Consider the following 57,671-nt stretch of genomic DNA (forward strand, 5'->3'; position numbering starts at 1 on the left):
TCAATGCGCTACAACTTTTTTTTCTTTTTTAATGTTTTTATATCATCCTCACGCTTCGCCTTTTACACCCGTCAAAGGAGAAATAGGGGGTTCATCCGAAGTACGAATCGGACCGAATACGCGCTCATACTTTGCTATATTATCTTCTAATGCCCGCAGCAGACGTTTTGCGTGCTCCGGAGCCACAATAATACGAGATTGCACACCAGCCTTCGGTATGCCCGGCATTACGCGCACGAAGTCAAGGATGAATTCAGAACTCGAATGAGTAATAATAGCAAGATTTGCATAAGTTCCCTGTGCAACCTCTTCTCTCAATTCAATCTGTAATTGTCCGTTGTTATTTTGTTCTTCCATATTTAATATGATTAAAAAGTTATCCTGCAAAATAACACATTTTTCCTGAAACTAATGGTAATACACGCGAGTAAAAAAGAAATAAAAAAAGGAGCAATTGCCCAATTAGGCAACTGCTCCTTTTCATATAGTCAATTGAATTGTATTTATTCTACTTCATTGTAGTCAAGTACTGTTTTCTTGTTAGCCAAGATACGGTCATACTCTTCTTTTGATCCAACGATGAGCTTTTCGAACTCGCGCTGTCCGGTACCGGCAGGAATCAAGTGACCACAGATCACATTTTCCTTCATACCTTCAAGCTTATCGATCTTACCGTTGATAGCAGCTTCATTCAATACTTTCGTCGTTTCCTGGAAGGAAGCAGCCGACATAAAGCTTGATGTTTGCAAAGCAGCACGCGTGATACCTTGAAGAATCTGAGTAGAGGTAGCAGCAACAGCATCACGAACCTCAACCGGTTTCAAGTCACGACGTTTCAACATACTATTCTCATCACGCAACTTGCGGGCAGTTACAATCTGTCCAGCTTGCATATTTTGAGAATCACCAGCATCTACTACGACTTTCTTACCCCAGATACGATCATTTTCTTCCATGAATTCCAGTTTGTCTACGACTTGCTGTTCGAGGAAGCGAGTATCTCCCGGTTCATCAATTTGTACTTTGCGCATCATCTGACGAACGATAATCTCAAAGTGCTTATCATTGATCTTCACACCCTGCAAGCGGTATACATCCTGAACTTCATTCACGATATATTCCTGTACAGCTGTAGGACCCTTGATTGCCAAGATATCTGCCGGAGTAGTAGCACCGTCAGACAACGGAGTACCAGCACGTACATAGTCATTTTCCTGTACCAGAATCTGCTTAGACAGTGCAACCAGATACTTCTTAACCTCACCCGTCTTGGAAGTTACGATGATTTCACGGTTACCACGTTTGATCTTACCCATTGTCACCTCACCGTCGATTTCAGAAACGACAGCCGGATTTGACGGGTTACGAGCTTCAAACAATTCAGTAACACGAGGAAGACCACCCGTGATATCACCCGCCTTACCTACGGCACGCGGAATCTTCACGATTACTTCACCGGCTTTTACCTTCTGACCGTTCTCGATGATAACGTGACCACCTACCGGTAAGTTATAAGTACGGATCAAATCACCGTCCTCTGTTAAGATATGAGCGGTAGGAACTTTGGTTTTATCCTTGGATTCAATAATAATAATTTCACGAAGACCTGTTGCTTCATCCGATTCAACCTTATAAGTAACGTTTTCAATCACGCCCTCAAATTCGATCTTACCGGTTGCTTCTGTGATAATAACAGCATTGAACGGGTCCCACTTAGCAATCAGTTTGCCTTTTTCTACCAAGTCGCCGTCGCTTACATACAGTGTTGAACCATAAGGTACGTTATGAGTAGAAAGAACGATACCGGTATTCACATCCACAAAACGTACTTCGGCCAAACGACCTACTACCACTTTTGCAGATTCACCCATCTCGTCAACGATATCTACTGTACGCAACTCTTCAAATTCAAGACGTGCATTATTTTTAGCAACGATACTGGCGTTAGCTGCAATATTTGCAGCAGTACCACCGGCGTGGAATGTACGCAAAGTCAACTGTGTACCCGGCTCACCAATAGACTGAGCAGCGATTACACCGACAGCTTCACCCTTCTGAACCATGCGGCTCGTTGCCAGGTTACGTCCGTAACATTTAGCACAAACCCCCTTCTTAGCTTCACAAGTCAATACCGAACGGATTTCAACACTCTCGATCGGAGACTCCTGAATCTTCTTGGCTACTTCTTCTGTGATTTCTTCACCACCGGCAACAAGCAATTCACCTGTGGTAGGATGAATAATATCATGTACGGAAACACGGCCTAAGATACGTTCGTACAGAGTAGCAATAACCTCATCGTTATTCTTAAGGTCCGTACAAACCAATCCGCGGAGTGTACCGCAGTCTTCTTCTGTAATAATCACATCGTGTGATACGTCCACCAGACGACGAGTCAAATAACCAGCATCGGCAGTCTTCAAAGCGGTATCCGCCAAACCTTTACGAGCACCGTGGGTAGAGATAAAGTACTCCAACACCGAAAGTCCTTCTTTAAAGTTCGACAAAATCGGGTTCTCGATGATCTGACCACCTTCAGCACCTGCTTTCTGCGGTTTTGCCATCAAACCACGCATACCTGACAACTGACGAATCTGCTCTTTAGAACCACGGGCACCAGAGTCAAGCATCATATATACAGAGTTGAAACCCTGATCGTCCGAAGAAATAGTCTTCATCAGGATATTAGACAACTCGGAGTTCACATGTGTCCAAATATCAATTACCTGATTGTAACGTTCGTTATTGGTAATGAAACCCATGTTATAGTTGTTTACGACTTGTTCAACTTCGTCGTAACCTTTCTGTACCAAAGTTTCTTTTTCCTTCGGAATGATAATATCACCCAAGTTGAATGACAAACCACCCTTGAACGCCATCTGATAACCTAAATTCTTGATTCCATCCAGGAAGTCGGCAGCCTTAGCCACACCACATACCTTAATTACATCACTAATAATATCACGAAGAGATTTCTTAGAGATAATTGTATTGATATAACCAGCTTCAGGTGGAACGATTTCATTCACAATCACACGTCCTACTGAAGTTTCGCGCATTACGTCTACAATGTTACCATTTTCATCAACGTCTTTCACGATAACCTTCACCGGAGCATGAATATCTACCTTACCTTCATTGTAAGCGATCAACGCTTCTTCCGGTCCGTAGAATGTCAAACCTTCACCTTTTGCACCGGCACGCAACTTAGTAATATAGTACAAACCAAGAACCATATCCTGTGCAGGTACAGTAATAGGCGCACCGTTTGCCGGATTCAAGATATTATGTGATTGAAGCATCAACATTTGTGCTTCAAGAATTGCTTCATTACTCAAAGGCAAGTGAACAGCCATCTGGTCACCGTCAAAGTCGGCGTTGAATGCCGTACATGCCAACGGGTGCAACTGAATAGCTTTACCTTCGATCATTTTAGGCTGGAAAGCCTGAATACCCAAACGGTGCAAGGTCGGAGCACGGTTCAACAGTACCGGGTGTCCCTTCATTACATGTTCCAAGATATCCCAAATCACCGGCTCTTTGCGGTCTACGATTTTCTTTGCAGACTTAACAGTCTTAACGATACCACGTTCGATGAGCTTGCGAATAATAAACGGCTTGTATAATTCGGCAGCCATCAATTTAGGAATACCGCATTCACCCATCTTTAATTCCGGACCAACAACGATTACGGAACGAGCAGAGTAGTCAACACGTTTACCCAGCAAGTTCTGACGGAAGCGTCCCTGTTTACCTTTCAAACTGTCAGACAATGACTTCAACGGACGGTTGGCGTCTGTCTTCACAGCACTTGACTTACGTGAGTTATCAAACAAAGAATCGACAGATTCCTGAAGCATACGTTTTTCATTACGCAAGATTACTTCCGGAGCCTTGATTTCAATCAGTCGTTTCAAACGGTTGTTACGGATAATCACACGACGATAAAGGTCGTTCAAGTCAGATGTAGCAAAACGGCCACCATCCAGCGGAACCAACGGACGAAGTTCGGGCGGAATAACCGGTACGATACGTACGATCATCCATTCCGGTTTGTTACGTCCACGTGATGCGCGGAACGATTCTACTACCTGAAGACGTTTCAAAGCTTCATTCTTACGTTGCTGAGACGCATCGTTTCCGGCGCGGTGACGCAGTTCGTAAGACAAAGCATCCAGATCCAAACGAGCCAGCAAATCATAAATAGCTTCGGCTCCCATCTTTGCAACAAATTTATTCGGATCATTATCTTCAAGATACTGATTGTCTTTCGGAAGCGTATCCAGAATATCCAGATATTCTTCTTCAGAAAGCAAATCATATTCAGCTACGCCATCTTCAGCTTTCACACCCGGCTGAATAACAACATAACGTTCGTAGTATATAATCGAATCCAGTTTCTTTGTCGGCAATCCGAGCAAATAACCGATTTTATTAGGAAGCGAACGGAAATACCAGATGTGAGCCACCGGCACAACCAGCTGGATATGTCCCATACGTTCACGGCGCACTTTCTTTTCAGTAACTTCCACCCCACAACGGTCGCAGACGATACCTTTATAACGGATACGCTTGTATTTACCGCAATGACATTCATAATCCTTGATAGGACCAAAAATGCGCTCGCAGAACAAACCGTCACGTTCGGGTTTGTACGTACGGTAATTAATGGTTTCAGGCTTCAAAACTTCACCACTCGAATTCTCAAGGATTTCTTCCGGAGAAGCCAGACCAATTGAGATCTTCGAGAAATTACTTTTCGTCTTATTTTCTTTTCTAAAAGCCATACTCTATATAATTGAGATTTGATAATTGAATCATTGGAAATTGAAAAAAGTGCGGATGCCAACAAACCTTCATCGGTACATTGACATCTCACATTCTTTCATTATTTTATTCTAGGTTGATACTCAAACCTAAACCTCTCAACTCGTGCAACAATACGTTCAAGGATTCCGGAATACCAGGTTGTGGCATCGGTTCACCTTTCACAATTGCTTCATAAGCCTTCGAACGTCCTACCACGTCATCAGATTTGATAGTCAGGATTTCCTGCAAGATATGGGCAGCACCGAAACCTTCGAGTGCCCAAACCTCCATTTCTCCGAAACGCTGACCACCGAATTGAGCTTTACCACCAAGAGGTTGCTGAGTAATCAATGAGTACGGACCGATAGAACGAGCATGCATCTTGTCTTCAACCATGTGGCCCAACTTCAACATGTAAGTTACGCCCACAGTAGCTGCTTGGTCAAATTGCTCACCTGTACCACCATCACAAAGATAAGTCTTACAGTAGCGAGGCAATCCTGCCTTGTCTGTCCACTGATCCAGATCTTCCATGGTAGCACCGTCGAAAATAGGAGTCGCGAATTTCACGCCCAACGTTTTTCCGGCACGTCCGAGTACAGCTTCAAAAATCTGACCAATGTTCATACGAGAAGGCACACCCAACGGATTCAACACAATGTCAACCGGAGTACCATCAGCCAAGAACGGCATATCCTCCTGACGAACAACACGGGATACAATACCCTTGTTACCGTGGCGACCAGCCATCTTATCACCCACACCAATCTTACGTTTCTTAGCAATATATACTTTTGCCATCTGGATAATACCAGCAGGAAGTTCATCACCAATTGTAATAGCAAACTTCTTACGTTTCAATTCAGCATCCAGCTCTTTATATTTCTTAATGAAATTCATCACCAGATCACGAATCATACCGTTAATATGATCGTCACTTGTCCAGTTGCTCAACTGAATAGAAGTAAAGTCAAGTGAATCAAAATCAGAAGCACTGAACTTAGAACCTTTCGCAATAACTTCCGCACCCAAATAGTCTTTCACACCTTGAGAAACCTTACCTTCAGTCAAAGTCATCAGTTTCTTAACCAGGATACGTTTCAAGTCAGCTACCTTAGATTCAAATTCATCATCAATCTTAGGCAACAATGCTTTATCGGCCAGTTTAGAGCTACGATTCTTAATCACACGTGAGAAAAGTTTCTTATCAATCACCACACCTTTCAAAGAAGGAGAAGCTTTCAAAGAAGCATCTTTCACGTCACCTGCCTTATCACCGAAGATAGCCCGAAGCAGTTTTTCTTCCGGAGAAGGATCAGATTCACCCTTCGGCGTAATCTTACCAATCATGATATCACCCGGCTCGATACGAGCACCGATTCTTACGATACCGTTTTCATCCAAGTCTTTGGTAGCTTCTTCACTTACATTCGGGATATCAGAAGTCAGCTCTTCCATACCACGCTTTGTTTCACGAACTTCCAGCGAATATTCCTCTACGTGAACCGAAGTCAACAAGTCTTCGCGTACCACACGTTCGTTCAATACGATGGCATCCTCATAGTTGTAACCCTTCCAAGGCATATAAGCTACCAGCAGGTTCTTACCCAATGCCAATTCACCCTTTTCAGTAGAATAACCTTCAGTCAAGATATCACCTTTCTTCACACGCTGGCCTTTGTCACAAATCGGACGTAAGTCAATCGTCATGTTCTGGTTAGTCTTACGGAACTTAGGTATTCTATATTCCTTCAAAGCAGGTTCGAAACTTACAAATTCTTCGTCTTCCGTACGGTCATACAAAATACGGATAGTAGTAGCATCCACATAGTCAACCACACCATCGCCTTCTGCGGTAATCTGGGTACGAGAGTCTCTTACCAACTGACGTTCGATACCTGTACCTACGATCGGAGCTTCACTTCTCAACAAAGGAACCGCCTGGCGCATCATGTTCGATCCCATCAATGCACGGTTAGCATCGTCATGTTCCAAGAATGGAATCAAAGAAGCTGCAATAGATGCAATCTGCTGAGGAGCAACGTCCATCAAGTCAACTTCAGATGGTTCAACAACCGGGAAATCTGCATCTTGACGAGACTTAACTCTGTTAAGTACGAATGTACCATCGTCATTCAACGGAGCATTTCCCTGCGCAATAACCTTTTCTTCCTCTTCTTCAGCAGTCAGATAAATCAGACCGTTATCAGAAAGATCCACTTTCCCATTTTCCACCTTGCGGTAGGGAGTTTCAATGAATCCTAGCTCATTAATCTTAGCAAATACACACAATGAAGAAATCAAACCGATGTTCGGACCTTCAGGAGTCTCAATCGGACAAAGACGACCATAGTGTGTATAGTGAACGTCACGAACCTCAAATCCGGCACGTTCACGGGAAAGACCACCAGGACCAAGGGCAGACATACGACGTTTGTGCGTAATTTCAGCCAGCGGGTTTGTCTGGTCCATGAACTGCGACAACGCGTTCGTTCCGAAGAATGAGTTGATTACTGAAGAAATAGTCTTCGCATTAATCAAATCAATCGGAGTAAACACTTCATTGTCACGAACGTTCATACGTTCACGAATCGTACGAGACATACGAGCCAGCCCCACAGCAAACTGATTAGAAAGCTGTTCACCAACAGTACGTACACGACGGTTACTCAAGTGGTCAATATCATCCACATCCGCTTTTGAGTTAATCAACTCAATCAGATATTTGATGATTTCAATAATATCTTCCTTCGTGAGGACACGCACGTCCATGTCAGTCGTCAGATTCAACTTTTTGTTGATTCTGTAACGACCTACATCACCAAGGTCATATCGTTTTTCTGAGAAGAACAAGTTGTTGATAACCTCCCTTGCACTTGCGTCATCAGCCGGATCGGCATTACGCAACTGACGGTAGATATACAACACAGCTTCTTTTTCCGAGTTACTCGGGTCCTTCTGCAACGTATTATATATGATAGAGAAATCGGACTGATTCGGTTCATCCTTATGCAAAAGGATGTTCTGAACTCCCGACTCCAAAATTTCATCAATATGCTCCTCTTCCAGTACGGTTTCACGGTCGATAATAACTTCGTTACGTTCAATAGAAACCACTTCACCGGTATCTTCATCAACGAAATCTTCAATCCATGTTTTCAAGACACGTGCAGCCAGTTTACGGCCTAACACCTTCTTCAGATTTGTCTTGTTTACCTTCACATCTTCTGCAAGATCGAAAATCTCAAGAATATCTTTGTCATTCTCGAAGCCAATTGCACGCAACAATGTAGTCACCGGCAATTTCTTCTTACGGTCGATATATGCGTACATCACATTATTGATGTCAGTAGCAAACTCAATCCACGAACCCTTAAACGGAATAATACGAGCCGAATAAAGTTTCGTACCATTGGCATGTACACTCTGACCGAAGAACACACCCGGAGAACGGTGAAGCTGTGACACAACTACGCGTTCGGCACCGTTAATGACGAAAGTAGCCTTATCAGTCATATAAGGAATCGGGCCGAGGAATACGTCCTGAATCACTGTATCAAAATCCTCATGATCGGGGTCCGTACAGTAAAGCTTAAGTTTCGCTTTTAAGGGAACACTATAAGTAAGCCCACGCTCTATACAATCATCAATGGTATAACGCGGCGGATCAATATAATAGTCCAGAAACTCAAGAACAAAATTGTTTCTTGTATCGGCAATAGGGAAGTTTTCAGCAAATACTTTATACAATCCCTCATTCTTACGCTTTTCAGGTGGGGTATCTAATTGTAGAAAGTCTTGGAATGACTTCAATTGTACTTCCAGGAAATCCGGGTATTCTAGCGGATTCTTAGTCGAAGCAAAATTAACTCTTTGATTTACAGTATTTGAAGACATCTGTCAATGAATTTGGAGAACTTAATTTGAAATATATACACAAAAAGGTTAAGAATCCTCTTGTGAAGGATTCCTAACCGAATTACCTGATTACCAGGCCAATGTTATTTAAGTTCAACTTCAGCTCCAGCTTCTTCCAATGTTTTCTTCAATGATTCTGCTTCGTCTTTAGCCAAACCTTCTTTTACTGTGCTAGGAGCACCGTCTACCAAGTCTTTAGCTTCTTTCAAACCAAGACCACAAGCTTCCTTAACGGCCTTAACTACTTGAAGTTTAGCTGCACCAGCGCTCTTCAATACTACGTCGAAAGAAGTTTTTTCTTCTGCGGCAGCAGCACCAGCTGCAGGACCAGCAGCAACAGCTACAGCTGCAGCAGCAGGTTCAATACCGTATTCTTCTTTAAGGATAGTTGCAAGTTCATTAACTTCTTTTACTGTCAAGTTAACTAATTGTTCTGCAAAAGCTTTCAAATCTGCCATTTTTTGTATGATTTTAATTGTTTAAATACTTTGTTGATTTTTGAAAATTATTCGGGACGTTCACCAAGAGTCTTGAGAACTCCGTGAAGGGTGTTACCACCTGATTGAAGAGCAGAAATAACATTCTTGGCCGGAGATTGCAACAGGGCAACGATATCGGCGATAACTTCATTCTTACTCTTGATTGAAACGAGAGCATCCAATTGATCAGCACCAATGTAGAAGCTTTCTTCTGCATATGCAGCTTTCAGTCCGGGAATACCGTCTTTCGCTTTGTCTTTGATTAACTTAGCAGGAACGTTTGCAGTATTGCTAAACATAACAGCAGTAGTACCTTTCAAAGAACCGTAAAGAGGTGAGAAGTCTTCTTCCAAGCTTTCAAGTGCTTTGTGAAGCAGCGTGTTTTTAACCAACATCAATTTGATGTCTGATTTAAAACAATCTCTTCTCAATGCACTGGTAGCAGCAGCGTTCATAGCTGTAACGTCTACCAAGTAGAAGTGACCATATTCCTTTACTGTAGCAGCAATTTGCTCTATAATCGTACTTTTATCTTCCTTTCTCATTATTTCTCTGTTTTATTAGATTTCATCCACTGATTTCGGGTCGATTTTAATACCCGCACTCATTGTACTAGAAAGATAAATACTCTTAATATATGTACCCTTTGCTGCGGTCGGTTTCAGTTTGTTCAGAGTAGAGATGAACTCTTTCGCGTTGTCGCGAATCTGATCAGGACTGAATGATACCTTACCGATAGAAGTGTGAACGATACCGCTCTTATCAACTTTAAAGTCAATCTTACCTTGTTTTACTTCTTTTACAGCCTTAGCAACATCCATAGTTACAGTACCACTCTTAGGGTTCGGCATCAATCCACGAGGACCGAGTACACGACCGAGCGCACCAATTTTACCCATGATAGATGGCATAGTGATGATTACATCAATATCAGTCCATCCACCTTTGATCTTTTCAATATATTCGTCAAGACCAACGTAGTCAGCACCAGCTTCTTTTGCAGCAGCTTCAGCATCCGGTGTACAAAGTACCAACACACGCACTTCTTTACCAGTACCATGAGGAAGTGAAACAACACCTCTCACCATCTGGTTAGCTTTACGTGGATCAACACCTAAACGTACATCAATATCCAGTGAAGCATCAAACTTGGAAAAAGTGATTTCTTTTACCAAAGATGCAGCTTCTTTCAGTGAGTATGCTTTCCCTGCTTCAATCTTTTCTGCAGCTAACTTTTGATTTTTTGTCAGTTTACCCATTACAATTGAAGTTTATTAGTTATTAACCGGGAACTCCCCTTTTACAGCGATACCCATACTTCTAGCTGTACCTGCAACCATTCTCATGGCAGCTTCCACAGTAAAACAGTTTAAGTCAACCATTTTGTCCTGAGCAATCGTACGAACCTGTTCCCAAGTAAGCTCGGCAACTTTCTTACGGTTAGGCTCAGCAGAACCACTCTTTACCTTAGCTACTTCAAGTAATTGAATAGCAACGGGAGGAGTCTTGATTACAAAATCGAAAGACTTATCTGCGTAGTAAGTAATGATAACAGGTAAAATCTTACCTGCTTTGTCTTGGGTTCTGGCATTGAATTGCTTGCAAAATTCCATGATATTAATACCCTTAGAACCCAAAGCAGGTCCAACGGGAGGTGATGGATTTGCAGCGCCTCCTTTAATCTGTAACTTGATTAGTCCAGCAACTTCTTTAGCCATTTTTTTATTGATTTATATATAAACATTAAACGAAGAACAACAACAGCGTAACAATTCCGTGTTATTCCTTTTCCACTTGCATAAAGCCCAATTCAAGCGGTGTTTTGCGCCCGAATATCTTCACCATGACCTTTAGTTTCTTTTTTTCACTATTCACTTCTTCAATGATGCCACTGAATCCGCTGAAAGGTCCAAAAGTAACTTTTACAGTTTCTCCCACTACGTACGGAATATTGAGTTCTTCACCCGTTTCCTGCAGTTCGTCCACTGTACCAAGTATACGATTCACTTCTGATTGTCTGAGAGGCACCGGTTTTTCGGAGCCGCCTAAAAAGCCTATCACATTCGGAGTATTGCGCAGGTGATGAGCGACCTCACCAACCAAAGCAGCCTCCACTAAAACGTAGCCAGGAAGATAACTTCTTTCCTTCACAATTTTTTTACCATTGCGAACCTGGTAAACTTTTTCAGTAGGAATCAATACCTGAGATACATATTCACCAAGGTCGCTGTTCTTAAGATCAGCTTCAAGATATTCCTTTACCTTAGCTTCTTTACCGCTAATAGCACGTAGAACGTACCATTTCTTTTCAATCTCAGCCATTTTCAATTCCTAATTTTTTAATGTGGATAAACGATTTTTTCCATGAAGTTCTGGAAACAGACATCCATACCCCATACTACCAATGCAATAAGCAGGGAAGCATATAAAACAACTACTGCACTGTTAGCAAGTTCAGAATACGTAGGCCACGATACTTTATGTACAAGTTCGTCGTAAGATTCTTTAATATAAGCTATTACCTTTTTCATTTCAATAATATTAGCACGGGAGGAGAGGCTCGAACTCCCGACACCCGGTTTTGGAGACCGGTGCTCTACCAACTGAGCTACTCCCGTGTGTACATAATCAGTTCCCGATGGAAAACCGGGAACTGATTAATTATTGTGTATTAGTCGATAATTTCAGTAATCTGACCAGCACCTACCGTACGTCCACCTTCGCGGATAGCGAAACGAAGACCCGGGTTCAATGCTACTGGGTAGATCAACTCAACTGTAATAGTTACGTTATCACCCGGCATTACCATTTCTGTTCCTTCCGGCAAAGTGATTTCACCTGTACAGTCCATAGTACGCAAGTAGAACTGAGGACGGTATTTGTTGTGGAACGGAGTGTGACGACCACCTTCTTCTTTCTTCAAGATATAAACCTCAGCTTTGAATTTAGAGTGCGGTTTAATCTGACCTGGTTTACAAAGAACCATACCACGTTTGATTTCGTTCTTGTCAATACCACGAAGCAAAAGACCTACGTTGTCACCAGCTTCACCTTGATCCAACAGTTTACGGAACATTTCAACACCAGTTACAACTGATTTCTTATCTTCACCTAAACCAAGGATTTCGATTTCATCACCAACGTGGATAACACCAGTTTCGATACGACCTGTTGCTACAGTACCACGACCTGTGATAGAGAACACGTCTTCAACCGGCATCAAGAATGGTTTATCAACATCGCGCGGAGGCAGTGGAATCCAGTTATCAACTGCATCCATCAGTTCCATAACTTTGTCTTCCCATTTTTCAACACCGTTCAATGCGCCAAGAGCAGAACCACGGATGATAGGAGTATTGTCACCATCGAAATCATAGAATGAAAGAAGTTCTCTCATTTCCATTTCAACGAGTTCCAACATTTCTTCGTCGTCTACCATATCGCACTTGTTCAAGAATACAACCAGACGAGGTACGTTTACCTGACGAGCCAACAGGATGTGTTCGCGAGTTTGAGGCATCGGACCATCAGTTGCAGCACAAACGATGATAGCACCGTCCATCTGAGCAGCACCAGTTACCATGTTCTTTACGTAGTCGGCGTGACCCGGACAGTCTACGTGTGCATAGTGACGGTTAGCTGTTTGATATTCAACGTGAGAAGTATTGATAGTAATACCTCTTTCTTTTTCTTCAGGAGCGTTGTCGATAGAATCGAAAGAACGCAATTCTGAAAGACCTTTCTTTGCCAACACAGTAGTGATAGCAGCTGTCAACGTTGTCTTACCGTGGTCTACGTGACCGATTGTACCAATGTTTACGTGCGGTTTGGTACGTTCAAATTTCTCTTTAGCCATAGCTTTACTTGTTATTTATTTGATTAATAATCAGCATTTACATCCTTTATGAGCTGTTACCGGGATTTGAACCCGGGACCTCTTCCTTACCAAGGAAGTGCTCTACCACTGAGCTATAACAGCAAGAAAAGAGAGCGGAAGACGGGGCTCAAACCCGCGACCCTCAGCTTGGAAGGCTAATGCTCTATCAACTGAGCTACTTCCGCATTCTTGCCAAAGTTGTCACTCTGATTGTGGGCAAAGATGGATTCGAACCACCGAAGGCGTAAGCCAGCAGATTTACAGTCTGCCCCATTTGGCCACTCTGGTATTTGCCCTTTTCAAAATCAAGAAATAAAAGAACTATTTTCAAACAATATGATAAAGACAGATGTTCTATCTTTGTTCTTCGGTTTCTTTTTGAGCCTCTTGTCGGATTCGAACCAACGACCCCGAGATTACAAATCACGTGCTCTGGCCAACTGAGCTAAAGAGGCAAACTTACTAAAAAATGCAACCGTCACGTTCTAACGCGAGCGAAACGGCTGCAAATTTAGTTATTTATTTCTTTCCCGCAAAATATTTGGGATTTTTTTATTTGCTACGTTGCTTTTCCTTGTATTTAACCAGCTGTTTTCCGAGTGCTTCCACATCTAAATCAATTGCTTCTTCAAATGTATCGCATACTTTGCTTGCATAAAACTCTCCATTTGGGATCAATATTTTAATGCCCGCTTCCTTGTTTTCAGCAACTTCTGGTTTAACTACCTTTAATGACACCTCTACTTTCTTTATATCTTCGTAATATTTTTCCAACTTGGACACTTTCTTCTGAATAAATGCCTGCAATTGCTCTGACGCATCAAAGTGAATTGATTGAATTCTAACATCCATACTTACCTCCTTTTTTTAAGCTCTTGGATGAGCTTGTTTATACACTTTTTTAAGTTCTTCAAATGTGGCATGTGTGTAGATCTCGGTAGTTGTTATACTCTCGTGACCCAAAAGTTCTTTTACCGCCCCCAGCTCTGCTTCATTATTCAGCATTGTGGTAGCAAAAGTATGCCTCAACACGTGAGGGCTCTTTTTCTTCAACGTCGCCACCTTTGACAGGTTCCGTTTCACTAAATTATAGACTAGATTCTTATAAAGCCGTTCACCATTCTCTCTAATAAAGAAAGCTTCCGACCTTTCCGGAATCGTTTCGTTTCTTACATTAATATATTCAAGCATCAACTCCTGCAGTTCGTCACCGAACGGAATCAGCCGTTGCTTGTTTCTTTTCCCGGTCACTTTCAGAAGAGAAGCCGAAAAATCCACATCCTTATTATCCAGACCTATCAATTCCGAAAGCCTCATGCCGGTAGCATAAAACATTTCAATAATCAACCGATCCCGACAGCCTTTAAATCCTTCACCAAAGTCCGTTTCATCCAATAACCGATTCATTTCGTTTTCTTTTAAGAACACAGGCAACGGCTTTTTGTTTTTAGGTCCTTTTATTTTACGCAAAGGATCTATAGTCGTTTCTCCCTGCCTCAAGAGATACTTGTAAAACGTTCGGAGCGAACTTAGCTTACGATTTACAGAAGTTGAGGTATACCCTTTATCCATCAATGAAACAATCCATTCACGAATCAGTTCCGCCTCGACCTCTAACGGATTAAATTTTCCATACTCTTCCTGAGCAAACTCCTGCAGTTGCTTTATATCTTCACCATACGCAAGAACGGTTTTTTCAGAATAGTTCCGCTCATACTGGAGATAATCAAGAAAAGATTCTATCAACATAATATCGCTACATCTAAAATCGTGCAACGAATGTATGAAAAGAATTCAATAATTCAAAGGAAATTACGAATTATTAATCTTCTACTTGCTGAAGTTGTTGTACGTAAACTGCGCGTTCTTTCTTAAGTCTTTTAGTTACAGACGGTTTATCAAACTGTTGTCTGCTTCTCAACTCTTTTACAATGCCAGTCTTTTCAAATTTTCTTTTGAACTTCTTCAGCGCTTTTTCAATGTTTTCGCCTTCTTTTACAGGTACTACAATCATTTTGTTACTATTAATATGTTATGATTAAAAAATTCCGCAGTCAAATTGCGCCGCAAAATTACACATACTTTCTTTATTCACAAAACTTTCGGCAAATATTTCTCAAAAACTATTCATAAACAAGTTATTAAATGCAGAAAGTTAGTACCTTTGAAACACTTACATGTCTATAATAATATAATAAAGTATGAAACAGAGCATAAAAGAGCGAGTGCATGCACTGCGCATGACCTTTCATCCCAATTCTATCAAAGCGTTCATTATTCCCAGCACCGACCCTCATCTTAGTGAATATGTGGCTCCCCACTGGATGTCACGCGAGTGGATTTCCGGTTTTACTGGTTCTGCCGGAACAGCGGTCATCCTGATGGATAAAGCAGGATTATGGACCGACTCACGTTATTTTCTGCAAGCTACGAAGGAATTGGAGGGCAGCGGCATTACCTTATATAAAGAGATGCTGCCGGAGACTCCCAGTATTACAGAATTTCTCTGCCAACACTTAAAACCTGGAGAATCTGCAAGTATCGACGGGAAAATGTTCTCTGTGCAACAGGTCGAACAGATGAAAGAAGAACTGGCGGCACATCAGTTACAGGTCGACATATTTGGAGATCCATTGAGTAGCATTTGGAAAGACCGGCCCGCCATGCCTGATTCTCCTGCCTTTATTTATGATATCAAATATGCAGGGAAAAGCTGCGAAGAGAAAATATCCGCCATCCGTACGGAGTTGAAAAAGAAAGGTGTCTATGCTTTATTCATATCCGCACTCGACGAGATCGCATGGACTCTCAATTTGCGAGGAAACGATGTACATTGCAATCCGGTCATAGTAAGTTACCTGTTAATCACACAGGATGAAGTGACTTATTTTATTTCACCGGAGAAAGTGACGGCAGAGGTAGAGACTTATCTAAAGGAACGGCAGATTGGGATACAGAAGTATGATGAGGTAGAGACATTCCTGAATTCTTTTCCGGGAAAAAACATTCTGATTGATCCACGAAAAACAAATTATTCTATCTATTCATCTATTAATCCGCAATGTTCTATTCTTCGTGGAGAGTCGCCTGTCGCATTATTGAAAGCGATTCGCAATGAGCAGGAGATCGCCGGCATCCACGCTGCCATGCAACGGGATGGAGTAGCACTCGTCAAATTCCTCAAATGGCTGGAAGAATCCGTATCTACCGGAAAAGAGACAGAATTAAGTATAGATAAAAAGTTGCATGAGTTTAGGGCTGCACAGCCTCTCTACATGGGGGAAAGTTTCGACACGATTGCAGGATATAAAGAACATGGGGCAATCGTACATTATTCGGCTACCCCAGAAAGTGATGTGACTCTTCAGCCCAGAGGGTTCTTACTCTTAGATTCAGGAGCCCAATATCTGGACGGAACCACTGACATCACCCGAACCATTGCCTTAGGCGAACTTACAGAAGAAGAAAAAACGGATTATACCCTTATATTAAAAGGACACATCGCGTTGGCTATGGCCAAATTCCCTGCCGGAACCCGTGGAGCCCAGCTCGATGTACTAGCTCGTATGCCTATCTGGAACCACAGAATGAATTTTCTTCATGGCACAGGACATGGCGTCGGACATTTCCTGAGTGTACACGAAGGTCCGCAAAGCATTCGTATGAATGAGAATCCTGTCATTTTGCAGCCCGGCATGGTTACTTCCAATGAACCTGGTGTTTATAAAGCAGGCAGTCACGGGATACGTACGGAGAACCTGACGTTGGTTTGCAAAGATGGAGAGGGAATGTTTGGAGAATATCTTAAGTTTGAAACTATCACTTTATGCCCAATCTGCAAAAAAGGGATCATCAAGGAGATGCTGACAAATGAAGAAATTGAATGGTTAAACAATTACCATCAGACTGTCTACGAGAAGTTGTCACCGGATCTTAACGAAGAAGAAAAAGTTTGGTTACAAGAGGCGACTGCTTCCCTTTAAACAGAACTTGTCTGACACCCGGGTGTCAAGCATACTGAGACCCGGGTGTCAGACTATCCAAGACCCGGGTCTCAGCCATCACGACACCCGGGTGTCGTACAACATAGAACTGCATTAAATAAAAAACTTTATTAGAAACAAATATTATATGGCTTTAATTAAATCAGTACGGGGTTTTGCTCCCGAAATCGGAGAAAACTGCTTCCTCGCAGATAATGCAACTATTATAGGAGATGTAAAAATAGGAAATGATTGTAGCATTTGGTTTAATACGGTATTAAGAGGTGACGTCAACTCCATACGAATCGGCAATGGTGTCAACATTCAGGATGGAAGTGTCTTGCATACGTTATATCAGAAATCGACTATTGAAATTGGCGATCACGTATCCGTTGGGCATAATGTCACCATTCATGGGGCGACCATCAAAGATTATGCATTGGTAGGGATGGGGTCAACCGTCCTGGATCACGTCGTAGTTGGCGAAGGAGCAATCGTTGCCGCCGGTTCGCTGGTATTAAGCAATACCATCATTGAGCCGGGAAGCATTTGGGGAGGGGTACCCGCGAAATTCATTAAAAAGGTAGATCCTGAACAAGCCAAAGAACTGAATCAGAAGATTGCTCACAATTATTTGATGTATTCGCAATGGTATAAGGAAGATAAATAGCAGACTCTAACAAGTTAATAAAAACAGCGGGACATTCTAATGAAAGAACATCCCGCTGTTTTTATAAGATTTTTTATAAAGCCGTTTTTTTACAAAAAGCGAATTCATTGGATTCACCTCTTTTCGACACTATTTCCTCTAATCAAAAATTAATCATGTGCATAATCTTTTCTGTAGCTCCGGCATTACTAGTCACATAATAACCTGCATTTGTTCCGGTTTCACGCAAGAACAATTCATCTGCCAGGAAACGATCCAGCAAAGTTTTCAGTTCATCATAATCTTTGATGGAATAAGCGCCTTTTGCTTCGAGCAATTGAACGGCTTCCATAAATTTCTGATACTTCGGTCCGAAAATCACCGGAATACCATATACAGCCGCTTCCAATGTGTTATGAATACCGACTCCGAAACCACCACCGATATAAGCTATTTCGCCATAACGGTAAATAGAGGACAGCAGTCCGAAACAGTCTATAATAAGACAATCCGCTTTCAATACATTCCTTTCGTCGGCACGGGTATAGCGCACATACGGACGTTTCAATTTACCGATGATTTCAACCAGATGATTCTCGTCAATCACATGCGGAGCAATAATCAGTTTCATTTCCGGATGGTTATTGAAATATTCGAGGAATAAATCTTCGTCAGGTCCCCATGAGCTTCCGGCAACAAAAGTAAAGGAATTGGTTCCTTTAAATTTCTCTACCAACGGGAGTTCTTTAGCCTCTTCACGGATTTGTAACACGCGGTCAAAACGGGTATCTCCCACTACTGTCACACGGCTGATACCGATTTTCGACAAGTAACGTTTGGATGCCTCATTCTGAACAAACAGATGATCGAAATCTTTCAATACATTGCGATAAGTTCCACCGTACCATTTAAAGAATATTTGTTCGCGACGGAAGATAGACGATACACTATATACCGGAATACGGCGTTTGTGAAGCTCATCCAGATAATTCTTCCAAAACTCATATTTGATAAAGAACGCCATGCAAGGATTTGCAATATCCAGGAACTTTTTCACATTCCGCGGTTTATCAAACGGCAGATAGCAGACAATATCCGCCCCCCGGTAATGCTTACGCACCTCGTAACCGGAAGGAGAGAAAAATGTCAGCAATATCTTATAGTTAGGATACTTCGCACGAATCATTTCTATCAGAGGGCGCCCTTGTTCAAACTCTCCCAGTGAAGCAGCATGAAACCAAATATACTGTTCCCCTTTCTCCACTTGCTGCCGCAGGAGTTCATACACTACCCAATGCCCTTTCATCATCTTTCGGGGCTTACGGCTAAACGGAGCAGCCAAATGGACGATAAAGTCATAAATGACTATTGCCAGGTCGTAAAGCATAGTACTGTGTCGATTACTTCAAAACCTCTACCGCACGTTTCATGCGAGCTATCGTCTCCTCTTTGCCCAATACCCAGGAAATATCGAACATGTGCGGGCCTTTTCCTTCACCCACTAATGTCAGACGGAAAGCATTCATGATATTACCAGTATGATAACCTTTCTCCGCAATCCAGTCCATAACGACTTTTTCCTGTCCTTCAATACTAAAGTCTTCAATGCCGGCAATCACTTCTGCCAATTCGGTCATACATTTTGCAGAGTCTTCTTTCCAACGTTTCTTCACCGTCTTTTCATCATATTCGGTAGGAGCAACGAAGAAGAAGCTACATACGTCCCACAGTTCTTTAATGAAACTTACCCGATCTTTCATCATGCCAACCACAGTCACCACCTTTTCGAAAGGAGCTTCTACACCATGTTCTTTCAGGAAAGGCAAGAACAGTTCCGCAATTTCTTCGTTAGGTTTCTGCTGTATATATTGATGGTTGAACCATATTCCCTTTTTATAGTCGAACTTGGCACCCGACTTGCTGCAACGGTGAAGATCAAACAATTTAATCAATTCGTCCATTGACATCACTTCCTGGTCATTGCCCGGGTTCCATCCCAATAAAGCAAGGAAATTAATCACTGCTTCCGGCAGATACCCCGATTCACGATAACCTGAAGAGATTTCTCCCGATTTCGGATCGTGCCATTCCAACGGGAATACAGGGAATCCGAGACGGTCACCGTCACGTTTGCTTAATTTTCCATTACCCTCCGGTTTCAGCAATAAAGGCAGGTGGGCAAATTCCGGCATTGTATCTTCCCAGCCGAAAGCACGGTACAACAACACATGCAAAGGAGCGGAAGGCAGCCATTCTTCACCACGAATCACGTGGGAAACTCCCATCAAATGGTCGTCCACGATATTTGCCAGATGGTAAGTCGGCAGTTCATCAGCCGATTTATAAAGCACTTTATCATCCAGAATGGATGAGTTGATAATAACTTCGCCACGAATCAGGTCATTCACATGTACGTCTTCATTCGGTTCGATTTTGAAACGAACGACGTATTGTTTGCCTTCAGCAATCAGTGCATCCACTTCTTCCTTCGGCATGGTTAATGAGTTGCGCATCATTCCGCGAGTAGATGCGTCATATTGGAAGTTAGCAATTTCAGCACGCTTAGCGTCCAGTTCCTCCGGAGTATCAAAAGCGATGTATGCTTTTCCATTTTCCAGCAAAACCTGCACATATTTTTTGTAGATTTCGCGGCGCTCCGACTGGCGGTACGGACCACATTCACCACCGAAGCTCACTCCTTCATCAAAGTGGATACCCAACCACTTAAAAGATTCGAGTATATACTCTTCCGCTCCCGGAACAAACCGGTTAGAATCAGTATCTTCAATACGAAATATCAAGTCTCCGCCGTGTTGACGCGCAAATAGATAATTATACAAAGCTGTACGCACACCACCGATGTGCAGTGCTCCCGTAGGACTTGGAGCAAAACGAACTCTTACTTTTCTTTCTGCCATAATTTGGGTTAGTATAGGTAAATCGTGGCAAAATTAAACCTTTTTTTCCACACTATTGTTTTTTTTTGTACTTTTCGCAAAAATTTCAGTGGATATGGAACATTTGAAGAAGAAAAAAAGTTTTTCATGGAGAGATTTACTATATAAATCACTGCTATTTGTGGGCACTGTGACGCTGATTGTCTATTTCCTGCCACGTGACGGAAAATTCAATTACCAGTTTGACATCAATAAGCCCTGGAAATATGGGCAGCTGATCGCTACTTTCGACTTTCCTATTTATAAAGAGGATGCGGTAGTAAAAAGAGAGCAGGACAGTCTGATGGCTTTCTTCCAACCTTATTACCAACTGGATAAAAACATCGAGAAAGACGCAATCGCCAAGTTGAAAGAGAATTATCATACCAATCTGAAAGGTATTCTTCCTTCCATTGATTATTTACGGTATATCGAGCGTACCTTAAAAGAAATCTATCAGGCAGGTATCGTATCGACAGAGAATATACAACAGCTTCAAAAAGACAGCACTTCATCCGTCATGGTGATTGACGATAAACTTGCCAACCCGCAGGCTACCGAAAACATTTACACGGTAAAGAAAGCGTATGAACACCTGCTGACAGCAGACTCGACCCATTTCAACCGGGAAGTATTAAGGCAATGCGCGCTGAACGAATACATTACTCCCAACCTCACTTTTGACGAGGAGCGCACCCAGGCCGCCAAAGAGGAGATATTAAATAATTATTCCTGGGCAAACGGACTGGTAGTCAGCGGGCAGAAGATTATCGACCGTGGAGAGATCGTTAGTCCGCATACCTATAATATCCTCGAATCATTGCGCAAAGAATCCATCAAACGCAACGAGTCTATGGGACAAAACCGTTTGATTCTCGGTGGTCAGGTTCTGTTTGTGGGTATGCTGATGCTTTGTTTCATGCTTTATCTCGATTTATTCCGGAAAGACTATTATCAACGGAAAGGCAGTCTGTCGTTACTATTCACCCTGATTGTGTTCTACAGCGTCATAACGGCTTTCATGGTGACACATAATATATTTAATGTGTACATCATCCCCTACGCGATGCTGCCGATTATCATCCGTGTCTTTCTTGATTCGAGAACCGCTTTTCTGACGCATGTCATCACTATATTGATATGCTCCATCTCCTTGCGCTTCCCTCATGAGTTTATTCTGACGCAGTTGGCAGCGGGATTAGTGGCGATATTCAGCCTAAGGGAACTATCGCAGAGATCCCAGCTTTTCCGAACGGCCTTATTAGTGATACTGACTTATGCAGCCATTTATTTTGCTTTCGAACTGATGACGGAGAATGGTCTTTCCACCGACTTTTCGAAGTTGAATATACGTATGTACACTTACTTTATCATTAACGGAATCCTGTTATTATTCACTTATCCTTTATTATTCTTATTGGAAAAGACTTTCGGATTTACTTCCAATGTTACTTTGGTGGAACTTTCGAATATCAATAACGATCTTTTGCGGCAGATGTCTGAAACGGTTCCCGGAACCTTCCAACATTCCATGCAGGTGGCTAATCTGGCAGCGGAAGCCGCTATCCGCATTGGAGCAAAAAGCCAGTTAGTACGTACGGGGGCTTTGTATCACGATATCGGGAAGATGGAAAATCCGGCTTTCTTTACAGAGAATCAGTCGGGAGGGGTTAATCCGCATAAGAATTTGAATTACGAACAAAGTGCACAGGTCGTTATCAGCCATGTGACGGATGGATTGAAACTGGCGGATAAACACAATCTACCTAAAGCGGTCAAAGATTTTATCAGCACTCATCACGGACGGGGAAAAACAAAATATTTCTATATTTCCTGGAAGAACGAGCATCCGGACGAAGAGCCGAATGAAGAATTGTTCACTTACCCCGGACCGAATCCGTTTACCAAAGAGCAGGCTATCCTGATGATGGCGGATGCTGTGGAAGCTGCCTCGCGCAGTCTTCCGGAATATACGGAAGAAACAATCAGCAACCTGGTCGACAAAATTATCGACTCGCAGGTTACTGAAGGTTACTTTAAAGAATGTCCTATCACTTTCAAGGATATAGCAACTGTGAAAGCTGTATTCAAGGAAAAACTAAAGATTGCTTATCATACCCGAATCAGCTATCCGGAGTTAAAGAAGTAAGCAGGCCGGCGCAAGCGTCTTCCAACACATCGAGTACATATTCAAATCCTTCAGCCCCTCCATAATAGGGGTCGGGGACATGATCTGCAGGAATACGGGTGCAGTACTCTGTCATGCGATGAATCTTTTTCCATTCTTCGGGAGAAGGTGCTTTGTCTTTCAGGTCGTCTATATTCCGGTCGTCCATACCGATTATCAAATCAAAATGATAGAAATCTTCTATACGGACGGGGCGCGAACGATGCACCAGTTGATAACCGCGACGAGCCGCGTGAGCACGCATCCGGCTGTCCGGCAGTTCGCCCTGATGATAAGACAAGATTCCGGCGGAATCTATCACAAACTCTTTTTCCAATCCCGCTTCTTTTATCAAATGAAGCATCACGCCTTCAGCCGTAGAGCTACGGCAGATATTTCCAAGGCAGACAAACAATATCTTTTTCATAATTTCAGTTTTAACAGATTCAAGAATAAGTCAAATGATAATTTTGAGGAGTGCCCTGAAAGGGCTTAATTATATAGCGTAGGGCAACGCCCTACGTAAAAACGACAATCTGAATTTGCGCCCTGAAAGGGCATAATTGTATACAGTTCCGCCCTTTCAGGGCTTGTGGCTGGTGTGTCTTTTTCGTAGGGCGTTGCCCTACGCTATATAATTAAGCCCTTTCAGGGCACCCCAATAAATATATAAGTAAGGCTTTCAGCCTAACTGATAAATTCTCATTTAACCGATAAATTCCCATTTAACGAACAATCATTTACAATGAGTTCAGTATTTGATTTGCCCGGTTCACGGTTACTGCTGCCGGGGTTTCCGGCATACTACCCAAGTTGAACGGAGCAAGCATTTTCTCTATTTTCTTTAATCCGGCTTTATTTCCCTTTTTCTCAAATTCCTGACGGAGGATATTTATCTTCTCGTGCGCCTGAATTCCTTCAATCAAGCGTTCGAAACGGATACAGCTACGCGCTCCCGGATATACAAGATACGTATCTCCACCTGCCCAACTGCGGAAACGGGAATCGAGCAGCGGTTCCAATGGCCAGCTGTTGTATGCCCAACGCAAATAACCGTCCAGGTGTTTCTTAGAAGAATAATAACTTATCCAGACAGCTTCTGCAGGATCGGAGAAAGTAAATGTATTGGGGTGAGCTTCCGTACAGCAGGTGTAATAGTTGGTACGCTTGTTTTCTGCCACACGGCGGAGGCGTACTTCTTCGGGGAAGTTCTGTCCGATTACAATGCAGTAATCATACAAATCGGGCTCAATCTCCGCATGGTAATTTCCTGCCAACGAAACTTTAAAATCCGGATCTGCTTTACGAATCACCTTCAAGGTCTTCTGCATCACTTCCATCGGACGTTCATCCATTGCAATAGCGCAGATATCGAACCATCCTTTTTCTTTCAGGTGCTTGGAGAAAGACGAAAGCATTGCTACCCACATCTCTTCGTAAGCCTCCTCGCCCGGTGCTGTTTTCACAAATTTCAGAGAGTTGGTTGCCTGATCGTAATACTGGAATGACAACTCCCAGGGAACCATTGAATAACAGTTGATCTGTTTGTCAATGCCCACACTCATCATAAATTCTACCCAACGGTCGAAAATGGTATAGTCGAAAGACCATGTGCCGTCCGCCCGTTTCATCCAGGTAACCATTGTATCAAAATAATCTTCCGTCTGACCGTTCCAGGGTTTGTGCGTCAAAGTAGCCGTGATAATCTTTTGTCCGGCATCTGCCAGCATTTTCATCAAAGGACGCATGGCGTCTAAATGCTCCTGACTCCATAGAGGAACCTGATAGTAACGTGCCACTGCATAGGGACTTTGCCACAAATCCAAGTGGTAAGCCCACTCCGAAGGCGCCGGAAGTTCGCGAGAAGAAACCGTAATTTCCAGATTCAGGCGTTGCAACAGACGAGAGCCGTCGTTGATTAGCAACTCCCCTTTATACGTTCCGGGAACAGCCGATTGAGGAATCCAACATTGCACCCAGACAGGTTGAACTGTGCGGGCAGGCAAAGCCATCGTTTTCAGATTGGTATCAATCGGATCGGCCACTAATAATGAATCATAATCCACCGCTTTCCGATGTCCGCAAGCACCTCTGCCGTCTTTGTTCAATTCGTCCGTCATCACATAACGAACAAAACCGCCGGTGAATGCATCTTGGGGAAGAACGTTTCCTTTCTTGTCTTTGAAATCACCAAAGCTGAAATTCAGGTCTTTCAGTTCTACACCTGTCCATACAACCGCTTGCGCGTTCACACGTTCACCACGCCAGCCTTTCAAAGCAACCGTTTGCTGGTTCTTCAACCGGGGAAGCCCGTGTTTTGCGTACCGGACGTCTGTTGTACCCCAAGACACTTGTGTTGTTGTCACTGCCGCCCATTCTTTATCAGACGGCGCAGCAGGGTCGGGCAATTCCTGATAAGTCAGTAAAGGGAACTTCGGTTGTCCTGTCGGAACACCACATTGAGTGACTCCTTGCTGGGCAAAAACTGCGCCTACGCTAAAGAGACAAGTCAGGGAAAAAATAGAAAGTCGTTTCATGGTTAGTTAATTAAATGATTAAAGGTTTTTATTAGGGGGAAAAAATATTCAATCACATGGGGTCTACATCATAATAGACAATCAAAGATTTATAGCGTTCATCTTCCAACATCTCCCGTTGGATGCGCAACATCAACTCCCGGGCACGTCCCATCGGAGCGTTCTGCTCAATCTTGACGACAATCTTTTTGATAAACAACGTTTGGATACGGGCAACAGGAGGTTTATCCGGCCCCAACACCCGATTGCCAAATACCGCCCGCAGCTTATCCGCCATCACTACCGCCATCTGATCCAGCAATGCTTCATTATGATTTTTCAGATAAACATATACCAACCGGTAATAAGGAGGATAATGGAACATCTGCCGTTCCGCCAACTGCCCGCCTACCATGTCTTCATAATCATTGGCAATGACCTGATGAATGATAGGATGCTCGATGCTCTTGGTTTGCAGCACCACCCTACCCCGCTTGTTCTTACGTCCGGCACGTCCCGCTACTTGCGCCATCAACTGGAAAGCCCGTTCATAGGAACGGAAATCCGGATAATTCAGCATCGTATCGGCATTCAGTATACCTACAATACTGACATGATCGAAATCCAATCCTTTCGAAACCATCTGCGTACCGATCAATATATCCGTCTTTCCCTGTTCGAAATCCGCAATAATCTTTTCATAAGCAGAGCGGGTGCGTGTGGTATCCAAGTCCATTCGTGCCACTGCCGCTTCGGGAAAAAGAATTTTAATGTCATCTTCAATCTTTTCCGTACCAAAGCCACGGTTCACCAGTTCCGTACCTTCGCAGGCAGGGCAGGATTTCGGCAGTTGGTAGGTATAACCGCAATAATGACAGGTTAGCTGATTGATTCCTTTATGATAGGTAAGGCTCACGTCGCAATTCTTACACTTGGGCACCCAACCGCAGGTACGACACTCCACCATCGGAGCAAACCCACGACGGTTCTGAAAGAGAATCACTTGCTCTTCCTGTTCCAAAGCCTCTTTCATGTATTGTATCAAGAGCGGTGAGAATTGTCCCACCATCCTCTTTTTGCGATGCAATTCCTTTATATCCACCGGAATAATCTCCGGCAATTGAATTTCTTTATATCGTTCTTTCAGTTGTACAAAACCATATTTCCCCTCCCCTGCATTCTGCCACGACTCGATAGAGGGGGTAGCCGTTCCCAACAAAGTTTTAGCTCCGTACATGGCAGCCAGTACAATCGCTGCGCTACGGGCATGATAGCGGGGAGCAGGATCTTGTTGCTTATACGTATTTTCGTGCTCTTCGTCCACAATCACCAATCCCAGATTTCGGAAAGGAAGAAACACGGAAGAGCGAACACCCAGGATAATATCATACCCATTCTCTCCCAGTTGTTTCCGCCATATTTCAACCCGTTCGGCATCGGGGAATTTAGAATGGTAGATCCCCAGGCGAGCACCGAAGACACGTTGCAGACGCTCTGTAATTTGAGTAGTCAAGGCAATCTCCGGCAACAAATATAAGACTTGTTTTCCCTGACGAATCGTTTCTTCGATCAGATGAATATACACTTCCGTCTTCCCACTGGACGTTACTCCATGAAGCAGACACACGTTTTTCTCCTGGAAAGACTGAACGATTTCATCATGTGCCCGTTGCTGAAACTCGTTCAAGGCGTTCAGCTCGACCACTTCTTTCTCCTGTTTATTCAACCGTCCGATTTCGTGATAGTAGATTTCGAAAATCTTCTTATCCACCAGTCCGTTCAGTACCGAAGGGGCCACATTAGCCCGTTGCAACAATTCTTTCTTGGAGACTTCTTTCGGAGTTCCGGTTCCTAAAATACCTGAATACTCTACATACTTCATGAGCAACGCCAGTTGCTTCGGAGCACGAGACAGAATATCAAACAGAATATGGAGTTGCTTTTCATCTGCTGTACCCGCAAGCCGTACTCGTGCCTCTGTCTTAGGCTTATAAGTACGTTTCAATTCTTCCTTTACAAAAATAGCTTCTTTATCGAGCAGGGACTTGATGGCAGTAAGAATGTTTTTTATGCCGCTATCTTTCTCCAGTTTAGTGACAGACTGCTGCGTATCTACGGCAAGTAAATCCAAAATGCGTTGTTCCCGTTCCGGCAATGGCGCATCCGCCTCAAAATCGGGATTATATTCAACAATCGTTTCACTCTCCAGCTTCAGGCCGGAAGGAAGTGCCGCTTTATACACATCTCCCTGTGTACAGAGATAGTAATCGGCTATCCATTCCCAAAATTTGAACTGAACGGGTAGTAAAATGGGAGAAGCATCCAGCAATGCAGATATATCTTTCACTTCGTACTCCGTTGGAGCACAATAATGAACGTTAAGGACGATAGCCGTATAAAACTTCTTTCGCCCGAAAGGAACTACCACACGGCAGCCTATCTTCACATCTTCCGCACATTCGTCCGGCAAAGAGTAAGTGAAACTCTTCGGAAGCGGAAGCGGTAATATGACATCTACATATTTTTTCATTGCAGGTACAAAAATACAATAAAAAAATGGGGAATGAAAAAGAAGGAAGAGAGAACACTCAAAAGAAAAACGCTTCTTAAGGCAGGATTGGGCAGAAACAGTTTCGAGGCTGCAACAGGGCAGCCCCCGAACAAAAAAAGAGTTCCCGTTCACCGGAAACTCTTTTTTATATACGATGTAAAATGACAGACTATTTAAAAAATATAGGCAACAGATACCTGCCAAGTCTTAGTCTTATAAGAACCATCTATTCCTTCAAATTTGGCAGTGTCTCCCAACGGGATGTTATAATTGGCACCAACCTGCAAATGATTGAGCAATTTCACACCCGCGCCAACGTTAATGCCGACTTCGGCTTTCTTCTTGTCAGTTTTTACGCCTTCAATCGTTTTATTTCCCGCAAAATCGAAATAAAAATCAGGACCTGCAGCGAAATAAATACCAGCCATACTTCCCAAACCGATTGTATATTTCAGGTTTACAGGAATATCAATACCGTTTTGCTTTACAGTATAATCCTCGTTTCCTTCAGAAACCTTTATACCTCTTTGAGCAAAAAGCAAAGCAGCATCTACTCCCAACCCTACGATTGGAATATTAAACTCGGCCATCGGACCAATAAAGAAACCGGTAAAATTATCCTTCTTAAAGTTTTCGCTCACATTAGAGAAACTCGCCTTCGACAAGTTCAAACCTCCTTTTACACCAAAGTGTATTTGCGCCTGGGCAGGCATCGCCATACCGATACATACGGCAATCATTAAAGCACCAAAAATCTTTTTCATAAATTTACGTGTTTATAATTCGGGACAAAGATATATAATTAGAATAAATAAACACAATTTATCGGTTTTTTGTTCGCTCAAAGTCGCTGTTGTTCACTTAATCCGACGCCCATACCTTTATATTTGCTCTTTTGAAGATTGAACTTACAATAGAGCATCAGTTTCATCTAACACTCACAGACTAATAAGAAATTCTTATTAGTTCAATTTTCATCCTATCTATCATCTATAAATCTTGGGAAAATGATAGTTAATCAAATTTACTTCCTGATTATCATACATAACCTTTTCAGCCAACACGTACGGCAAGTGGTCTGCTCCAATGCAAGTTCTTTTTCTAAATGCCGCACCCGGTCACATTGCTTCAACCATTTGCCCTGCAGTGCATCATACAAAAATTTAGCTCCTTTATACATGGTGATTTCCTTATCTTGTTTGCCTAAAAGTGATGCGTATATTGAACAGACTTGAGATTTATCCATGCAATATCGTTCCAACTTTTCGATATACATCAATGTAATCCCCTTTTTATTTCGGTTGATAAAATCCTGAATACTTTCATCGTCGATGATGTCGATGTCAGCTCTTTGGTAGTCCACGGTGATTTCTCTTATCTCTATCAAGACCCAAATATATTCTGTCTCGAATCCGTACTTTGCAGCCGCTTCTTCTATACTAATCCATTGTGCCATAGCGTTTGTTCTTTTATGTGTGATACAATAAGGGATGAATAATGTTTTATTCATGTATATTAGCACAACGAGCATCCACTCTTTTTGCAGTCCGCCGGATGGAGATTGGCTAGGTTAAATTGTGGGGTAATTGATAACCGGCCGAATACAAGAAAGACGCAGATGCTGCTGTACCATTATCCACTTTCAAGGCTAGCTAAACCGACCAGAGAACAATGATAACAGCAGACACCCACGTCAATCGTTTATATATAACACATCTTTTACGAATATGTTGATATACATCCGTTCACGTGGAGTATCTACCGTATCATCTCCCTCTGTTTGAATTAGCTATTTCTGAAAGTGAGAGATAATACGCTTTTACTCCATATAGGAAATAAAAACCGCTTCCTGCCTGTTTCATCACGCTGATGGGCTGAAAGCGTATGACAAAGATATATGTTTTTTTTGAAAGGTAGCAGAAATATGGAAATAAATATAGGAAGTTCTGTATTAAAATGAATTTGATAAAATATAATCCTGTTTCTTATTTCTGATTACTGAAATCCGTCACCAATAAAAATAAATAAGCAATTTTACTCTCATACTCTCATCAATCGTTTGAAAAGCCTTTATTCATCGGAGTTACAGGTATGAGAGTAAGTATGATAGTAAGATGAGAGTAACTTTTACTCTCACCATGCCTCACACCAAGACAGAACCATTATCTTCTGACATACAGTACATTATCTACTATTACCAAAAGTATTAACAGCTATAGCATCAAGTATTAACTCCCTAAAAATCATATATTAATAGTGCGAAAATCAGGTATTAATGCATGGGAAACAGTATAATAACACCTATATTAGTAGTGACAATAAAAGCATTATAGATAAACTTATAACCAAGCTACCATCATCTTTCTACCATTTAAGCAGTGAATGTTCGTTAAAACACGAATATAGGATTTGCTTTTTATAGCATTGTTCGTATATTTGCGAACATTAAATAAAAGAGAAACTAATGTATGGAACAGCAGGAACAGATTGCTCGTTTTGCTAAAGCGTTGGGGCATCCCACCAGAATAGCAATACTTAATTTTCTTGCAAGGCAAGAAAGCTGTTATTTTGGGGACATCCACGATGAGTTGCCAATCGCTAAAGCAACCGTTTCCCAGCATCTAAAAGAATTAAAAGACGCTGGACTGATACAGGGTGAAATAGAAACGCCCAAAGTGAAATATTGCATAAACCGTGAAAACTGGGAAATAGCCAGACAGTTGTTCGCCCAATTCTTTTGCGATTGCGCTTCTAAAAAAGGTGCTTGCTGTGAATAGCAGCCCCTTTTTTAGACTTATTGTTCGTTGTTTTGCGAATTACGTTTAATATATAAAATAGAAAATATGGAAATTAAAGTTTTGGGTACAGGCTGCGCAAATTGTAAAGCTCTGTACGTAACAGTAGAACAGGCTGTAAGAGATCTAAATTTAGATGCTACGTTAGTTAAAGAGGAAGATATTTTAAAGATTATGGAGTATAATATCCTTAGTTTGCCGGCATTAGTGATTGACGAAAAGATCGTTTCCGCCGGAAGAAAATTATCCTTAGCCGAAGTAAAAGAACTATTGAAACAATAACTTAGAAACACTGTACCTATGAAACATTTATTTTTGATTGCTATCAGCTTACTCCTGTTTTCTTGTAGCGGGAAGCCAAAAACAGAAAATAAACAAGAGGTTTCCGCACAAGGAGATCGTGTAGAAGTAATCTACTTTCATGGAAAACAACGGTGTGTTACCTGCCGTGCGATTGAGCAACTGACGAATGAAGTGTTGGAAGCCACTTTCAGAAATCAAATCGATAAAGGGGCAGTTGTGTATAAGGTTATAGATATTTCAGATCCGCAAAATGAAGCGATTACGGATAAATATGAGGTGACATGGTCGTCTTTGTATATAAACGGCTGGAAGGGAGGAAAAGAAACTGTTAATAACATGACTGAATTTTCTTTTGCCAACGCAAAGGGGTCACCGGACATATTCAAAGAAGGTATAAAGAACAAAATAAATGAACTGCTAAAATAACTATTATATGGATTTTCTTCAAAATCTTCTGGATAATAGTAATATCCCGGTAATAACCGCTTTCCTGCTCGGTTTGCTTACAGCCATAAGTCCTTGCCCTTTAGCTACCAATATAACTGCGATAGGCTTTATCAGTAAGGATATAGGCAACCGGAACAAGATTTTTTTAGGAGGATTGCTTTATACCTTGGGGCGTGTTGTGGCTTATACGGTTTTAGGGATCATCCTGATTTCTATATTGAAAGAGGGATCAAGCATGTTTTCCTTGCAAAAAGGTATAAGTAAATATGGTGAGATACTAATCGCTCCGGTCTTGATATTTGTAGGGGTATTCATGCTTTTCGGAGATCGTTTGAATTTACCTAAATTCGGATTTTCGGGAACAGGAAAGGCGGAAAAACTGAAAGGCAATTTAGGCAGCCTTTTGCTTGGAGTGCTTTTCGCTCTGGCATTTTGCCCTACCAGCGGACTGTTTTACTTCGGGATGCTTATACCGATGTCGGCAGCAGAACCGGGAGGCTACCTTTTGCCTATTGTCTATGCGGTAGCCACCGGCCTGCCCGTTATTCTGGTAGCTTGGATTTTGGCGTATAGCGTTGCCGGGATAGGCAAATTCTACAACCGCATACAGGTATTTCAGAAATGGTTTAACAGAGTGGTCGCTGTTTTGTTTATCGCAGTCGGCATTTATTACGCATATATCAATTACTTATAAATTAAATAAAAACAGAATATGAAAAGAATCGAGATTTTTGATCCGGCAATGTGTTGTCCTACCGGATTGTGTGGCCCGAATATCAATCCTGACCTTATGAGGATTGCAGCCGTACTGGAAACCCTCAAAAGACAGGGGATCGTTGTCGAGCGTCATAATTTACGGGACGAGCCGCAGCTTTATGTCAGCAATAAAACGGTTAACGATTATTTGATGAAAGAAGGTGCGGAAGGCTTGCCAATCACCATAGTAGAGGGGAAAATCGTGGTAACAAAAGGTTATCCGACCAATAAGCAGTTGAGCGAGTGGACAGGCATTCAGTTAGACATTATTCCAATTATCAACCAATGAGATTATGAAGAATTTCAATTTATCAGACATACAGTTAACAAAGTATTTGTTTTTTACAGGTAAAGGCGGTGTAGGAAAAACTTCTATCGCTTGCGCTACGGCCGTAGGTCTTGCGGATCTTGGCAAAAAGATATTATTGATAAGTACAGATCCAGCCTCTAATTTGCAAGATGTGTTTGGGCAGGAACTGAACGGACATGGTACGAATATCTCCGAAGTGCCCGGCCTGACGGTCGTAAATCTTGATCCGGAAAAAGCAGCCGCAGAATACCGGGAAAGCGTAATCTCCCCTTATCGTGGGAAATTGCCGGAAAGTGTGATCCGGAATATGGAAGAACAACTGTCCGGATCTTGCACGGTAGAGATTGCAGCGTTCAATGAGTTTTCGGATTTTATCACCGATAAAACCAAAGAAAAAGAATACGATTATATCATTTTTGATACAGCGCCAACAGGACACACCCTAAGAATGTTACAATTACCGTCCGCTTGGAGTACGTTTATCAGTGAAAGTACACATGGTGCATCCTGTTTAGGCCAGCTGTCGGGACTGGAAGAAAAAAAAGGTATTTATAAACAGGCTGTAAATACCTTGTCCGATGAAAAAGCAACCAGCCTGATACTAGTTGCCCGCCCGGATCTTGCACCATTAAAGGAGGCCGCACGCTCTTCTCACGAGTTGAATTTGCTTGGCATAAAGAAACAGGTACTTGTCATAAACGGGGTGTTACAACAACCCGATGATAACGACAAAGTTTCCAAGTTATTAAGCGAAAAACAAACTTCGGCTTTACAGAACATTCCGGAGGAGTTGAAAGATTATCCGGCATATAGCGTTCCGTTACGTTCCTACAATTTATCAACTATAGAAAATATCCGGAAAATGTTATCGAGCGATAACCTTATTCCGGGAGGTGATTACAAGCCTTTGCAGGGTGAAAAGAATCTGGATGATTTGGTAAATGACCTTTTTTCTTCCGGCAAACGGGTTATTTTTACAATGGGAAAAGGGGGCGTAGGAAAAACGACTGTTGCAACCAATATCGCCCTAAAGCTAAAAGCACTTGGCGCAAAAGTGCATTTGACAACAACAGACCCGGCCAATCACTTGAATTATGAACTTGTAATAAAAGCAGGGATCGACGTTAGCAAAATTGACGAAGCGGAGGTTCTGGAGGCTTATAAAAACGAGGTAAGGGCAAAAGCCAGGGAAAACCAAATGACGGCCGAAGATATGGAATATATTGAGGAAGATCTGCGTTCCCCTTGCACACAGGAAATAGCTGTATTCAAGGCATTTGCCGATATAGTGGAAAAGGCTGATACGGAAATTGTAGTAATAGACACAGCACCAACCGGACATACTTTGTTATTGTTGGATGCAACGCAAAGTTATCACAAGGAGGTAGAACGGACGCAGGGAGAAATCAAGGGAGCAGTGGCAAACCTGTTGCCACGTTTGCGCAATCCCAAAGAAACGGAGGTTGTCATCGTAACACTTCCGGAAACAACCCCTGTTTTTGAGGCGGAACGTTTATTGCAAGATTTACAACGGGCAGGCATCAAGAACAAATGGTGGGTGATAAACTCCTGTTTATCTCTGGTTGATACCCAAAACCCATTTTTAAAGGCCAAAGCACAAAGTGAGTTGCCATGGATCGACAGAGTAAAGAAATTATCAGACAGTAATACCGCGTTAATCGCATGGAGAGCAAAATAAAAAGAGAGTGATTATGAAACAACTTGCTTTTTTAGACCGTTATTTGACGGTATGGATTTTCTTAGCAATGTTTATCGGTGTAGGATTGGGTTACCTATATCCCGGCATCGTAGACTTTTGGAGTCATTTTGAAGTCGGAACGACGAATATACCCTTGGCAATAGGGCTTATCCTGATGATGTATCCACCTTTGGCAAAGGTGAAATATGAAGAATTAGGCAACGTATTCAAAGATAAGAAAATCCTGACCGTATCACTTCTGTTGAATTGGTTGGTAGGGCCGATACTGATGTTCGTTCTCTCAATCATCTTCCTGCATAATTACCCCGAATATATGTACGGATTGATTATGATAGGTCTTGCACGATGTATCGCCATGGTACTGGTTTGGAGCGAACTTGCAGGAGGAAGCAACGAATATACGGCCGGACTGGTCGCTTTTAACAGCATCTTTCAGGTCCTTTTCTTTTCTGTATATGCTTATTTCTTCTTATCTGTGTTCCCTGAATGGGTGGGAATGGAAACAACCGACGCCGTTCAACAAATCACGATGTCCGAGATTGCGAAAAGTGTAGGCATTTATTTAGGAATACCGTTTGTTCTTGGATTTCTGACACGTTTAGTCTTGGTTAAGAATAAAGGCATGGATTGGTATTACCAGAAATTTATCCCTAAAATCAGCCCGGTTACATTGTTGGCCTTGCTGTTTACAATCGTGATAATGTTCTCTTACAAGGGAGAATATATCATAAAATTGCCGTATGATGTGATGATAATAGCAGTCCCGTTGGTGTTGTACTTTGGAATCATGTTTTTTGTTTCCTTTTTTATTACCCGAAAAATGGGAACGGATTACCCAAAAGCCGCATCCGTATCATTTACGGCTACCGGAAATAATTTTGAATTGGCTATTGCTGTGGCTATTGCCGTTTTCGGCATCAGTTCGGGAGAGGCTTTCGCCGCGGTAATCGGGCCACTGGTAGAAGTACCCGTATTGATACTATTAGTAAGATATGCGTTAAAGATGCGCCGCAAATTTAAAGCAAAGAACTAGAAACTACAGTTCCGAGGCGGGAAACTACAGTTTCCAAGGCAAGAAACGCCAGTTCCCAAGGCGGGAAACGAGAGTATCCAAGGCAGGAAACTGAAGTTTTCATATAGAATTATTATAACTCTCCCGTGAGGATAACTAGAACTTCCCATAGCTTTGCATAAAGAAATCAAGGACTTTTCTTTAGTTATATTATACGTTGCAGATACTTTATCTGCAACGTATCTGCAACAGGTATCTGCAACGCTCCAACTGCCTATTTACTAATACATTACAAGCGTTTTGTTGCAGGTGGCAGATACTTTGATGTTTTTTAAACTTTATGGAGGAAGATATTTCATTCCTTTTCCACTCGTTCCCAATCTACCAAATGATATAATTACATTTATACTCATTTTCTACTCGCCACCATTTGAATGGCACAATAATCTATATCAACATAAAAGTACAGCTTTTCTTTTACAGCCCGCTATACACTAACTCTTTTTTATGACACAAGAGAAGAAAACCGCTGTATGTCCCGTTCATATTTAATCAAAATCGCCGGAGCAGATCAGTGACTTGCCCGGCGATTTCCCTATTGAATCGATTCCCACTTACTATCTATCAACGGTTGGGATGAATATCCAGTTTGACTGGTTTAATCATATTTTCAGGTTCCAGAATGGTATCCAAATCTTTCTTGGAAAGGATATTATGTTCCAAAACAAGTTCATACACTCCCTTTCCTGTTTCCAATGCTTCTTTAGCTATCTTGGTAGAATTTTTATAACCAATCACCGGATTCAGGGCTGTCACTACACCAATGCTGTTGTGCACATCTCTCCGGCATTTTTCTTCATTGGCTGTTATGCCGTCGATACATAACGTACGTAAGGTATCGAAGCCATTCATCAACAAGTCGGCAGACTCGAAACAGCATTGTGCCATCACCGGTTCCATTGCATTCAGCTCCATTTGAGCGGCTTCGCCACTCATGGCCACACAAAGATCATTTCCTATCACCTTATAAGCCACCTGATTCATCACTTCAGGAATCACCGGGTTCACTTTTCCCGGCATGATGGATGAGCCCGGTTGCATAGCCGGCAGATTGATTTCGCCCAATCCGCAACGCGGACCGGAAGCCAGCAACCGCAAGTCATTGCATATCTTATTCATTTTGACAGCTATACGCCTCATCGCTCCCGAATAACCTACCATGCAGGAAGTGTCCGAAGTGGCTCCCACCAAATCATCGGCAAGTTTTATATCCAGTCCCGTAATCTTGCGCAAAGCGGCAATACACTTTTCCGCATATTCCGGTTCGGCGGTGATTCCGGTCCCGATGGCCGTTGCTCCCATATTGACAGTCAGAAAGTCCTGTGCGGCAAAGTCAAGATTCTTCACTTCATGTTCAAGAATACTCGCAAACCCGTTGAAGGTCTGTCCGAGAGTCATTGGTACGGCATCTTCCAGTTGGGTACGTCCCATTTTGATGACATGCGCAAACTCACTTCCTTTCTTCCGGAAAGCCTCTATCAACACTTCGAAATGCTTAACCAATTTCAGATGAGTGTAATAGAGTCCAATGTGGATGGCGGTGGGATAAGCATCGTTGGTAGATTGCGAGCGGTTGACATGATCGTTAGGCGAACAGTATTGATACTCTCCGCGCTGATGCCCCATCAATTCCAATGCCCGGTTGGCAACCACTTCATTGATATTCATGTTCGTGGTAGTACCCGCTCCTCCCTGAATCATATCTACGGGGAACTGTTCGTGATGCTTTCCTTCAAGTATTTCTTTACAAGCTCTCAAGATAGCATCCGTTTGTTCTTCGGTTAATAAGTCCAGTTCGCGGTTGGCAACGGCGGCTCCCATCTTTGTGATAGCCAATGCCTGGATAAACAAAGGGTACTCATTTAAATGAAACTTACTGATGCGAAAGTTTTCGATACCGCGGAGCGTCTGTACTCCGTACAGTGCACTTTCCGGCACTTCACGACTACCTATCAGGTCACTCTCCGTACGAGTTTTTTTTGATAAATTTTGTTCCATATCGGTTGTTTTATAATAATAACAGTTTCGTTAGTTCTTATAATAACCAATGAGTTTAGTTATTGTTTTAATAAATATGCAAAAACTATTCAAAGACTTTTTTGTTGTTAATACAAGAAAAAGAAAATACAAAGAGAGAAATCACTTATCTTTGTTTGGAACTTAAAACAACATTCTATGATATTACAATTAGCATTTGTTCTGACAGCTATTATTATTGGCGCACGCTTGGGAGGTATCGGCCTCGGCGTGATGGGAGGAGTTGGGTTGGCTATACTTACGTTCGTTTTTGGTTTACAACCCACCGCGCCTCCTATCGACGTTATGTTAATGATTGCCGCAGTGATTTCGGCTGCTTCCTGTATGCAGGCGGCCGGCGGACTGGACTATATGGTGAAACTGGCAGAACATTTGCTTCGTAAGAATCCTTCACACGTCACCTTGCTTAGTCCGCTGGTGACTTACCTGTTTACTTTTGTAGCCGGAACGGGACACGTCGCCTATTCTGTGTTGCCGGTCATCGCGGAGGTTGCCACCGAAACCAAAATCCGTCCGGAACGTCCGTTGGGTATTGCTGTCATTGCTTCCCAACAGGCCATTACAGCCAGCCCGATTTCCGCGGCTACCGTAGCACTTCTCGGACTCTTAGCCGGATTCGATATTACCCTGTTCGACATTCTCAAGATTACGATTCCCGCTACCATTGTCGGCGTGTTGGTCGGTGCTTTATTCTCTATGAAAGTCGGTAAAGAACTGGTGGAAGACCCCGAATATCAGAAACGTCTGAAAGAAGGATTATTCAACAATAAAAAGATAGAGATTAAAGATGTGAAGAACAAACGTTCCGCTATGATTTCCGTCCTTATCTTTATATTGGCAACTGCGTTTATCGTACTCTTCGGCTCTTTTGAAGGAATGCGCCCCAGTTTCCTGATTGACGGGGAAATAGTTACATTAGGAATGTCTTCCATCATCGAAATCGTGATGTTATCGGCTGCTGCTATTATCCTGTTAGTAACCAAGACCGACGGAATCAAAGCAACGCAAGGTTCCGTATTTCCGGCAGGTATGCAGGCAGTGATTGCCATCTTCGGTATTGCCTGGATGGGAGATACCTTCCTTCAGGGAAACATGGGACAGCTGACTCTTTCTATTGAAGGAATCGTGCAACAAATGCCGTGGCTGTTTGGTGTCGCGCTGTTTGTGATGTCTATTCTATTATACAGCCAGGCTGCCACAGTTCGGGCACTTGTGCCTCTGGGTATTGCGTTGGGGATTTCGCCTTATATGCTGATCGCCCTATTCCCGGCAGTAAACGGATATTTCTTTATTCCGAATTACCCTACCGTAGTGGCCGCCATCAATTTCGACCGTACCGGGACAACAAAAATCGGCAAGTATGTGTTGAATCATTCGTTCATGATGCCCGGCTTGGTATCGACGATTGTTGCCATTGCCCTGGGACTGCTCTTTATACAAATATTTTAATATACATATATTATTAACCTAAACATCATTCAGTTATGAAACAATTCAAAAGCTTTGGACTGGTAGTAGTCACACTACTATTTTCTGTAACAATGGCATTTGCCGCAAAACCGAACATTCATATCCTTGCCACCGGAGGAACGATTGCAGGCACAGGAAGTTCAGCTACCGGAACCAGCTACACAGCAGGACAAGTTGCCATCGGCGCACTACTCGATGCCGTGCCCGAAATTAAGGACATCGCCAACGTGACCGGAGAACAGATTGTCAAAATCGGTTCGCAGGACATGAACGACCAGGTTTGGCTGACGCTTGCAAAAAAAATAAATGAACTATTGAAACGCCCGGACATCGACGGCATCGTGATTACTCACGGAACCGATACGATGGAAGAAACTGCCTATTTCCTGAACCTGACCGTTAAAAGCAACAAACCGGTGGTACTGGTAGGTGCCATGCGTCCGTCTACTGCTCTAAGTGCCGACGGCCCGTTGAATCTTTATAACGCCGTAGTTACCGCCGCCGCAAAAGAATCCAAAGACAAAGGAGTACTGGTTGCCATGAACGGACTGATCCTTGGAGCACAGAGTACAGTTAAAATGAACACGGTCGACGTGCAAACTTTCCAAGCTCCCAACTCCGGCGCGCTAGGTTATGTGTTGAACGGAAAAGTATTCTATAATCAGGTGACGCTAAAAAAACATACCACCCAATCCGTTTTCGATGTTACTCATCTGAACGCACTTCCTAAAGTAGGTATCGTATACAGCTACTCTAACATTGAAGCAGATATGGTCACTCCGATGCTCAACAACGGCTACAAAGGCATTATCCATGCAGGAGTAGGAAATGGAAATATCCATCAGAATATCTTCCCGGTACTGACAGACGCCCGTCAGAAAGGAATCCTTGTGGTTCGTTCTTCCCGTGTCCCGACAGGTCCTACCACACTGGATGCAGAGGTAGACGACGCCAAATATCAGTTTGTGGCTTCACAGGAACTGAATCCGCAGAAATCACGCGTTTTGTTAATGCTTGCACTAACCAAAACAACTGACTGGAAACAAATTCAGCAATATTTTAACGAATACTAAAAGCCTGACCTACTTATGAAAAAATGGATATTTATGTTGCTCCTCGCGGGCAGCATACAGGGAGTATATGCTCAAAAAACGGAGAAGAAGGATAAATTCAACCCGAACACTCCCCTGTTTGAAGAACTGACAGACGTAAAAAAGAAGACAGATAAGTTCAATCTTTATCTGAATATGCAAGGAAGTTTTGACGCTCATTTCCAAAATGGTTTTCAGGAAGGTGACTTCAATATGCACCAGCTCCGTATCGAAGCCAAAGGAAATATCAACAACTGGCTTTCTTACCGCTATCGCCAGCGCCTCAACCGCTCGAACGATGCAAACGGCATGATTGACAATCTGCCTACTTCCATCGACTATGCCGGAATTGGTATCAAACTGAATGACCAGTTCAGCCTCTTCGCAGGAAAGCAATGTGCCGCATACGGTGGTATCGAGTTCGACCTCAACCCAATCGACATCTATCAGTACAGCGATATGATCGACTATATGAGTAACTTTATGACCGGACTGAATGTAGGTTATAACATTACTCCCGAACAGCAACTTAACCTGCAAATACTGAACAGCCGCAACAGTTCGTTCGACAGCACTTACGGAATCACGGAAGATGCCGAAGGAAATCTTCCCGATCTGAAATCCGGCAAAATGCCGCTGGTTTATACTTTGAACTGGAACGGTAATTTCAATAACGTATTCAAGACCCGTTGGTCGGCTTCTGTCATGAACGAGGCCAAAAGTCACAATATGTATTATTATGCTTTAGGTAACGAGTTGAATCTCGGCAAATGGAATGCTTTTGTCGATTTCATGTATTCAAAAGAGGACATTGACCGCAAAGGTATTATTACCAGTATCGTAGGCCGTCCGGGCGGGCATAACGCTTTTGATGCTAACTATCTTTCGGTTGTTGCCAAATGTAATTACCGCTTTCTTCCGAAATGGAATGTTTTTGTGAAGGGTATGTACGAGACGGCTTCCGTAGGCAAGGCGTCCGAGGGAATAGAGAAGGGAAATTACCGTACTTCCTGGGGATATCTGGGCGGTATCGAATATTACCCGATGGAAACCAATCTGCACTTCTTTGTTACCTACGTGGGACGTTCGTATGATTTCACTTCCCGCGCCAAGGTGCTGGGACAGGAGAATTATAGTACTAACCGTATTTCTGTAGGATTTATCTGGCAGATGCCTGTATTCTAATTCTAAAGCAAGAAACCGGGCTGACAATAAAAAAATACCCGATAGCTTCTTACAACAGTTATCGGGTATTCTTATATGTTCGGTCTTTTTAAATCAGAACCCAGGTATCTGCTCCGGCCCATTCAGACATATGCACAGCATCCCCACTGGGGAAAGACAGTCTATTCAACTGCTTCACGGAAGCACAGATAAGCCGTCTCATCAATTCTGGCAAGAGAGACTGACATTCTTTTGTGTCAGCCCATTGCTTCAAATGTGTTGATGTGATGAATTCCATAGATTACCTATATTGAGACTAGATATTGATGAACAAATATACAACTTCTTTTTGACCCAATACACAAAACATTGAAAAGATGTCGCAAATTTTTCTCAACATACTCGACAAAAGAGATTGGAACAACAGCGTTGACCAAATTCAAAAACTCACCGAAAGCCCCATAAAATCAACTAGGGAATATCCGTTTACGCTTTCATGGTCTCACTATTTGATATTAATGCGCATTGAATCTGATGAAGAACGCAGATTTTACGAAATTGAGTCTCAGAAACAAAATTGGAGTGTACGTCAATTGCAGCGGCAATATAATTCAAGCCTGTATGAGCGTTTGGCTCTCAGCAAAGACAAAGATTCAGTCTTGCGTTTAGCACAAGAGGGGCAAACGATCAATAAACCAGATGACATCATAAAGAATCCTTTAACGCTTTTTAGTAATCATTGTTCTATAATATATACAAAGAACTATGGACAATTTGTAATGTTCTAAATTATATCGAACTCACGTTAGTTTAGATGCGGGAGATTCAAAAACGCTGCAAATTCGAGGGGCGAAAGTGACTGGTTTATGTGCAATTACGATTTTCCCGGAGTCAAGAATATAAAACGAATGGATAAAAAATATTACTACGGTATACTTCTTGCATTTTTAAACTTCATCTACCCTCCCATCATTTTTCCCATCATGAAAAGACTTGTTATTTATAATCTTTTGGCAACATTCCGAACTTCTCTTTAAAACATTTTGCAAAATGGGAAGAAGAAGCAAAGCCTAACCGTTCTGCTGCCTCAGCTATGCGAACACCATTTGCAATTAATTCAGCTGCTTTGTTTAAGCGGAAGTTCTTCACATAGTTATTAGGAGGCATACCAAACAAACCTTTCATCTTCCGGTAAAGATTAGAATGACTCATATTCATTTGATCTGCCAATATATCAATTGAATAATTTTCATTAATAACCTGCTCCGATAAAATTGCATTGATCTTGTCTATAAATTCTACATCTTTTTGAGAAATAGCAAAATCCGAAAGTGAAGAAGATGAACCAATTGTGATGTCCGTCATCTGTTTATGAAACGCCAATCGCAGTTTTAATAAATTCTCGATCTGTTTATAGAGCTGCTTAACAGAAAACGGTTTCTCAAGATATACATCAGCACCACTTTCAAGTCCTTCCACTTTAGATTCCAATGTCGTTTTTGCAGTCAGCAAAATAACAGGAATATGAGAATAAGCCATATCGGATTTTACATGATTACAAAGTTCAAGTCCATCCATTTCAGGCATCATAACATCACTGACAATAACATCCACACTCTGGCGTGTGAGTATTTCCAATGCTTCTTTTCCATTACCGGCACGTATCACCCTAAACCAAGTACTTAAAGCTTCCCGAGTTAGATTTAACAATTCAAGATTATCCTCCACCAATAAAACAGTGAATCTCCTATTAGCAAATTCAGAAACAGAAGTCACCTCTTCTCCAACATCTACAGCATCCGTTTCAGTCAATTCATCAGATACATCTTCTGTTTCTACAGTTCCCAATGGTAAAGATAATACAAATGAAGCACCGCCCTCGGAACTATTTTCCAGAAACAAACTTCCATGATGGGCTTCTGCCAAAGACCTTGCAAATGCCAAACCAATCCCAGTACCCTTAGATGATGCCACAGGATCATCAGGCAATTGATAAAAAGCTTGAAATATTTTATCGCGTTGGTCCTCCGGAATACCGGGACCATCATCAGTGACCTCTATCCTCACCTCGTCATCTACTGATAATACCTTCAATTCAATTCTGGATTTCGCATATTTCATCGCATTCCCTATCAAATTTACCAGAATCTTACTCATCTTTTCCGAATCAATCATCATGTTAATCTCTTCATGAGGCAAACAAAGATGTAATGTCAGTCCTCTCAACTCCGCAGAACCGCAGAATTGATTAAAAATATCACTGACCAATGCATTAACATTGCATTTCTTCAAATTCAACTGCAAAGCACTACTTTCCAACTTCTGAAAATCAAGTAACTGATTGATGATTCCCAATAGATAATCTACATTCTTTTCTATTACAGAAATATACTTATTCTCTTTCCCTTTGATTTCCTCTTCTCTCAATTTCTCCAACGGCAAACGAATCAAACTTAGCGGAGTTCGTATTTCATGTACCAAATTAATAAAGAAATTGATTTTCGATTTATACATTTCTTTTTCTTTGGTAGTCTGATACTCCTCCATCCGACGTTTATACTTACGCCTGACATACAAATTCCAACGCCAACCAAGAAATACGATAGCAGCAAGTAACAACAATGCATATACCACATAAGCAATAGTAGTCCGCCACCAGGGAGGAGTAACCACAATCCATAAAGAAATTGCCTTTTCAGTCCAATAATGGTCATTATTTGAACCACGAACCAAAAACTCATATTCTCCCGGAGGAAGGTTGGTATAGGAAGCTGTATTATTAGAAGAGTTGTTAATCCATTCCTTATCTACTCCGTTCAAGATATACGCATAACGATTTCTAAGAGGATCTTCATAGCTAAGTATCGCAAAACGAATTGTAAAACTGTTATTCTCATAAGGTAATTTTATTTTATCAACAGTATAAAAAGGCTTATCCAACCGGAGCAACCGCCTCACTTCCCGCTCATTATTCAAATTAGGGAAACTGATATTTATAACATAAACAGGAGGAAGATAGGTGTTATCTGTAAATTCTTTCGGTTCAAAAACATTAAATCCGTTCACTCCTCCAAAATACATCTTTCCAGTCGATGAAGCTAATGAAGATTGCGCTGTGAACTGATTCCCCTGCAAACCGTCATTTATAGTAAAAAGACAGTTCTTATTCTTATCTGCAGGATTAAACTGATATAACCCGGAATTACAGGAAATCCAAAAGTTGCCGGCCAGATCCTGCTCTATCGAATAAATAACCTTATCCGGTAACCATATATTTTCCGGATCAAAATCAACAAAAGTTTCTGTTTCTTTGGAAAAAGAGCATAATCCTCCACCATTGGTCCCAAACCACATCGTACCTTTCCTATCTTCAAATAATGTTATCACGGAGTTACTCGTAATAGTAGTCAGGTCCTCCCGGATATGTTCAAAATGTTTCCACTCTTCACCAACTGTATTATAACAGAAAACGCCGCGATTTGAAGTCGCAATCCAAAGATTATTGTACATATCCTCATAGATGTCAGTTACAGAAGCCATAGCACCGACATTTATCACAGTTATAAAATTATCCGATTGTGGATTATAACGACATAATCCCCAGCTTGTTCCGACAAAGATTTCTCCTTTACGATCTTTAAAAAGGCTTAATACATCATTACTGCAAAGTGTATTCGGAATATCACGGGAATAAGTATAACTTTTAATATTCCCTGTCTTCAGATTTAACACATGCAATCCTTCAGCATAAGTTCCTACCCAAAGATTATCGCCCTCCAACAACAAACTACGTATATCGTATTTTATATTTGATTTCTTCAAAAAATACTCATGAAAAGAATGAGTTTGTGAATTGAAAAACCACAATCCATTCCGGGTTCCCACCCAAACATTCTTCTCCCGATCTTCACAGAAAGGTCCTATCTCCTTATCTGCTTTTTCCATCCCCGTCAAAGACAGAGAATAAGTAGAAAAACGCTTCGACTGTTTAGACATGTAATTTATTCCACCGGAATTAGTCATTACCCAAAGTGTACCTTCATTATCCCGCATCATCGCGTGTACAGTCGGATCGCTCAAAGCCCATAAACCAAACGGAGAGTCTCCCCTACGAAATGTCTTACGCTCACGGTCAAATAAATAAATGCCATTGTCTGTACCAACCAGCATTTCTTTCCCGTTATAGTCCATCAGACAAAGAATAGAACTGAAACTCTCTGCAGACGTATTATATATTTTTAATTCCTGACTTCCTTCCTGATAGCACCCTAACGAATTCGTCCCCACACCGCACCAAATTTCATGATCAATACTATGGAGACAGTTAATCCTCTGATTGCCAATATTCAATTCGAATGAAACCGGATAACTTTGCAGAAAAGTTCCTTGTTCATCAAAGCACAATAATCCCTCCTGCATAGAAGAGACATAGACAAGAGAATCCGTACCCTGGCAAATATCCCAGGCAAAAAAAGTCCGGATACTATTTTGAGTCAGAACGTCTTTTACCGGATCATAAATAAAGATGCCTTGTCCCAAAGTAGCTATCCAAATCAAACCATTTTTAGTTTTTACGATTTTCTTGACTTCGCAACTAATGAATACTCCATATTTAGTTGTCTTATCAAAATACAAGAAATGATCGTCAGAGCGATCATAAATGTATAGCCCGGAACTTGTTCCTATCCAAAGGTCTTCACCCTCTTCCATCAAAGAACCGACAAAGTTGTTCCCTAAAGAATATTTGTCATTTAGAACATTCCGATAAATTTTATTTCCGCTACCATAATAGCAGTTCAACCCGTTACTCGTACCTATCCATAAAAAGCCATAACTATCTTGAATTGCACACCAAGTTGTGTTATGAGACAATCCGTTTTCTACTTGATATTTCTTAAAAGAAAACTCTGCAGATGCCATTAATGGCTCAATACAAAAAATAATAAGACTGATAAATGCTATTATTGCTTTTTTCATATTATATACCCATGTCGATTCAGCGAGTCAAATATAGCTATTTTAGTAACCCAAGCCAAATCTCAAAATTATTTTCACTTGGAGAATAGATAAAAACAACACAGATAACGTCTATTGATCTCATCGACGTTATCTGTGTGCCAAACAATACATTTACCTCATTGTCTTCAGACAATTAATCGTGTAATCCCTTTTTTCTCAAATAATCCAGCATGAACCCCGGACGATCAGTCTGGAGAATCCGTGCCCCCAGCTCTTCAATCAGATATCCATAGTTTCCATCCGGATCTTTTAAAGCCTGATCGTCTTCATGCCCTCCCGCAAGAGAAGCCCACAACGTATTGTACCAAATCCGACTCTTTCCCAGAATAATCGATTTCACTTTTCGAGGCAAAGGACTGGAAGAATCCGAATAAACCAATTCGAAGGCAGCAGGATGCAGCTGTGTCATATAGTCCCTGACCTTCTTTTCGCCATCCTTTCCGTCAAGTCCTATCACCGGTATGTAAATCACTTTATCCAGATAATCTCCAAACTCACTTTTGACAGTTTCCACCGGCTGGCCTCCTTTCATTATCACCAAACTGGCAGTTCCGGTTTTCTCGAGCACAGCGTATACCTCGTCAAACACAGAATACGCCTTATCCAAGTTAAACATAATCTGACCTTTGCCTGCCAACAATGCCTCTTCCAATGTTGGAACAATATGTTCTGTCAGATTTCCATCCTTATCTTTCAGTTTCAACTTCTTGATTTCTGCCAATGTATAATCCTTAATCAATCCTTTACCATTGGTTGTCCGGTCTACACGGTCATCGTGCATCAATATTAATTGTCCGTCTTTAGTCTTGTGAATATCAATCTCCACAATATCCACTCCCATTTGTATGGCACTATCAATTGCCGCTACGGAATTTTCCGGTGCACTCCGCCAGTTCCCCCGGTGTGCCACGACTAACACCTGATCGGACTTCGGATCTAAAAATGCCTTACGGATCATTTCTCCCCGTTGCGCAAACAATATAAGAGGTTGCAAACAACAGAATATCCCTAACCATATCAGTTTGTAGTTTTTCATTGTCATTCGTTTAAATAAATTGTATCATTATTCTTGATAAGCTCCCGGCCACATCGCATTTTTATCACGCGGATTCCCCAACTGGTCAGTGGAAAAAGCATCCATCTCATCCAACCATTTTCCAAACTCCTCACCTAAATTCTGGAAAGGACAACTATCCGGTTTAAAGCCGGTTGTGATCGCATTCTTAACAGCGTCGGCAGCAGTCCGGGTAAACTCATTCACATTCCCGTCCCAAGTATAGACAGAACGATTGGCATCCCATACGACATTTAAAGAGCTAATCGTACTGTTATACTTATCAAACTCTGATGTTGTAAACTTGTTGGTTGATGCAGGCATGATCGTACCGCCCATCAGATTATACCCTTTGGATGTCAAATGGCGAGTATCATCACCGGACATTTCAACAACCGGATTAGCTGCATTTTTATTCAGGATGATATTATTCATCAAGAATGATTGCCGGGCCGGCCAGGATTCACAACGAATAACAGCCCCGCTATTTTGAGCACCATCCTCGATAATGGTAGAGTTTACAATCAACATACTCCCCGCGCCGTTAATGGTTCCATCTCTACCACTATTATTGGTAACAGTTGTATTATTCATACATAAATGACCGTTTGACATTTGAATAGCATAACCGAACTGTCCGCCTTCATTGCCTGTAATGGAGCAATTATTCATAAAAAGAATACTTCCACTGTCATTGACACGAATTGCGCCTCCACGCGAAGATGCCTTGTTGTTTCTCAACTGCACATGATTTAGTTTGGCTGTCCCCTTATACATGAATATACCGGAACCACCAGCCTCACCTGAACCATTTACTCCCGCATTATAGCACTTTTCAATGATACAATGATTCAACTGTAATGTTGCATTGCCACTGCTACCATTCGCAATCAGGAATCCACCACTATAGCCATTTATTTTCTCATTGGGATGATAACCGCAAGAGAACGTACAACCTTCAAATGTAATATCTATCTGGTTTCCTAATGTAAACAAGGAATAATCACCCGCATCCGCAATGCCGTTATTATTTGCATCTCCTGTGAAAGTAGTCAGATACCGGACAGGATCACGCTTGCTTAAATCCTTCCGGGTACTTTGAGGATCATATCCACACACAACCTTTATTTCGACTTGTTTACTATATCCGCTATACTCTATTTTCAGACCGGCTTCCTGATCTGCTATCAAATAGGTACCGCCTGCCACATAGATATTCTTACCATCCAATTTCTTAGCATTCGCAGTCGTGATCGCACTGTTAGTGTTAGTTCTCAATAGATTGCGTAACCCGTCTACTCCCATTGCATTATCCCAATCCATACCGGTAGCATTCCCTGTAGCATGCTCTTTCACATAATAAGCGTCCAATTGCAATTCCGTTGCATCTCCCCCATTGATTGTACCAGTCTCCCATGGAGTGACAATCGGTTCACTCAATCTAATGACCGAACCTTCTACTTTCAAAGTAAATTCATAACAAAATCCGGCCTTTATTGCAGGAATGCCCGGCAATACCAGATCTTCCCCCTTGTAATTTAAAGAAACGAAAGTACTATTAGGATTTGCAGTTCCCGGAGCTACGATCGCCGTATATTTACATCCGCTTTGTCCGGCTTTCCCTCCTTCAGGAATGGTGACATACGGTGAAACAAGTGCAGTTCCCGATGAAACATTTCCGTCCGTATATCCCTGATAGGAACCGATTTTAACTCCTAGAGCTTTACTTTGTGAGTCTATATCGTCCAATGTCATGATAACTTTCGCCATTCTCCGGTTCATATTCAGATGAAGGACACCTGATCCCTCATTTATAGCATCTTCTACTGTGCAAGTCATGTAGTCTGCGCTCGCCAGATTTTCCAAACTCTGCTGATTAATAGGAAGAGAGAAGTTGGCTACGCTTGTTCCTTCAGTCACCGGATAAAAGGCAGAATAAGTAACAGGTTCATTTCCCCACCTAAGATAATAGTTATCCGTAGGAGCCCATTGCCCTCCAGACAACATATAAGTCACACTACCATCTTCGCAACTCAACAGAATCTGGTCTCCATTATTAAATTGCATTTGCTGTTCATTTGTTCCTGTAGGATTACTACGGGTATATGCAGCATCAATAACAGCATTGATCTTGATTGCACCGGAGTCTTCATTGAACACGGCTATCTCTTTATCCGTATCACAAGCTGCCATACCCGTTAATATACATGCAGCCAATATATGTTTAGTAATTTTCATAACTCATCTCCTCCTTTTTATTTCTGATCGATAATCTGACCGGTTGCCCGATATTTCATTTGCATGGTAGCCAACCGTGCCGTTTCATTTACATTCAGTGTCAGCGTATGCTCTACTCCCTTTTGCAACTCAATGGGCTCTTCGGCAGTCCATATATACAATTTTCCGTCATAACTGAAATTGACAGAAAAGCCTTCTATTATTGTTTGCGGGAGAAGAATACATTCATACCCATCCGTACCCTTATAAGGGGCGATAGTTGTAGCTACAGCATCTTCCCGTGGAATGACTACCGGTTCCGGCACTGACAAATCACAAATACCACCCGCTATTGTACCATTTACAGCCATATCGCCCAGTTTACTGATCGCCGCATCTTCCATACCATTATTTACCGTCACTTTTATAATCAGCTTGCTCATGGCATGATCCAAAGTAACTTTCAATCTACCATCTGCGGTGAGATCCTGTTTCGGATCAACCATTGATTTAGTCAACAGGAAATCAGAAGCAATCACCTTTTCTTCAGTAGTTTGGTTGCTTTGTATGTTGATAGCTAACGGAGTGTCTAAACTAGCTTCCGAAATGTAAGGAGCATACGCCACTACTGTTACCGGAGTTCTTGCATTATCCCAAAGCATTTGTTGCCCGTCCGCCGTATTCCAGTCATTATTAGATTTTACCATTTGCGAATTATAATCATAAGCAATGTTTTCACTGTTATGAATGATCAGTCCAAAACTCTCCAGATTACTTGCATCATATCCGGCACGCGACACAGGAGCCTTCACTTCTGTTACAACACGGATTATATGATCTTCGGGAAAGTTGCCGGTCGGCTGCGTCCCGTCTTCAATGTTTGAACAGCCTGTCAGACTAATGACCAAAGCGGTCATTATATAAAATTTGTTTTTCATATCACAATTACTTTTTAAAGATTCAGTTGGACAATACAGCATCATAAGCTCCCATTTGCATCTTATCAGGATTGCGTGTCACGCCACGCTGATCCAATCCGAAAGCATCTTCACCCATCCATTCCACGAATACCTCACCTAAATTAACCATAGGAGAAGCAGCAGGATTGAAACTTTTCACAGCATTGATTACAGCTTGTTTGGTAGCATAACCACCCACCTGTCCGATCTGGTCAATATTCCACTTATAAACACCCTCTTCCGTCAGGTTGCCATTCACAAGGGTAGGATAAGCAGTATCAGAAACGCCCATTGTGAAATTATTAACTCGCTGATACAAGTTATATCCCATGGAGTAAGCTTCTTTATTCGCTCCGTTCAAAATGAAGCTTGGAGCGGTAGAATTCTCGGAAATCAACAGGTTATTAATAAACTTAGTATCACCATCAATAGAGGTTTCACATCGAAAGGCGCCATACTCCTGATCAATATCATGCCCTACAATCGTACTATTAGCGAGCATGAAACTACCTCCCCCGTTTAAAGCAGCACCTTTTCCCGGATTTCCGACAATGGTTGTGTTATTCATACAAATATGTCCCGATGATATCTGAATACCGACCCCAAAAAGTTCTCTTACTGAATTGCCAGTTATCAGGCAATTATTCATAAACACAACAGCCTTATTGCTGTTACACCGTATTGCTCCGCCACGGCTATCCGCCGCATTATCCAGGAACTTCACATTGTTCAGTTTCGAGCTCCCGGAAGCAATAAGAATAGCTGTACCTCCCGCTACTCCTCCTTGCCCGTTGACAGCTTCCGTTTTACAATCCCTGATAATACAATCCGTTAATTCGACAGAGGTGCTATTGACGTTACCATTGATATAAATTCCGCTACCACACTCGTTAGACTTGGCATCATTATTAGAAAGGTACCCATATTGAAAAGTAACTCCTTCAATCCCAATAATCCCTCCTTTCACCAACAATAGTCCGCAATCACCGGAATCAGCCTGATTATTACCGTTTACATCTCCGCTGATCACTGTCTTATAAGTATCAATAGAACGCTTCGTCAGATCCATCCCTTCGCTCAACAAACTATATCCTCCTTTGATCGCTTTAATGTCTTTGCGGATAATCACCCCGAGTCCTCCGGTCTCGGACATCACATATTTTCCCTGGCTCATGTAAATAGTACTCTTGGACAGATCGATAGATCCACTCAATAATTTGCGAAAACCAGCTACATCCATTGCCTGATCCCATGAAGTACCATCCATGTCCCCTTCACCGAATTGAGTTACAAAATAACTTTCCAGTCCTTTTTGCAAGACAACTTCTTCATCCAGATCATCATCATAATCAGTAATCATCGGAGGATCAACCATCTCATAATCTTCCTGACACGCCTGGCTCACTAAAATAGTGAAGGCCAGAAGCCCAATCTTTGATATTGTGAGCAACTTATTTTTCATTTTTCTTCATTTTAAACTTGTACACTAAATTGAAATAACTACAGTTCACCGCTTAACGGGCAATATCCGGATAACCGGGATTCTGTTTCAGATATTCATTCTGCTCCAATTGGGTCTGTGAAAACGGAAACAATTCATAATGAGTATCTGCATCCCGTTTCTTGTCCCACCATGCATCCTGAAATCTTCCGAAGCGGATCAAATCCGTCCGACGACGGCTCTCCGCAAGAAATTCCCGCCCCCATTCATCAAGCATTTCTTTTAGATCAAGTACCACGTTACCTTCCGGCTGATAAGCGATATCTGCAGTAAAGTTTTCATAGTTGCGTTTACGCACGCTGTTCAACAGCTTGCCGGCCTCGCCTGCCTGTCCGAGACGAAGAAGGCATTCCGCCTGCGAATAAATAATCTCCGCCAAACGGATTTCCGTATAATCCGACTCTATAAAATATCCTCCATCAAACGGATAGAAAGGATACTTCACACAGTAAAGCCCCGAGTTGAAATCTCCGTTTCCCAGTTTAGACTCCTGATAATTCGGGTTGGCAATATAACCGGATTCTGCGTTACCTTCAAAACGTCCCACTTGATCAAGTAGGTAAAGGACATATTGATTATCCGGATTCTTGGCATATCCCCCACTAATACTGGAATTAGCTATTTTCCCTTCCATGAAGAACATACCTTCCCGTGTATTATTACTCGTATTTACATATTGTTTATAACGTTTATCGCCTGCATATTTGGCGAATTTCTGCGTAACCATGCCCAATTCATAATCAAACAATGCACGTGGTTGCTGGTTATTATAACTTGGCGAAAGTGCATATTTGGGATTTCGGCTGCCATTTCCTTCAATTTTCAGGTATTTCTCACAACCATAAGGAAGGGCCCGTCCGTAAACAGTTCTCTTGTCATTTTGCAGATGCCAGCTAGTCAATCCATAAGAACCGGGAAAACCGAGAATTACTTCATTACACATTTCATTATTCCAGTCAAAAGGTTCGTACCAGTTATTAGCGATTGCATAATAACCGAATTCTCCTCCGGTGATACGCTCACACATATCGATACATTCCTGCCATTTGGGCTGTCCAATCCACTTTTCCGCATTCAAATAAAGACGTACCAGCAATGCAGCAGCTCCCGCCTTGGTAAATTGTCCTTGTTGACCGCCATTACCAGATTGTCCGATTTTGGAAGGTAAAGCTACCAGACAGACATCTCTCAACTCACTTTCGATAAAATCAAACATAACCTGTGGAGATACCTGCTTCCGGTTTTCCGGCTGTTCATTGACCGCTTGGTCAGAAGTCGTAGTTAAGATACAATTACGGTAACTATTAAGCAGGCGAAGATAACAATAAGCTCTCATACAACGTAGTTGCGCTTTAAAACTATCAAACTCACTGTCACTTAAATTAAATTTAGAAGGATTCAATTGAGACAAATCATCCAACACCAGATTGCATTGACCGATACCGCCATACATGCCTTCCCACTCGTTTGTCCAGTCTTCCTGATTAATGTCATCGTATTGATGATAATGATATTTTTCCCATTTACCGCCATCATACCACCAAGTTCCCCGAGTAGGCGTTATCAACTGATCCCCTGTCAGTTCTTCGTGTTCATGACGTCTGACAATGGATTCATAGATATGCTCAAACGGACGAAAAACGGCGTTGATAACATCCTGTTTGGTATTATAATAGTTTTGAGACATGACCTGATCATACACCGTTTCCGACAGATCTGTACAGGATGGCAAACTAATGACTGTACCTGCCATTATCCCTAATCCAATGATATATTTTGTTATTTTCATAATCGTCTTTTATTAGAAACTTACTTGTAATCCTAAAATAAACTGAAAAGCAGACGGATAATAGTTATATCCTCCTCCGAAAGTACCCGGTGTCAGTCCGTTCACTTCGTAGGTAGAAGGATCTACACCGGTAAACTTCGTAAACGTATAAAGATTGTTGGCCGTACCGAACAAACGTATCTTTTCAATATATTTCTTATTCAGGTTCATGGTATATCCTAAAGTGACGTTGTCTATCTTCAGATAATCACCCGGTTCGATGAAATAGTCGGTAATCACATTCTTACCTGTCGTGATATGTGCATTCTTCGAATAAGCGGTCGTCAACTGGTTGGTAGTCATGCTCTGCAATCCGAAATAGAAATCATGCACGTTGAATATGTCAAACCCGGCAGCACCACGGAGGGCAACAGACAAATCAAAGTTCTTATAAGTGAAGTTATGCGTCATAGAGCCGGTGAATTTCGGCAAACCGTTTCCGGTCACAGACTTATCCTCTTCCGTACCTTGGGCTACAGGAATCACATTCCCCTTTTTATCATAAATCAGCCAGTCACCTTTTTTATCCACTCCTGCATAACGATATGTAAAGTAGTTACCAATACGTTCCCCTTCTTCAATCCGCTGCAAATATCCCGGATTATTCGGATTCGCCATGCTACAGGTAGAGTAATATTTTTGTCCTTTATATATATCGTTGGAAAAACTAACAAACTTATTGTTATTAGTAGCCCCCACTAATGTGAAACTATAAGTGAAATCCTTTGTCCGGACAGCATTTACTGTAACATCAAGTTCGAAACCGGTATTACGTAATGTACCTACATTGGTATAGATGGTGGAGAACAAGTTAGGTGGTACCGGTACAGAATAATCTCCGAGCAAATCACTTTGTTTACGATGAAAATAATTAAATGAACCGGTTACTTTGTGTTGGAAGAACGAGAAGTCCAAACCTATATTCTGATTATGTCCTTTCTCCCAGCGCAGTTCCGAATTTGCGTTTTTGCCCGGCCCCCATACATGAAAACGATTACCATTGTATTGATACCAGCCGAAAGCCCGGTAAGTAGCCAGAGAATTGTAATTTCCTATTTCCTGATTACCGGTGACACCATAATCATAACGCACCTTCAAGTCATCAATCCATGAAAGCCCTTTCATAAACTTCTCATCCGAGATACGCCAGCCGACAGATACAGCCGGGAAATTACCCCATTTATGATTCTCACCAAAGCGGGAAGACCCTTCGTGACGTAAAGAGAAAGTAAACAGATAGCGTTCTTTCCAATCATAATTAACACGTCCGAAGAAGCTGATTAACTTATGGTCATTCTTATAGGACCCCATCATTGTTTTTCCATCCTTTGCCGCTTCCAGCCCGGAACCCAGATTATTATAAGTCAATCCATCCGAAGAGAAATTCCAGTTTTCAGCAGACATTCCGGAATTTACACCGTAATTATAGCTATAACCCACCATTGCACGGATCTGATGGTCCTTGATACGTGTAGAGAAATTTGTTACCCATTCCAGATTGTTAGTCGTACTTTTGTCGAAGTCACGGCTGGCTTTTCCGGTGACGCCATCATTTACGTTAGAACCATAAGTAGACGGTGTAAACCATCCGTTGAATTTATCAACCTGATATTGAGAAATAGTTACCTGTGACTTCAATACCATGTCCGGGTTCTTCGGATTAAACAAAGGTAACAAATTAACAGCAGCCGTAGCATTCCATTCCAGCAACTTAATCTCTGTACTATTCTCTTCTTCATTCAATTGCTCTACGATATTAGAACCTTCCGTTCCACTGGGAAAACGATAGTATCCATTAACCGACTCCGAATCATAAATAGGCATTGTCGGATTGTTTTTAATAGCATTGCTATATACACTGGCTGATTTGTTCCGGTCGATAACACGAGGAGTTATATTAGCAGAAAACGTGAATAGCCCATCTTTAGTTGTATGGTTAATATTGGCACGTGCTCCATATTCACGACGGTCGGAACGCAAATCAATACCACGGGCATTACGATAGTCGGCGGTCACCCGATAGTTGGTCCTGGCATTTCCTCCGGAAAAAGTCAATGTATGCATGTGAGTTACTCCTAGTTGAGTAACGGCATCAAACCAGTCGGAATCAGCGCCCATATCAGAGAGCGGATTAGACACTGTGCGATAAGCACGGTATTCTTCCGCATTCATGATGTCGAGTTCTTTTTTAGCTTTATTAAAGGTTACGGAAGTACTATAGGTTGTATGAACCTGTCCATCTTTGGTTCCTTTCTTTAGATTAATCAGGATAACCCCGTTACTACCTCGCGTACCATAGATCGCAGAAGCAGCACCGTCTTTCAATACATCAATCGATTCAATATCGGCAGGATTAATATTCGTCATATCACCTCCCGGCACTCCGTCTACCACAATTAACGGTCCTAAACCTGCATTACGGGAAGAGACACCACGAATCTGAATACTTCCTTGATTGTTCGGATCGGCCAAAGCTGTGTTAGAAACCGAAACGCTGGAAACTTTCCCCTGCAAAAGCATGGAGGCATCGAGGCTGGAGATCTGATTCAGATCTTTCGCGCCTATATGCGAAATAGCCGAAGTCATTTCTTTCCGTTTCATCGTACCGTAGCCCACCACTACCACTTCATTCAAAGCGGTCGATTCTTCTTTCAATACGATTTTCAATAACTGACGGTCCTTCACAACCACTTCTTGTGTTTCATAACCGATATAAGACACTTTCAGGTGTCCATTCTTAGGTACGTTCACCCAAAATTTACCGTCTATATCTGTAATAGTACCCTGTTTCGATTCTACGACTACTACGGAAGCGCCAATAACAGGTTCGCCCTTTTCGTCCGTCACCGTACCTGATACCTTACTTTCCTGCTGAACTTCCCAAGAAGCTCCCTTTACCTGTATACCAGAAAACAGTATCAGTAGTATACCTAACAGACAGGTACACGTTTTGAAATGAATATTCTTCATAAATAAATGATTTTATGTTAGATGATAAAGTTAACGCAATCCTCTTGCTTGTAAAGCGGAGATTAATACTTCCGGTGCATCTGTCTGTATCATACGTACTTTAGGATAAATCTGAAGAAGTTCATCCAGATAAGTCGTATTTATATCATATTCAGGTATTAATCCGGATAATACATGAAGCATATTGACTGTAGGAATCATTCCCTCACTGACAGCAGTTCCTATGGGAGTACTTTGTCCGCCAGGAGCATAAGAATATTGCACGAAGTAATTACCCGGAAGCCCTACCAAAGGTTTGTAAGCGTTTTGTGCCCATGTGTACACGTGTGCCTTTTTAGAAATAGCCAGCACTTCTTCTGCTTTCTGGCTACTGTTACAATAGAAAAAGACTTGTTCCATCATATCCAGTTCCTTGACAATATTCATCACCTCTTGGGTAGAGGCTGTGCGTGGAGAATAATCCAGATTGAAATATATTTTTCCACGCCCTGCTTTCAGAAACTCTTCCAATGTGGGCATCTTCTCATCGGTCACTCTTCCATTCCGGTCCAACAGATTATATTGCTGAATTTCAGCATAAGTCATTTTCGTAATATCTCCTGTGCCGTTAGTCGTAGCATTGATTGTCTGGTCATGACACACCACGACTACTCCATCGCTTGTGAGATGAGTGTCACATTCAATCACATCCGCTCCTGCATTGATGGCAGCTTCTACAGCAGATACCGAATTTTCGGGAATAGTCTTGTCTGTTGTATGAGAGCGATGCGTCATAGCCCATACCATTTTGTTATCTGCATCCCTGAATTGCTTCATGGCTTCTGTCAGTGCCAATAAGTCGTAAATACGAATCCTTTTCTGTACTGCATGCTCACCCGCTGTCACTAACATCGTGTAGTCACCACTTTGTGTATAAGCATGAGTGATAGGCGTAGCCGCTTTCCCTTCCTTGACCGTTCCGTCACCAAAGTCAACAGTAACGTCAGTATTACTATCGATATTGTTAAACACCACTTCCACTACCTCTTTCAACATAGCACGGGTGCTCGTTTGTAGATAAGGATTCTTTTTTA

The 57,671-nt window shown here is 42.0% G+C and carries 43 protein-coding genes, 5 tRNA genes and 1 pseudogene (1 of these 49 only partly in view); 15 read left to right on the forward strand and 34 right to left on the reverse strand.

All coding sequences use genetic code 11. The features are described from left to right. Positions 1 to 48: 48 nt before the first annotated feature. The 18 genes from DW173_RS17170 to rpsU all read right to left on the reverse strand — a co-directional run bounded on the left by DW173_RS17170 (position 49) and on the right by rpsU (position 15,097). Entirely contained in the window at positions 49 to 357 is a 309-nt protein-coding gene (locus DW173_RS17170; protein ID WP_004296354.1) for a DUF3467 domain-containing protein, read from the reverse strand. A gap of 146 nt (positions 358 to 503) precedes the next feature. Continuing rightward, positions 504 to 4,787: a DNA-directed RNA polymerase subunit beta' gene (gene rpoC / locus DW173_RS17175; protein WP_004310891.1), complete on the reverse strand. Its 4,284-nt coding sequence runs from the start codon at positions 4,785 to 4,787 to the stop codon at positions 504 to 506. Between the two features lie 106 nt (positions 4,788 to 4,893). Beyond that, the gene (gene rpoB / locus DW173_RS17180) at positions 4,894 to 8,706 is read right to left on the reverse strand and encodes a DNA-directed RNA polymerase subunit beta (RefSeq protein ID WP_004310892.1); all 3,813 of its coding nucleotides are present in this window, start codon (positions 8,704 to 8,706) and stop codon (positions 4,894 to 4,896) included. Between the two features lie 104 nt (positions 8,707 to 8,810). Next, entirely contained in the window at positions 8,811 to 9,185 is a 375-nt protein-coding gene (rplL, locus tag DW173_RS17185) for a 50S ribosomal protein L7/L12 (RefSeq protein WP_004296358.1), read from the reverse strand. A 47-nt stretch (positions 9,186 to 9,232) separates the two neighbouring features. Next, positions 9,233 to 9,751, reverse strand: coding sequence for a 50S ribosomal protein L10 (gene rplJ, locus DW173_RS17190; protein ID WP_004310893.1), 519 nt, complete (start codon positions 9,749 to 9,751; stop codon positions 9,233 to 9,235). A 15-nt stretch (positions 9,752 to 9,766) separates the two neighbouring features. Beyond that, on the reverse strand, positions 9,767 to 10,465 hold the full coding sequence (gene rplA / locus DW173_RS17195; RefSeq protein WP_004296360.1) for a 50S ribosomal protein L1: 699 nt from the start codon (positions 10,463 to 10,465) through the stop codon (positions 9,767 to 9,769). Between the two features lie 15 nt (positions 10,466 to 10,480). Beyond that, complete coding sequence (gene rplK, locus DW173_RS17200; protein WP_004296361.1) at positions 10,481 to 10,924, reverse strand: 50S ribosomal protein L11; 444 nt, start codon at positions 10,922 to 10,924, stop codon at positions 10,481 to 10,483. 61 nt (positions 10,925 to 10,985) lie between these two features. Continuing rightward, the gene (gene nusG / locus DW173_RS17205) at positions 10,986 to 11,528 is read right to left on the reverse strand and encodes a transcription termination/antitermination protein NusG (protein WP_004296362.1); all 543 of its coding nucleotides are present in this window, start codon (positions 11,526 to 11,528) and stop codon (positions 10,986 to 10,988) included. Positions 11,529 to 11,545: 17 nt separating this feature from the next. Then, positions 11,546 to 11,737, reverse strand: coding sequence for a preprotein translocase subunit SecE (gene secE, locus DW173_RS17210; protein ID WP_004296363.1), 192 nt, complete (start codon positions 11,735 to 11,737; stop codon positions 11,546 to 11,548). A 14-nt stretch (positions 11,738 to 11,751) separates the two neighbouring features. Beyond that, a tRNA-Trp gene (locus tag DW173_RS17215) sits at positions 11,752 to 11,824 on the reverse strand. A 53-nt stretch (positions 11,825 to 11,877) separates the two neighbouring features. Then, positions 11,878 to 13,062, reverse strand: coding sequence for an elongation factor Tu (gene tuf, locus DW173_RS17220; protein WP_004307553.1), 1,185 nt, complete (start codon positions 13,060 to 13,062; stop codon positions 11,878 to 11,880). A 51-nt stretch (positions 13,063 to 13,113) separates the two neighbouring features. After that, positions 13,114 to 13,185 (reverse strand) — tRNA-Thr (locus DW173_RS17225). Positions 13,186 to 13,195: 10 nt separating this feature from the next. Continuing rightward, positions 13,196 to 13,268 (reverse strand) — tRNA-Gly (locus DW173_RS17230). Positions 13,269 to 13,296: 28 nt separating this feature from the next. Then, positions 13,297 to 13,379: transfer RNA gene (locus DW173_RS17235), tRNA-Tyr, on the reverse strand. 85 nt (positions 13,380 to 13,464) lie between these two features. Then, positions 13,465 to 13,538: transfer RNA gene (locus DW173_RS17240), tRNA-Thr, on the reverse strand. A 97-nt stretch (positions 13,539 to 13,635) separates the two neighbouring features. After that, entirely contained in the window at positions 13,636 to 13,935 is a 300-nt protein-coding gene (gene hpf / locus DW173_RS17245; RefSeq protein ID WP_004310895.1) for a ribosome hibernation-promoting factor, HPF/YfiA family, read from the reverse strand. A gap of 15 nt (positions 13,936 to 13,950) precedes the next feature. Next, a complete protein-coding gene (gene xerC / locus DW173_RS17250; RefSeq protein ID WP_004313453.1) occupies positions 13,951 to 14,832 on the reverse strand; it encodes a tyrosine recombinase XerC in 882 nt (293 codons plus the stop codon). A 73-nt stretch (positions 14,833 to 14,905) separates the two neighbouring features. Further along, positions 14,906 to 15,097: a 30S ribosomal protein S21 gene (gene rpsU / locus DW173_RS17255; protein ID WP_002558090.1), complete on the reverse strand. Its 192-nt coding sequence runs from the start codon at positions 15,095 to 15,097 to the stop codon at positions 14,906 to 14,908. 187 nt (positions 15,098 to 15,284) lie between these two features. Between rpsU and DW173_RS17265 the strand changes: the two genes are divergently transcribed. After that, positions 15,285 to 17,066 carry an aminopeptidase P family protein gene (locus DW173_RS17265; protein ID WP_087322647.1) on the forward strand — a complete coding sequence of 594 codons (1,782 nt, stop codon included), beginning with the start codon at positions 15,285 to 15,287 and terminating at the stop codon, positions 17,064 to 17,066. A 148-nt stretch (positions 17,067 to 17,214) separates the two neighbouring features. After that, entirely contained in the window at positions 17,215 to 17,736 is a 522-nt protein-coding gene (locus DW173_RS17270; RefSeq protein WP_118407974.1) for a gamma carbonic anhydrase family protein, read from the forward strand. Between the two features lie 142 nt (positions 17,737 to 17,878). Here the strand turns inward: DW173_RS17270 and DW173_RS17275 are convergent, their stop codons facing one another. Both DW173_RS17275 and gltX read right to left on the reverse strand, forming a co-directional pair. Next, complete coding sequence (locus DW173_RS17275) at positions 17,879 to 19,102, reverse strand: 3-deoxy-D-manno-octulosonic acid transferase (RefSeq protein ID WP_008023052.1); 1,224 nt, start codon at positions 19,100 to 19,102, stop codon at positions 17,879 to 17,881. A gap of 13 nt (positions 19,103 to 19,115) precedes the next feature. Further along, positions 19,116 to 20,633, reverse strand: coding sequence for a glutamate--tRNA ligase (gltX, locus tag DW173_RS17280; RefSeq protein WP_008645735.1), 1,518 nt, complete (start codon positions 20,631 to 20,633; stop codon positions 19,116 to 19,118). Between the two features lie 94 nt (positions 20,634 to 20,727). Between gltX and DW173_RS17285 the strand changes: the two genes are divergently transcribed. Next, the gene (locus tag DW173_RS17285; RefSeq protein ID WP_009040594.1) at positions 20,728 to 22,800 is read left to right on the forward strand and encodes an HD family phosphohydrolase; all 2,073 of its coding nucleotides are present in this window, start codon (positions 20,728 to 20,730) and stop codon (positions 22,798 to 22,800) included. Here the strand turns inward: DW173_RS17285 and DW173_RS17290 are convergent. The 3 genes from DW173_RS17290 to priA all read right to left on the reverse strand — a co-directional run bounded on the left by DW173_RS17290 (position 22,775) and on the right by priA (position 27,864). Then, on the reverse strand, positions 22,775 to 23,245 hold the full coding sequence (locus tag DW173_RS17290; protein WP_004313447.1) for a low molecular weight protein-tyrosine-phosphatase: 471 nt from the start codon (positions 23,243 to 23,245) through the stop codon (positions 22,775 to 22,777). The two genes, DW173_RS17285 and DW173_RS17290, sit on opposite strands and share 26 nt — an antisense overlap. Before the next feature lie 313 nt (positions 23,246 to 23,558). Further along, positions 23,559 to 25,355 (reverse strand): DUF4091 domain-containing protein, encoded by a 1,797-nt coding sequence (locus DW173_RS17295; RefSeq protein ID WP_120144861.1) that lies wholly within the window; start codon positions 25,353 to 25,355, stop codon positions 23,559 to 23,561. Between the two features lie 52 nt (positions 25,356 to 25,407). Beyond that, a complete protein-coding gene (gene priA, locus DW173_RS17300; protein WP_120144862.1) occupies positions 25,408 to 27,864 on the reverse strand; it encodes a primosomal protein N' in 2,457 nt (818 codons plus the stop codon). 33 nt (positions 27,865 to 27,897) lie between these two features. Between priA and DW173_RS23850 the strand changes: the two genes are divergently transcribed. Then, positions 27,898 to 28,050: a hypothetical protein gene (locus tag DW173_RS23850; protein WP_153882614.1), complete on the forward strand. Its 153-nt coding sequence runs from the start codon at positions 27,898 to 27,900 to the stop codon at positions 28,048 to 28,050. An 8-nt stretch (positions 28,051 to 28,058) separates the two neighbouring features. On the opposite strand, the gene DW173_RS17305 is transcribed toward DW173_RS23850, so the two are convergent. Continuing rightward, entirely contained in the window at positions 28,059 to 28,649 is a 591-nt protein-coding gene (locus DW173_RS17305; protein ID WP_120144863.1) for a porin family protein, read from the reverse strand. Between the two features lie 260 nt (positions 28,650 to 28,909). After that, positions 28,910 to 29,341 (reverse strand): hypothetical protein, encoded by a 432-nt coding sequence (locus tag DW173_RS17310; RefSeq protein WP_008645724.1) that lies wholly within the window; start codon positions 29,339 to 29,341, stop codon positions 28,910 to 28,912. Positions 29,342 to 30,353: 1,012 nt separating this feature from the next. Here DW173_RS17310 and DW173_RS17315 point away from each other — a divergent pair. From DW173_RS17315 to arsB, 7 genes are all read left to right on the forward strand, one after another. After that, a complete protein-coding gene (locus DW173_RS17315; protein WP_008023058.1) occupies positions 30,354 to 30,662 on the forward strand; it encodes an ArsR/SmtB family transcription factor in 309 nt (102 codons plus the stop codon). 66 nt (positions 30,663 to 30,728) lie between these two features. Then, the gene (locus DW173_RS17320) at positions 30,729 to 30,962 is read left to right on the forward strand and encodes a thioredoxin family protein (protein ID WP_008023059.1); all 234 of its coding nucleotides are present in this window, start codon (positions 30,729 to 30,731) and stop codon (positions 30,960 to 30,962) included. Between the two features lie 18 nt (positions 30,963 to 30,980). Next, complete coding sequence (locus tag DW173_RS17325; RefSeq protein WP_120144864.1) at positions 30,981 to 31,409, forward strand: nitrophenyl compound nitroreductase subunit ArsF family protein; 429 nt, start codon at positions 30,981 to 30,983, stop codon at positions 31,407 to 31,409. Positions 31,410 to 31,416: 7 nt separating this feature from the next. After that, entirely contained in the window at positions 31,417 to 32,124 is a 708-nt protein-coding gene (locus tag DW173_RS17330) for an aromatic aminobenezylarsenical efflux permease ArsG family transporter (protein ID WP_008023061.1), read from the forward strand. An 18-nt stretch (positions 32,125 to 32,142) separates the two neighbouring features. After that, positions 32,143 to 32,475: an arsenite efflux transporter metallochaperone ArsD gene (arsD, locus tag DW173_RS17335; RefSeq protein ID WP_120144865.1), complete on the forward strand. Its 333-nt coding sequence runs from the start codon at positions 32,143 to 32,145 to the stop codon at positions 32,473 to 32,475. Positions 32,476 to 32,479: 4 nt separating this feature from the next. Continuing rightward, positions 32,480 to 34,195 (forward strand): arsenical pump-driving ATPase, encoded by a 1,716-nt coding sequence (arsA, locus tag DW173_RS17340; RefSeq protein WP_120144866.1) that lies wholly within the window; start codon positions 32,480 to 32,482, stop codon positions 34,193 to 34,195. A gap of 13 nt (positions 34,196 to 34,208) precedes the next feature. Beyond that, positions 34,209 to 35,249: an ACR3 family arsenite efflux transporter gene (gene arsB / locus DW173_RS17345; protein ID WP_117809659.1), complete on the forward strand. Its 1,041-nt coding sequence runs from the start codon at positions 34,209 to 34,211 to the stop codon at positions 35,247 to 35,249. 603 nt (positions 35,250 to 35,852) lie between these two features. On the opposite strand, the gene DW173_RS17350 is transcribed toward arsB, so the two are convergent. Beyond that, positions 35,853 to 37,286 (reverse strand): aspartate ammonia-lyase, encoded by a 1,434-nt coding sequence (locus DW173_RS17350; RefSeq protein ID WP_087322673.1) that lies wholly within the window; start codon positions 37,284 to 37,286, stop codon positions 35,853 to 35,855. A 177-nt stretch (positions 37,287 to 37,463) separates the two neighbouring features. On the opposite strand from DW173_RS17350, the gene DW173_RS17355 reads away from it, so the two are divergent. The 4 genes and pseudogenes from DW173_RS17355 to DW173_RS17375 all read left to right on the forward strand — a co-directional run. Continuing rightward, the gene (locus DW173_RS17355) at positions 37,464 to 38,774 is read left to right on the forward strand and encodes an anaerobic C4-dicarboxylate transporter family protein (RefSeq protein ID WP_004313440.1); all 1,311 of its coding nucleotides are present in this window, start codon (positions 37,464 to 37,466) and stop codon (positions 38,772 to 38,774) included. A 35-nt stretch (positions 38,775 to 38,809) separates the two neighbouring features. Next, the gene (ansB, locus tag DW173_RS17360; protein WP_004313439.1) at positions 38,810 to 39,868 is read left to right on the forward strand and encodes an L-asparaginase 2; all 1,059 of its coding nucleotides are present in this window, start codon (positions 38,810 to 38,812) and stop codon (positions 39,866 to 39,868) included. Between the two features lie 15 nt (positions 39,869 to 39,883). Further along, positions 39,884 to 41,071 (forward strand): porin, encoded by a 1,188-nt coding sequence (locus DW173_RS17365; protein WP_008645721.1) that lies wholly within the window; start codon positions 39,884 to 39,886, stop codon positions 41,069 to 41,071. 356 nt (positions 41,072 to 41,427) lie between these two features. Then, positions 41,428 to 41,778, forward strand: a pseudogene (locus DW173_RS17375) (DUF1016 N-terminal domain-containing protein); the annotation flags it as partial. Positions 41,779 to 42,046: 268 nt separating this feature from the next. Here the strand turns inward: DW173_RS17375 and DW173_RS17380 are convergent. From DW173_RS17380 to DW173_RS17415, 8 genes are all read right to left on the reverse strand, one after another. After that, positions 42,047 to 46,027 (reverse strand): two-component regulator propeller domain-containing protein, encoded by a 3,981-nt coding sequence (locus tag DW173_RS17380; protein ID WP_004313437.1) that lies wholly within the window; start codon positions 46,025 to 46,027, stop codon positions 42,047 to 42,049. 175 nt (positions 46,028 to 46,202) lie between these two features. Then, positions 46,203 to 47,105 carry a glycerophosphodiester phosphodiesterase family protein gene (locus tag DW173_RS17385; RefSeq protein ID WP_008019709.1) on the reverse strand — a complete coding sequence of 301 codons (903 nt, stop codon included), beginning with the start codon at positions 47,103 to 47,105 and terminating at the stop codon, positions 46,203 to 46,205. A gap of 27 nt (positions 47,106 to 47,132) precedes the next feature. Beyond that, positions 47,133 to 49,361, reverse strand: a complete 2,229-nt coding sequence (locus DW173_RS17390; protein WP_015531731.1) for a fimbrillin family protein — start codon at positions 49,359 to 49,361, stop codon at positions 47,133 to 47,135. Positions 49,362 to 49,378: 17 nt separating this feature from the next. Further along, positions 49,379 to 50,278: a fimbrillin family protein gene (locus DW173_RS17395; RefSeq protein WP_120144867.1), complete on the reverse strand. Its 900-nt coding sequence runs from the start codon at positions 50,276 to 50,278 to the stop codon at positions 49,379 to 49,381. Positions 50,279 to 50,300: 22 nt separating this feature from the next. Next, a complete protein-coding gene (locus DW173_RS17400) occupies positions 50,301 to 51,761 on the reverse strand; it encodes a right-handed parallel beta-helix repeat-containing protein (protein ID WP_120144868.1) in 1,461 nt (486 codons plus the stop codon). 52 nt (positions 51,762 to 51,813) lie between these two features. Further along, on the reverse strand, positions 51,814 to 53,589 hold the full coding sequence (locus tag DW173_RS17405; RefSeq protein WP_004322306.1) for a RagB/SusD family nutrient uptake outer membrane protein: 1,776 nt from the start codon (positions 53,587 to 53,589) through the stop codon (positions 51,814 to 51,816). Positions 53,590 to 53,601: 12 nt separating this feature from the next. Further along, positions 53,602 to 56,598: a SusC/RagA family TonB-linked outer membrane protein gene (locus DW173_RS17410; RefSeq protein ID WP_120144869.1), complete on the reverse strand. Its 2,997-nt coding sequence runs from the start codon at positions 56,596 to 56,598 to the stop codon at positions 53,602 to 53,604. Positions 56,599 to 56,628: 30 nt separating this feature from the next. Then, positions 56,629 to 57,671: the 3' portion of a glycerophosphodiester phosphodiesterase family protein gene (locus DW173_RS17415; RefSeq protein ID WP_120144870.1), read on the reverse strand. It continues 133 nt past the right edge of the window; the window shows 1,043 of its 1,176 coding nt (coding positions 134-1,176); its start codon lies off the right edge, out of view; its stop codon occupies positions 56,629 to 56,631.

The organism is Bacteroides sp. AM16-13 (assembly GCF_003602705.1).
GTDB lineage: Bacteria > Bacteroidota > Bacteroidia > Bacteroidales > Bacteroidaceae > Bacteroides > Bacteroides xylanisolvens.

What these genes read in the sequence shown, in the direction of transcription:
- arsD (WP_120144865.1), top strand. Translation starts at nt 32,143, where the DNA reads ATGAAAAGAATCGAGATTTTTGATCCGGCAATGTGTTGTCCTACCGGA.
- DW173_RS17325 (WP_120144864.1), top strand. Translation starts at nt 30,981, where the DNA reads ATGAAACATTTATTTTTGATTGCTATCAGCTTACTCCTGTTTTCTTGT.
- DW173_RS23850 (WP_153882614.1), top strand. Translation starts at nt 27,898, where the DNA reads ATGAAAAAGAAGGAAGAGAGAACACTCAAAAGAAAAACGCTTCTTAAG.
- DW173_RS17380 (WP_004313437.1), bottom strand. Translation starts at nt 46,027, where the DNA reads ATGAAAAAAGCAATAATAGCATTTATCAGTCTTATTATTTTTTGTATT.
- DW173_RS17350 (WP_087322673.1), bottom strand. Translation starts at nt 37,286, where the DNA reads ATGGAACAAAATTTATCAAAAAAAACTCGTACGGAGAGTGACCTGATA.
- DW173_RS17365 (WP_008645721.1), top strand. Translation starts at nt 39,884, where the DNA reads ATGAAAAAATGGATATTTATGTTGCTCCTCGCGGGCAGCATACAGGGA.
- DW173_RS17400 (WP_120144868.1), bottom strand. Translation starts at nt 51,761, where the DNA reads ATGAAAAATAAGTTGCTCACAATATCAAAGATTGGGCTTCTGGCCTTC.
- rpsU (WP_002558090.1), bottom strand. Translation starts at nt 15,097, where the DNA reads ATGATTGTAGTACCTGTAAAAGAAGGCGAAAACATTGAAAAAGCGCTG.
- secE (WP_004296363.1), bottom strand. Translation starts at nt 11,737, where the DNA reads ATGAAAAAGGTAATAGCTTATATTAAAGAATCTTACGACGAACTTGTA.
- gltX (WP_008645735.1), bottom strand. Translation starts at nt 20,633, where the DNA reads ATGGCAGAAAGAAAAGTAAGAGTTCGTTTTGCTCCAAGTCCTACGGGA.
- DW173_RS17170 (WP_004296354.1), bottom strand. Translation starts at nt 357, where the DNA reads ATGGAAGAACAAAATAACAACGGACAATTACAGATTGAATTGAGAGAA.
- DW173_RS17285 (WP_009040594.1), top strand. Translation starts at nt 20,728, where the DNA reads ATGGAACATTTGAAGAAGAAAAAAAGTTTTTCATGGAGAGATTTACTA.
- DW173_RS17330 (WP_008023061.1), top strand. Translation starts at nt 31,417, where the DNA reads ATGGATTTTCTTCAAAATCTTCTGGATAATAGTAATATCCCGGTAATA.
- DW173_RS17270 (WP_118407974.1), top strand. Translation starts at nt 17,215, where the DNA reads ATGGCTTTAATTAAATCAGTACGGGGTTTTGCTCCCGAAATCGGAGAA.
- rplJ (WP_004310893.1), bottom strand. Translation starts at nt 9,751, where the DNA reads ATGAGAAAGGAAGATAAAAGTACGATTATAGAGCAAATTGCTGCTACA.
- ansB (WP_004313439.1), top strand. Translation starts at nt 38,810, where the DNA reads ATGAAACAATTCAAAAGCTTTGGACTGGTAGTAGTCACACTACTATTT.
- hpf (WP_004310895.1), bottom strand. Translation starts at nt 13,935, where the DNA reads ATGGATGTTAGAATTCAATCAATTCACTTTGATGCGTCAGAGCAATTG.
- DW173_RS17385 (WP_008019709.1), bottom strand. Translation starts at nt 47,105, where the DNA reads ATGAAAAACTACAAACTGATATGGTTAGGGATATTCTGTTGTTTGCAA.
- rpoB (WP_004310892.1), bottom strand. Translation starts at nt 8,706, where the DNA reads ATGTCTTCAAATACTGTAAATCAAAGAGTTAATTTTGCTTCGACTAAG.
- DW173_RS17395 (WP_120144867.1), bottom strand. Translation starts at nt 50,278, where the DNA reads ATGAAAAACAAATTTTATATAATGACCGCTTTGGTCATTAGTCTGACA.
- DW173_RS17405 (WP_004322306.1), bottom strand. Translation starts at nt 53,589, where the DNA reads ATGAAAATAACAAAATATATCATTGGATTAGGGATAATGGCAGGTACA.
- arsB (WP_117809659.1), top strand. Translation starts at nt 34,209, where the DNA reads ATGAAACAACTTGCTTTTTTAGACCGTTATTTGACGGTATGGATTTTC.
- DW173_RS17315 (WP_008023058.1), top strand. Translation starts at nt 30,354, where the DNA reads ATGGAACAGCAGGAACAGATTGCTCGTTTTGCTAAAGCGTTGGGGCAT.
- arsA (WP_120144866.1), top strand. Translation starts at nt 32,480, where the DNA reads ATGAAGAATTTCAATTTATCAGACATACAGTTAACAAAGTATTTGTTT.
- DW173_RS17265 (WP_087322647.1), top strand. Translation starts at nt 15,285, where the DNA reads ATGAAACAGAGCATAAAAGAGCGAGTGCATGCACTGCGCATGACCTTT.
- DW173_RS17275 (WP_008023052.1), bottom strand. Translation starts at nt 19,102, where the DNA reads ATGCTTTACGACCTGGCAATAGTCATTTATGACTTTATCGTCCATTTG.
- DW173_RS17355 (WP_004313440.1), top strand. Translation starts at nt 37,464, where the DNA reads ATGATATTACAATTAGCATTTGTTCTGACAGCTATTATTATTGGCGCA.
- DW173_RS17290 (WP_004313447.1), bottom strand. Translation starts at nt 23,245, where the DNA reads ATGAAAAAGATATTGTTTGTCTGCCTTGGAAATATCTGCCGTAGCTCT.
- DW173_RS17410 (WP_120144869.1), bottom strand. Translation starts at nt 56,598, where the DNA reads ATGAAGAATATTCATTTCAAAACGTGTACCTGTCTGTTAGGTATACTA.
- DW173_RS17320 (WP_008023059.1), top strand. Translation starts at nt 30,729, where the DNA reads ATGGAAATTAAAGTTTTGGGTACAGGCTGCGCAAATTGTAAAGCTCTG.
- priA (WP_120144862.1), bottom strand. Translation starts at nt 27,864, where the DNA reads ATGAAAAAATATGTAGATGTCATATTACCGCTTCCGCTTCCGAAGAGT.
- xerC (WP_004313453.1), bottom strand. Translation starts at nt 14,832, where the DNA reads ATGTTGATAGAATCTTTTCTTGATTATCTCCAGTATGAGCGGAACTAT.
- DW173_RS17390 (WP_015531731.1), bottom strand. Translation starts at nt 49,361, where the DNA reads ATGAAAATTACTAAACATATATTGGCTGCATGTATATTAACGGGTATG.
- rplK (WP_004296361.1), bottom strand. Translation starts at nt 10,924, where the DNA reads ATGGCTAAAGAAGTTGCTGGACTAATCAAGTTACAGATTAAAGGAGGC.
- DW173_RS17295 (WP_120144861.1), bottom strand. Translation starts at nt 25,355, where the DNA reads ATGAAACGACTTTCTATTTTTTCCCTGACTTGTCTCTTTAGCGTAGGC.
- tuf (WP_004307553.1), bottom strand. Translation starts at nt 13,062, where the DNA reads ATGGCTAAAGAGAAATTTGAACGTACCAAACCGCACGTAAACATTGGT.
- rplA (WP_004296360.1), bottom strand. Translation starts at nt 10,465, where the DNA reads ATGGGTAAACTGACAAAAAATCAAAAGTTAGCTGCAGAAAAGATTGAA.
- nusG (WP_004296362.1), bottom strand. Translation starts at nt 11,528, where the DNA reads ATGGCTGAGATTGAAAAGAAATGGTACGTTCTACGTGCTATTAGCGGT.
- DW173_RS17310 (WP_008645724.1), bottom strand. Translation starts at nt 29,341, where the DNA reads ATGGCACAATGGATTAGTATAGAAGAAGCGGCTGCAAAGTACGGATTC.
- DW173_RS17305 (WP_120144863.1), bottom strand. Translation starts at nt 28,649, where the DNA reads ATGAAAAAGATTTTTGGTGCTTTAATGATTGCCGTATGTATCGGTATG.
- rpoC (WP_004310891.1), bottom strand. Translation starts at nt 4,787, where the DNA reads ATGGCTTTTAGAAAAGAAAATAAGACGAAAAGTAATTTCTCGAAGATC.
- rplL (WP_004296358.1), bottom strand. Translation starts at nt 9,185, where the DNA reads ATGGCAGATTTGAAAGCTTTTGCAGAACAATTAGTTAACTTGACAGTA.